Genomic DNA, 51,918 nt, shown 5'->3' with positions numbered 1-51,918 from the left:
AAGGCCGGGCCCAGCGCAGCGGCAAGGCTGCGCGGCACGGCCGTAAAGCTCGCCGCCGCCGCGCGCCCGCCGGGCGTGACCACCGCCATGACATAGGCCGAACGCGCCGGCACATCCATCTGCGACAGCGCGGCGCGGGCCAGCAACAGGCCCATGGCCCAGATCATGTCTGGCGCCAGCGCGGCAAGGATGAGGAAGAGGCTGGCCGGGATGTGGGTGAACACCATGGTATTGATCAGGCCGATGCGGCGGGCCAGCCAGGGGGCCGCGAGTTGCGAGATCGCGCCCAGCAGTCCGGACCAGAAGAAGAAGGCGCCCGCCGCCGCCAGCGAGAGCCCGAAGCTTTCGAACAGCCACAGCGCCAGCAGCGAATTCACCACCAGCCCGCCGGCGAAGGCATCCACCGAGAACAGCAGCGCGAGCCGGACGACGATGCCGCGCGAAGGGCCCAGCGGCATGGGCGGTGTCGCCTCTGCCTGCGCCACTGGCATTGGAATGCGCACATACAGTCGCCAGATCAGCAGGCCGACACCGGCATAGACAAGGAACATGCCACGCAGGGCTTCAAGCCGGTCGACGCCGGCTTCGGCGAGCAGGTCCGGCAGGCCGGCGGCCAAGGCGCCTGCCGCAGCGCACAGGGCCCCGACCAGGCTGTAGCGCGCAAAGATGCGGGTGCGGTCCATGCCCTCGCCCACCTGCGCCAGGCGCGCATGTTCCAGCGGCAGGAACACGCTGACATCGCCCGAGCCGGGATTCAGCGTGCCGAGGAAGGCCACCAGCAGCAGCGGCCAGAAGCTCGTCAGCCCGGCGAAGGCCAGCCCGGTGGCGGCCATCAGCAGGGCCGCGCCGAGCAGCAGCGAGCGCTGCGGCGCGCGATGGCCCCAGGCGCCCAGCGCCAGCGTCGCCAGCGCCGAACCAAGCAGGGTCGCGGTGCTCAGCACGCCGACTTCCCAGACGCCATGGCCGAGCGCCAGCAAGTAGGCCGGCAGCAGCACCGCGACGCAGCCATCGACCCCGGCACGCAGGCCGCGCCCGAACAGCAGCAGGCGCAGCTCGCGGCGGGCGGCGCTCATTTCATCCCAAGAAAACGCCCGATCTGCTTCAAGGGCGTGTCGGCGCACCAGGCGTAAAGCGCGTCGTAGATGACCATGCCGTGCTTCAGCATTTCGTGGTCGTTCTCGAAGTTGAGCGAGAGCCCTTTCGAGATCGCCAGCAGGCCGTGGGATTCCTTCGCCAGTTGCGGCGCGCCGCAGTCGGCGGCGCGCACGATCAACGCCAGCTTGTCCAGCGCGGCATCCTTCAGCGCGTATTTGGCGATGAAGGCATCGAAGCTGCACCGGTCGCCATGGTGGCCGAGCTCGACGCCCGGCACGTCATAGGGAATCGCGCCGGTTTCGGCGGCAATTTTCATGACATCGCCACCCGGCACGTAGAGGAACTCGGGGCTTTCGTCGACGAAGCGCGCCACCAGCCAGGGGCAGGCGATGCGGTCGATCTTGGGACGTTCGCGGGTGATCCATTTCATTTTGCATTTACCTCCCCGCCAACAGCCTTCCAGGCTTCCATGCCGCCCTCGATGAATCCGGCATCGAGTCCGGCGGCGCGCAGGGTATCGACCACGCCGTTCGACACCGAGCCGCCGCGCACGCAATAGAGGACGATTTCCTTGTCCTTCGGCAAGGCTCCCACCCACTCCGCGATCTGCGCGGGATCGTGCCAGCGTGCGCCGGGGATTTGTTCGGCCGACACATCGCGATCGGCGGCGCGCCTGACGTCGATCAGGTGCTTGCCGGCGAGCTTCAGGTCCTGCGGCTTGATCGTGCGCTCCATGATCAGGCTCCGGCGAGCGCCGCGAACTTGCGCGACGCGGCGGCGAGGTTGGCGTTGTTCATGAAGGCATCGACATAGGCGCCGGCCTTGGCGCCGAAGTCCATGTGGTAACTGTGCTCGTACATGTCCAGCGCCAGCAGCGGCGTCGCGCCGGCGAGGTTGCCGGTATGGTCGGCGGCCCAGGTGTTGATGAGGCGCCCATCGCGCGGCGACCAGGCCAGCAGCACCCAGCCCGAACCGCCGCCCAGCGCCTTGCCCATGGCGGCGAACTGCGCCGCCCACTTGTCGACGCCGCCGAAGTCGGTGTCGAAGCGTGCGGCCAGCGCGCCGGATGCCTGGCTCGCGCCCAGGCTGTCGAAGAACACCTCATGCAGCAGCATCGAGTTCATTGCCACCATCTGCTCGCGCTTGAGGCCGTTGATGGCGAACACCGGGGCCGCGGGCCAGTCGAGCGCGGCCAGTTGCGCCTCGATGGCGTTGAGGCGCTTGACTGCGCCGCCGTAGTTGTTCTCGTAATGGCTGACGATGATCTTTTCCGACATGCCGGCGATGGCGCCGGGGTCGCAGGCAAGGGGCTTCAGTTCGTAGGGCATGGTGATTTCCTTTCAGCGGATGAACGAGAGCGCCAGGCCCAGCAGCGCGCAGACGCCGATTACTTTCATGATGTCCTGCTTGTACTTCCACAGCGCGACGAAGGCGGCGGCGGCGATCAGCACGGCTAGGCCCTCGAAGGACCCGCCGAAGGGCGCGGCGGCGGTGGCCTGCGGCCAGAAGGTATGCCAGGCGAAGAAGGCGGCCAGGTTCACGATCACGCCGACCACGGCGGCGGTGATGCCGGTCAGCGGCGCGGTGAATTTGATGTCGTCGCGCGAGGCCTCGACCAGCGGTCCGCCGGCGATGATGAACAGGAAGCTGGGGAGGAAGGTGAAGAAGGTCGCCACCGTTGCACCCGCCAGGCCCGAGGCAATCGAGCCGCCGGCCGCCGCCTTGGCCACGCCGCCGAGGTAGCCGACCCAGGTGACGATCATGATCAGCGGTCCCGGTGTGGTTTCGCCCAGCGCCAGGCCGTCCATCATCTGCGGGCCGGTGAGCCAGGCGTACTGCTCGACGCCGCCCTGATACACGTAGGGCAGCACCGCATAGGCGCCGCCGATGGTGAGGAAGGCGGCCTTGGTGAAGAACTCGCCCATGTGGTAGAGGTCGGCATTACCGCGCAGCGCCAGCAGCGTTGCGGCGCCGACGGCAACGAAAGCGAACGTGGTCAGGGCCAGCTTGGCCAGGGAGAACTTCGCGTGCGGCGGCGGCGGCGTGTCGTCGTCGATCAGCGCCGGGCCGTAGCCCTTGTTGCTGCCGCCATGGCCGCCGCCGCCGGAAAACTTCCCCGGCAGCAGTTTGCCGCCAATCGCGCCGAGGATGCCCGCCGCCAGCACAATCCAGGGAAAGCCGATGTCGAAGAAGAAAATACCGACGAAGGCGGCGGCGGAGATCGCCAGCAGCAGGCCGTTCTTGATCGCGCGCGAGCCGATGCGCCAGGCCGCGAAAAGCACTACGGCCACCACGGCCGGCTTGATGCCGTAGAACACGCCCTGCACCAGCGGCAGGTCGCCGAAGGCCAGATACAGCCCGGCCAGCAGGGAGAGCAGGAAGAAGGCCGGCAGGAAGAACAGCAGGCCCGCCATCAATCCGCCGCGCAAGCCGTGCAGCAGCCAGCCGGTATAGATCGCCAGCTGGCAGGCTTCCGGCCCCGGCAGCAGCATGCAGTAGTTGAGCGCATGCAGGAAGCGGTGCTCGGAAATCCAGCGCCGGCGCTCGACCAGCTCCTGGTGCATGATCGCGATCTGTCCGGCCGGGCCGCCGAAGCTGATGAAACCGAGCTTGAACCAGAAGCGCAGGGCTTCCATGAAAGTCGGCGCTGATGGGCGGAGCGGGGAATTCGCGGAGCATTGCTCCGCGCCCGCGGAGCCGGCTGGCTGTGCAAAGCCAGCCGTGGAAGGTGAATCCTTATTTGAATCAGCCATTCGTGGGCTCCTGTTGGTAGTGCTGATAGAGGCCGTCGAACACGCGCGCGGCGGCAGTGAGCAGTTTGTCGTCGTCTTCGGACGCGGCGCGCAGGCCGGCCAGCACGGCTTCGACGCCGGCCGCCTCGGCCACCGGCACGCCGCCGACATCGAGGCAATGCACGATCGCTGCAATTTGCGAAAGCGCGGGATCGGCGTCGAGGCCGAAACTCGCGGCGAGAACCTCGAAGCTGACGCGTCCGCCGACATGGGTAAATGCGGCGCCGTCGAAGTCGAAGCCGAGCGCGGCCTTCGGGCATTTCTTCGGATTGTCGAGCCAGAGGAACTTCGCCTTGCGGTCGATGAAGCGGCGGATCAGCCAGGCCGAGGCCATGCGGTCGACCCAGAGGTTTTTGCGCGTCGCCCAGGTGCGGCCCTGAAAGTCGGCGCTGGCGAGACGGCGAATTTCTCCGGCCGTCGTCGCCGGTTCGCCGTTGGCCGCCGCTTCGAGCGCCGCCAGCGCCGCCCGGGCCTGGCGCTGCGCCTCGCCGGGGAAATAATCGATGGCGACCAGCGCCGCCAGGTCGCGTTTCAGGCCGCGCAAGGCCTTGCCGTCATTGCCATCGGTCCGGCCCATCGTCGCCAGCAGCGCGGCGTAATCCGTTGCACGATCGAACAACGCGATGATGGCGGCCTGCTGGCTTTCGTCGCGTCCGCCGAGCAGGAAGACATCAGCCATGCCCTGTGCGGCACGCACTTCGGCGGCCACTTCATCCAGCGCCGCGACATGTTTTCCCGAGTCGGGCAGCAGATACACCCCGTCGCGCAGGGTGGCACAGCCCAGCGCACGCAGCGCGCGCCAGATGCGCATGCGCCCGGCGGTCTGACGCGTCGGCAGGCTGACGAACAGGGCGAGGAAGTCCATGGGCGGTTACATCGTCGTGTTGATGTAACATCAATAACATATTTCGTAACCTTATAACAAAAACACCATCTGACCTTTCCGGCGTGGCAATCAGCGACCGTGGCCGGCCTTCGGCTTCGCCGCCGGAGTCGGCGCCGGCGGCTGCGGATAACGGATCACCACGATCTGCTCCTCGGCTTCGAGCCAGAACTCGCCATGCGGCCCCTTGGCGTTGCCGGTGATCAGCAGGATCAGGCCCTCCTCGTGGCGCACCTCGGTCACGGTTTCCCAAGCGAAGGTGGGATGGGCATTGCTGCCGGTGCCGTTGTAGATGTGGTCGTTCACCCGTACCTCGGACGCCGCCACGGTAATCTTGTTGGTCATGAGCGCTCCTCCCGGTTTTCCTGGTCGCAGCCTAACACTCATGGTACCAAGCGCCACCCGCAGAGATGAAACACGCGAAAAGCCAAATATTCGCCCGCCCCCCTTCCCCCCCTCGCGGGGGGTTACCGTTCGGTGCGCTACGCGCGTTTGTCACTGGGGACTCCGTACAAAGTATTTCACATTCATAGAGGCGGCATGCCGGCGTCCGGTTCAGGCCGAGATTCCGCCGCGGTCGACTGGATCGGCGGCGGGAACTGGGTGATCATCACCCGATGTTCGACCATGCCGCCACCCTGCCGCCCGCCTTCTGGCTGCTCGCCGCGATCGCCACGCTGCTGTTCGGCATGTCCAAGGCCGGCTTCGGCGGCGCCGCCGGCAGCCTCGGCGTGCCGCTGATGGCGCTGGCCGTGTCTGCACCCTTCGCCTCCGCCGTGATGCTGCCCATCCTGCTGACGATCGACCTCATCGGACTGGTGGTGTTCCGCGGCCGCGCCGATGCGGCCAACCTGCGCATCATCCTGCCCGGCGCGATGCTCGGCATCGCCTTGGGCTGGCTCACCTTCGGCCATGTCGACGGGCGCTGGATCAAGCTGCTGATCGGCATCGAGGCCGTGACCTTCGCCCTCGATCGCTTCCGCGCCGCGCGCAGCACCGCCAACGCCGTGTTGTCAGCGCCGACTTTTGGTCCCGGCATATTCTGGAGCAGCGTCGCGGGCTTCACCAGCTTCGTCTCGCACGCCGGCGGCCCGCCGATCATGCAATACCTGATGCCGCAGAACATGGACAAGATGCGCATGGTCGGCACCACGGTAATCTTCTTTTCGGTGGTGAATTTCGCCAAGCTCGGACCCTATGCCCAGCTCGGCCTGATCGACCTCTCCAACCTCGGCGTATCGCTGCTGCTGGCACCGGCGATCCCGCTCGGCTACTTTCTTGGCTACCGCCTGCTGCACGCCGTCGACATGCGCGGCTTCAACCTCGTCACTGCCTGGACGCTGCTGGCGGCGGGCGCCAAGCTGATCTACGACGGGATCGCCGGATAAACGGGCCAAGTCGAAAGCAGCTTGCATTGCCTTGGCGCGACCTCGGCAAAGTGCGCAAACCGGACAGAATGGCCTGCACAGTCACGCAACGGGTTCCCGGCCATTATGGCCATTGGTCATTTCGGCCCAATGACAAAATACATGTCGATCTCGCCTTTGCCCTTGGCAGCAATCTTTCCCCGGTATTCGCAATCGAATTCATTGCAAGCCAGGTCATAGGTATAGGCCGATACATTGACCCGCCCGACCTGACCGGAACTCTCCATCCTGGAAGCGATATTGACCGTGTCGCCCCAGATGTCAAACGCGTACTTCTTTCTGCCGACGATCCCCGCAACCACCGGCCCGGAATGAATACCGACACGGACTGACCACTTGAACGCAGCAGTGGCGTTTCGCCGGTCCAGAAATTCCACCAGCGCAAGGCCGGCCCGGATACAGCGTTGCGCATGATCCGCGCATGGTACCGGCAATCCCGCTACCGCCATGTAAGCGTCGCCGATCGTCTTGATCTTCTCGACGCCGAAGTGCTCCGTGATGTCGTCAAACGAGGCAAATATCTCATTCAACTCCGCAACCATCCGGTCTGCGGGCATTGCCGAGGCCGCCTGCGTGAAGCCGCTGAAATCCGTAAATAGGATGGTGACCGACTCGTAACGAACCGGACGCACATGACCGGTCAGCGATAGCTCCGCGGCAATTTCAACCGGGAGCATGTTGTGCAGCAAGCTCTGGGAACGTCTTTGTTCCTTCTGCAGCTCGGCAGTGCGCTCCTGCACCTTTTGCTCAAGCTGGGAATACGAGGCACTTAGGTCCGCGCCCATCTTGTTGAACTGCTCTCCCAGCTCCTGCAGTTCGTCGCCGGTGACGAGATCGATCCGGTGGCCGAGTTCGCCTGCACCAATGGCGGCTGCCCCTTCACGCAGGGCATTGATCGGGCGCATCAGGCGCCGCGCCAGCAGCAGGCTGGCCAGTACCGCCAGCAGCAGGCCGGCCAATAGCACCATCGCGCTGCGAAGCATGGAGATATAGAGGGGCGCCAGCGCTTCTTCCTGCAACTGCTCGACAAATACGGTCCAGCCCAGCGGTTCGATCCGCGCGTACGCCGTTAGCACCTTGCGCCCACTACTGTCACGGGCATCGTCTTCGACGGATCGGCCCAATTCAATGAAACTTGCGGAGAGTGCGGCCTTGACTTGAGGAAGCACGGACATGTCCGTCTTCCTCAACACCAGGCTGATGTCCGGGTGCGCGATCAGGGCGCCATTTCTATCGACGACGTAGGCGAGTCCGGTCTTGCCAATACGGATCTGGGTAATGACATCCCAGATGAACTTGAGGTTGACCTCGACCGCTGTTACGCCGCTGCCACGTCCGGCCCGGGATGCAATGGACATGTAGGGTTCGCTATCCTTGCGAAAATAGACGGGCCCGAAATAGGTTCCGCTCTTGCCTGCCTGGATGAAGGATGCATCCCCAGACCGGTCCCGGCTGGCACCGATCACATCCAGGGCCAAACGCGACAGCCGCACCTGCTCCAGGCCGTTTCCATCGATGTAGGAAGCTTCCATGATCGCCGGCACCTGGCGCAGCAGCTTCACCAGGTCGAGCCGTCTCAGTTCGATGGCGCTGGAACCCTCGCCGAACTGGGGAAAGGTCGTCCAGCCGAGCTGGCGCTCAATTTCCCGGACGAACTGGTCAATACGGACTGCCGCAGATTGCGCCTTTTCATGCTCCAGGACGAGCAGGGCTGCACGTGTTTCCTGGTATGAAAAATAGAGGCTTAGAGCTCCGCTAACGAGCAGCGCGCCACCCACCAGGGACACAAGCAAAACTGCATATTTTTGGAAAAGCCGCGCCCTATGCAGCATACGGTCTGCCTACTCGATAACACGGTCGGCGCGCAGGAGGAAAGACTGGGGCACTGCGATGCCCAGTGCCTTCGCTGTCTTGAGGTTAACGATCACCTCAACGGTCGTCGGCATCTCGACCGGCAGTTCGGCCGGTTTCGCGCCCTTGAGAATTCGATCAACGTGGTAGGCGAGGCGGCTCCAGCAGGCATTGAGGTTAGGGCCGTACATGAGCAACAGGCCGGCTTCGGCAAAAACATCCCATCCTGACACCGAGGGCAGGCGATGCTTGATGGCATAGGCGGCAATTCGCTCCTTGCCTGTCAAAGTAACGGAATCGGGGAACACCACGAGCGCCTGAGCCCCACCCGCTCGCGCCGACTCCAATGCTGCATCGATTTCTGGCAGGCTTCTTACCGGGTAGTAATCCATCCGAATCTGCAGCTTGTCAGCAGCGGCCTGGGAGGCGGCTCGTTCAAGCAGCTCCCCGGCGTGCCCGGGGTCGGCGATTACAGCAACACGATTGAGCTTCGGCAAGAGTTCCTTCAGCATTTCCATGCGCTTGCCGACCAGCTCTGGGGCAAGGAACTGAATTCCTGTTACGTTGCCACCCGGCCGGGCATGGCTCGCAACCAGTTTGCCTTCGACCATGTCGCCACTGAAACCGCTGACCACCGGGATGGTCCTGGTCCGCTGCATGACGGCTCGAACGGCAAATCCCTGAGTGACGATCAGGTCCGGTGGGTTAGCCACAAGCTCTGCGGCCAGTTGATAGGTCTTCTCCTGGGAGAACTCGCCCATGAGCACATCGATGGTGACATTTTTGCCGGCAACGTAGCCTTGCTGCTGCATGCCTCTGGTAAAGGCGGCAAGCATGCCTTCTACCGAGCGTGCATCACCGTAACTGAACCACGCTACGCGGGGAATACGCTTTTTTTGGCCCCATGCGGGCAAAGTCGCCAGCGTGAGTGACGAACCCAAAATTGCCAAGACCTCGCGACGCTTCATCACCCGCCCCAGAAAACATCAATGGTGAAACGCGATATTACTCCGGAGTAGCAGCGCTGATCTTGAAAGGCCGGTTTCAAAGTGTACCGGTCACCTTTGTGAACTCGAAACGGATACGACGAATGGCAGCACAGACCCGATTGCGAGCCGCAACCCGCTTCAGCGCGATCTTCCACGCACCCCCAAAAAAAAGCCGCACGCCGGCGGATCGTCCTGCTCTCACCGGCGTGCGGCCGTTTGCCGCGACGGACTGAGTAGTTCATTTCAAGCCGGGCGCCGACGGCCCCGGTAGCCGCGTTGTAGTCGAGGTTGCGCTTGTCCGACTCGACCTTGGCGGTTGCTACCGAAGGCTCATCGCCGGCATTCTCGACAATGGTGCTGGGACGGGTACTATCCGCCTTCGCCCAAACCATAGCAGCCCTTTCCGCATGCAAAAAGAAGTCAAGGACAAGCCCATCAACGCCGTGGTCGCGGCCGTGCAACTGCCATCCGTGAGCGATATCGAGTTCGAGGCCTCGCTGGCCGAACTGCGCGACCTCGCCAAGACGCTCGGCTTCGAGATCGTCGCCACCTTCACCCAGAAGCGCTCCAGCTTCGACGCGACGGCCTACCTTGGCACCGGCAAACGCGAGGAAATCAAGGCGTTCATCGACATGGAACCGGCGCCCGGCGCCTTCGAGCCGGCGCGCCATGCCGCCGCCGACCCGAACGCCGGCAGGATCGACGCCATTTTCGTGGACCACGAGATTTCGCCCTCGCAGGCGCGCAATCTGGAAAAGGAGCTCGGCTGCGAGGTGATGGACCGCACCATGGTCATCCTCGAAATCTTCCACCGCCACGCCACTTCGCGCGCCGCGCGCGCCCAAGTCGAAATCGCCCGACTGGGCTACATGGCGCCGCGCCTGCGCGAGGCGGCCAAGCTGGCCGGGCCGCAAGGCCGGCAGCGCAGCGGCACCGGCGGGCGCGGTGCCGGCGAATCGCACACCGAGATGGACCGGCGCAAGATCCGCGACCGCATCGCCGAGTTGCAGCAGGAAATCGTCGCCATGGACGCCGAGCGCAAGACCCAGCGCGCGCGCCGACTGGAGCGCCAGGGGCTGGCCAGCGTGGCGCTGGTCGGCTACACCAACGCCGGCAAGTCGACCCTGATGCGCGCGCTGACCGGCAGCGACGTGCTGGTCGAGGACAAGCTGTTCGCCACGCTCGACACCACCGTACGCGCGCTGCAACCCGAGAGCCGGCCGCGCGTGCTGGTCAGCGATACGGTCGGCTTCATCAAGAACCTGCCGCACGGCCTGGTCGCCTCTTTCAAGTCCACCCTTGAGGAGGCGCTCGACGCCGCCCTGCTGCTGCACGTCATCGACGCCAGCGATCCCGGCTTCGAGCGGCAGCTGGCGGTGACCGACAAGGTGCTGGCCGAGATCGGCGCCCAGGAGGTGCCGCGCATCCGCGTCTTCAACAAGGTCGACCACGTTGGCGACGACGCCGCGCAGGCGGCCCGCGAAGCCGAACTGCGCGCGCTCTATCCCGATTGCATCGTAATGAGCGCGCGCCGCGCCGACGATGTCGCCACCCTGCGCGAGGCTATCCTCGCCGCCTTCCGCCAGGACGAGGTCGAAGCCGAACTGTTCCTGCCCTGGTCGGCGCAGCAGCAGCGCGGGACCGTCTTCGCCAGTTGCGAGGTGCTGGGCGAACGCGCCGACGAGAACGGCGCCTTCCTGCGCGTGCGCGGCGAGCGTGACACCGTGGCGGCGCTGCGGGAGAAGTTCGCCGGCACGCCGTAGCACGATTCGCGGCGTTCCCCGCACTGACCATCAAGGGCCAGGACCTCGGCTTCAGCTTCGGCCGCAGCGATTAACCGGGGATCCTGCGCTGCGCGCTTGACCACGGGTCTCGCCTGCTTGGCTTTTTGCATCGGCGCCAGCGATCGTGCGCGTCACTTTCTGCAACGTCCCGCGCCACAAGGATTCAGAATTGCGGCGGACGATTGCCCCGGCAATCCGCAGCCGCCCAGCACGAATTGCGGCCAACAAAAAGTCGGCGCTGGCGATACGGCGAATCCGGCTCGTCCCGACCAAAAATGCCGGGCGCCCCCATAATCCGGACTCCTCAATCCACAACCACCCAACCACCATCATGAAAACGGATCAAGAATCCTGGCTCGCCAGCCTGTTTGCCAGCATCGACGCCATGAATGTCGAGCGCTTCGTCGCGCACCTTGCTCCGGATGTCGAATTCCAGTTCGGCAACCTGCCGCCGGCGAACGGCACGGCGCAGGTGACGGCCATGGTCGCTGGATTCTTCGCCGGACTGCGCGGACTGCGCCACACCCGGCTCGGATCATGGGCCGCCGGCGACACCCTGATTTGCCGCGGCACGGTCGCGTACATCCGCCACGACGGCCGCGAAGTCGTCCTGCCCTTCGCCAACATCATGCGGCTCGACGCCGGGCTGGCACGCGAATACCGCATCTATGCCGATGTCTCGCCGGTGTATGCCTGAACGCGATCCGCTGCAAGGCGCTATCAATGGCCGGGAGGCGCGCCGGCAAGCGAGGCGATGAATCCGCGCAGGCGATCGGCGACTTGCGCCGGGTCTTCCTCCGGCAGGAAGTGGCCGCAATCCAGTGCAGCGCCGCGCACATCGGCCGCTTTTTCGCGCCACAGCGCGAGCACATCGTAGTTTCGCCCGACGAAGCCGCGCGCGCCCCACAGCACCAGCAGCGGCACATGCAGGCGGCGCCCGCCTTCGGCGCGGTCATGGACCAGGTCGATGCCTGCCGCGGCGCGGTAGTCGTCGCAACTGGCACGGATCGCCTCGGGGTCGGAAAAGCAGCGGACGAACTCGGCGACCGCTGCGTCGGCAAATGCTGCATCGTTGCCCATGCTCCAGCGCGAGAGGCAGCCGCGCAGCCAGCCAGCCGGATCGGCGGCGATCATGCGCTCGGGCAGCGGCGCCGCCTGGATCAGGAAGAACCAGTGGAAGTAGGCGGTGGCCAACGCCTGGTTGGTCAGCTCGAAGGTGGTCAGCGTCGGCACGATGTCCATCACGCAGGCGCTCAGGATGCGCGCCTCGTGGTCTAGGCAAAGCCGGTGCGTGACGCGCGCGCCGCGGTCGTGCCCCGCGACGTGAAAGCGCGGGTGGCCGAGCGCCGTCATCAGCTCGGCCATGTCCTGCGCCATCGCGCGCTTGGACTGGTTGGCGGCGTCGGGCCGCGAAGGCGGCTTTCCCGAGTCGCCATAGCCGCGCAGGTCGGGGATGACCAGCGCGTAGTCGGCGGCGAGCAGCGGCGCCAGCGCGTGCCACATGGCATGCGTTTCGGGATAGCCGTGCAGCAGGAGCAGCGCCGGCTGGCGCGGGTTGGGCCGCAGCCGCAGATGGATTTCCGTGCCGCCGACAACGATGCGCCGCGCGGCGAAGGATGCGTCGAAGAGAGCCACGCCCTGCTCCCGTCTGCCGTCCGGCGCGCTACCTGGGCTTGTAGGTGTCGAGCCGGATGCCTTCGCGCGCCATCGCGGCCGCCACCGCGGGATGCGCGGCGACACGCTCGACGAATGCCTGGTAGGCCGGCAGCGTGGCCGGATCAATGCCGGCCAACCCGCCCCAGCGCAGGAACACCAGCGCATAGAAATCGACGAAGGAAGGCTTGTCGCCCAACAGCCATGGGGCAGCATGGGCGGTCATGGCCTGGATGCGCTCCAGGTGTTCGCGGAACTTCGTCACGGCCTGGGTCCTGACATCGGCCTGCGCATCATCGCCGGCGGCGAAAGCGGCCGGACGAAAGACATGGGTGAAGGTCGGATGCACGGTGTTGTTCATCCAGACGAAGGTGGATAACGCCTGGGCGCGCTGCCAGGGATCGACGGGCAGCAGGCCTGCCTGCGGAAAGCGCCGGTCGAGGAAGTCGCAGATGGCCACGATCTGGGTCAGCGGCTTGCCGTCTTCCACCAGCACCGGCACCAGGCCCAGCGGATTCAGCGCCAGGTACTCGGGCGTGTGCTGCTCGCCCTTGTGCAGCTTGACGGACTGGGTCTCGAACTCCGCGCCGGTGGCGGCCTTGACCACTTCCAGCGCGGCATGGGGCACGAAGGAACAGGCGCCGGGACCGTAATACAGCTTCAGCATGGTGGTGACTCCTCTGTTGGGTGGTGATTCAAACGATGGCGGATTTTCGCATGCGATTCCGCCGCGCCTATCCGAGCGGCTGGAATAGCACGTCGAGGTCGCCTGCGGTGATCAGGCGGCTGCCGGCGACGACCTCCTCGCCCCTGGGGCCGCGCATCAACTGGTCGGCCAGGCCGCGCTTGCGGTCCTGCAGGGCAAGGATCTTTTCCTCGACCGTGCCCTGCGTCATCAGCTTGTAGACGAACACCGGCTTGTCCTGGCCGATGCGATGGGCGCGCGCGGTGGCCTGCTCCTCGACCGCCGGGTTCCACCACGGGTCGTAGTGGATCACGGTGTCGGCGGCGGTCAGGTTGAGGCCGGTGCCGCCGGCCTTGAGGCTGATCAGGAACAGCGGCACGCGGCCCTGCTGGAAATCGGCGATCGGGGTTTCGCGGTCGCGGGTCTGGCCGGTGAGGCGCGCGTAGGGAATGCCGTGCTTTTCCAGCTCGACTTCGATCAATGCCAGCATCGAGGTGAACTGCGAGAACAACAGCACCTTGCGCCCCTCGTCGAGCAGTTCAACCAGCATTTCCATCAGCGTGGCCAGCTTGGCCGAATGCGCGTGGCCCTTTTTCACCAGCGCCTCCGCGGCGGGCAGCTTGACCAGGCGCGGATCGCAGCAGATCTGCCGCAGCTTGAGCAGTGCGTCGAAAATCATGATCTGGCTGCGGCCGACGCCCTGCTCGGTCAGCGCCACGCGCAGCTTGCGGTCGAAGGCGACGCGCAGGGATTCGTAGAGGTCGCGCTGGCCGCCCTCGATCTCGACCCAGCGCACCATCTCGGTCCGTGGCGGCAGATCCTTCAGCACCTGCTCCTTGGTCCGCCGCAGCAGGAAGGGCCGCACCCGCTCCGCAAGCTGGCTGCGCATGTCCTCGTCGCCGAGCTTCTCGATCGGCGTGCGATAGACCTGGACGAAGCGCTTGCCGTTGCCGAGCAGGCCGGGCAGCAGGAAATCGAACTGCGCCCAGAGTTCGCCGAGGTGGTTTTCCAGCGGCGTGCCGGTCAGCGACAGGCGATGCCGCGCCTTCAACTGGCGCGCCACCTGGTGCGACTGCGCCTTGGGGTTCTTGATGAACTGCGCCTCGTCCATCACCAGCAGGTGCCATTGCTGTGCCAGCAGGGTCTCACGGTCGCGCACCAGCAGCGGGTAGGTCGTCAGTACCAGATCGGCGCCGGCAATGTCGGCGAACAGGTCGGCGCGGTCCTTGCCGTGCAGCGTCAGCACCTTGAGTTCGGGCGCGAACTGCGCCGCCTCGTCGCGCCAGTTGGCCATCAGGCTGGTGGTGGCGACCACCAGGCTGGGACGGTCCGCACGCCCGGAGGCTTTCTCGAGGTGCAGGTGGGCCAGCGTCTGCACCGTCTTGCCGAGACCCATGTCGTCGGCCAGTATCCCGGCCAGGCCGTATTCGCGCAGGAACTGCAGCCAGTCGAGGCCGTCCTGCTGGTAGGGGCGCAGGGTCGCGGTGAAACCGGGCGCCGGCTCGCGGCGGGTGATGCCGGAGAAGTCGCGCAGGCGGCGCCCCAGCGCGCGCAGTTCCTCGCCGCCGATCCAGTGCGTCGGCAGGTCGTCGAGCCCGGCCAGCGCCGCGGCGTGGTGGCGCGAGAGGCGCGGCCGCTCCTCGTCGAGGAATTCGAGCAGCGGCAGCAGCCAGGCCTTGAGCCGGCCGGCCGGCACCGGCAGGATGCGCCGTGCATCCAGCGCGACGGGGAAATGATCGGCGTCGTCGAGGCTGCGTACCACGCCAAGCAGGTCCGGCTGTTCGCGCAGCAGGCGCAGCAGCGGCGGCACCAGACTGACGCGTTCGCCGCCGACGCTGACACCGAGGTCGAGATCGAACCAGTCGTTGCCGACGCTCTCCTCGACCGCGACGAACCAGTCTTCCGCCTGCGCCAGGCGATATGGGAAGTCCGCCGCGAACTCTACCTTGATGTCCTGCCGTTCCAGTTCGGGGACGCCTTCATTGAGGAAGCCGAGCCAGCCGACGACGTCGCTGCGGCGCGGCATCAGGCCGTCGGGCGTGCCTTCGATGCGCTGGTAACTGCCCAGGGCGCGCTGCCAGCTTTCGAGTCCGACCGATTGCAATTGGCGCCAGGCAATGCCTTCCGTTTCCAGGTCGCGCTGCAGCGTGCGCCACTGGCCATCGACGCGCTGCCGCATGAAGGGCGACGGCTGTTCGCTGCCGAGCACGTCGAGGCCCTGCGGATAGTCGAAATGCAGCACGGCAAGCGCCATCTCGTCGTGCAGGCGGCTCATGGCCAGGTGGCGGAAGCGTCCCAGGGTGAGCACCACGCGTGCGGCGGGCTGGCCCGCCGGCACGGCGTCGGAGGCATCGGGCAGCGGCAGCGACAGCCGCCGCTGCTGCGCCAGTTGCGCCAGCTTCTGCCGCACCAGCGGCGCCTCGGCTTCGTTCAGCGGCGGCGCGTGCAGAAGTTCCCGCAGCAGGTGTCCGGAAATCTCGCTGCGCAGTTCGCCCATGCTGCCGCTCGCCGTGTCAAGGTAGAACAGCGGCGTGGTCGGAATCCGTTGCAGGCCCGGCGGCAGGTCGATCGCCAGTTGCTGCAGGCCGGCCGCGTTGTGCAACCAGTGCAGTTCGAGCGGCAGTGGCGCACCGGCCGCCAGCGGCAGCTCGACCAGCCCCGCAAGATAGAGCCGACCGGTGCGCAATGCCAGTCGCAGCAGCAGCGCGCCGGTCTCACCGGTCACATCCACCGCCTCGTTGTAGTAATAGCCGCCGCCGGCCTGCAGCGCGAGGAACAGGCGCAGCGGCGCGATATCCTCGTCGAGGATGAAGTCGCGGTGGCTGCGCGCGGCGCCGAGGTCGTAGGGCTGCGGGCGGTAGCTGGCCGGCTTGCCGTAGCCGCCCTTCTTCAGCGGACGGCTCTTGCCCAACGTGAGGCTGGGCGGATTTCCCGATTGCAGCAGATAGACCACCCGAGGCTGCGGACGCGATTCCGGTCGCGGGCGGGCTTCCGGAATGTCCAGTCCGGCGATCCAGTTCAGCACCGCCACGCCCGGCTCCGGAAAGTCGCCCCCTTGCGGCGGGACGGCGCCATACCCAGCAGCCAGGGTCGCGAGATCGGCACCCTGCCCCAGGCTCAGCAAGGTCGCGACGACATGCTTGCAGTTCTCCTTGACCGGGCACATGCAGACGTTGTCGAGGTCGACGACCGCGCCCTCTGGGTCGACTTCAAGCCAGAGATCGACTTCATAGGGACGCGCTCGCGTCCCCTGCACTTCCGCTTCGACATGGACTTCGCCCGGCGCCCGCGCAACACGGACGATGCGCACCCGGCCTTCGGCGGCATAAGTCCGGCCGCGTTCGATGGTCCTGGCGTCGAACTGGTCTTCGAAGTCGGCGGGAACATCGCTTTGAGAAATCGGAATGGCGGACATGCGCGGCTTGGACTCGGGAATCGGGCGGGTCGATGACCTTAGCACAGACCGCCGGCGGAAGGTTTTTCGCGAACGATGCGGGCGAGGCGCTAGAGGACTATGCGAGCACCCGCGGCATTCGCGACGCCCCTTCCGTTCGTCCGATTACTTTTTTCAAGCCATTGATAAAAATATGTTTTAAATCAAGTGACGCGGAATTCGTTTAGGCTATCCGCCCGGCGCGCGCGGTACCGCACCTCCCCGCCGATTTTTTGCGAACCCAACGATTCCGGACCCTGCCGATGCGTCCCGCACAACTTTCCTTCGTCCTCGAACGCGAATTCCTCAGCACCGCCGAGGGCCACCACACGCCGGTCATGCTCTGGGGTCCGCCCGGTGTCGGCAAGTCGCAGATCGTGGCCCAGGTCGCCGCGCGCCATGCCGTGCCGGTGATCGACCTGCGCCTCTCGCAGATGGAACCTTCCGACCTGCGCGGCATCCCCTTTCGCACCGGCGACACGGTTGACTGGGCGGTGCCCGCGCTGCTGCCCGACGCGACGCGCCACGGTCCGCGCGGCGTGCTGTTCCTCGACGAAATCACCTCGGCGCCGCCCGCCGTGGCCGCCGCCGCCTACCAGCTGATCCTCGACCGGCGCCTCGGCGACTACCACATCCCCGCGGGCTGGGCCATCTTCGCCGCTGGCAACCGCCAGGGCGACCGCGGCGTCACCTATGCCATGCCGGCGCCGCTGGCCAACCGCTTTTCGCACTTCGAATTGGACGTGAACCTCGACGACTGGGTGAGCTGGGCCTACGCCAGCGGCATCGATGAGCGCATCATCGGCTTCCTGCGCTTCAAGCCGGAACTGATCTTCGACTTCGACCCGGCACGCTCGCTTGCCGGTGAAATGGCCTTTCCCAGCCCGCGCTCGTGGGAGTTCGCGCATCGTGCACTGACAAAGTTCGGCGACCGCCTCGACCTGCTCGGCGGCGCGCTGGCGGCCTGCGTCGGCCAGGCGGCGGGGATCGAGTGCGCAGCCTACGTGGAAAGCGTCGACCGCCTGCCCGACCTCGATGCCATCGTCGCCGGACGCCCGGCGGCGGTGCCGACCGAAATCGACCTGCAATACGCCGTGGCCGCCGCCCTCGTCGGCCGTGCGCTGCGCGCCCGCGATACGCCGCAGGCGGCCGAGGTCTGGGGCCACATCCTCGACTACGCGCAACGCCTGCCCCTGCGCGAGATGGGCGTGATGCTGGTGTCCGACCTGCATCGCGGCGTCGGCGCCAAGCTGTTCGCGGTGCCGCAGTTCTCCGGCTGGGCCCATGCGGTGGCCGACCTGATGCTGTATGACTGAAGTCCCGGAACCGGCCGCCACCCGCGCCGCGGCGATGCTCGCCGCCGCACGAGCGAGGCTGATCCTGGACAAGCCCTTCCTCGGCGCGCTGGTGCTGCGCCTGCCGCTGGTCGCCGCCGGCGAATGGTGCCGCACCACCGGCACCGACGCGCGCAAGCTCTACTACAACCCGCAATGGATCGCCGGCCTGAGCGCGGCCGAGGTGCGGTTCGCGCTGGCCCACGAGGCGCTGCATTGTGCGCTGGGCCATTTCGCGCGGCGCGGCCACCGGGTGCAGCGGCTGTGGGATCTGGCCTGCGACTTCGCGGTCAACCCGCTGCTGCTGGACGAAGGCCTCAAGCCGCCGCCCGGAGCGCAGGTGCTGAGCCTGTACCACGGCATGGCCGCCGAAGAGATTTATCCCTGCCTCGACGACAGCCTCGACCAGGAAACCCTGGACGACCACGCCTGGGACGGCGACGACGGTGGGCAGGGGGATGGCCAGGGCGGAAGCGGAGAAGGCTCAGGCAACGATGCCCCGCAGAAAGTCGGCGCTGGCGACACGGCGAACGAATCCGCGGCAGCGCCACCGCCCCCGCTGTCGGCGCGGGAAAAGGACCAACTGCAGCAGCAATGGCAGCGGCATCTCGCCGCCGCCGCGCAGCGCGCGCGCGAGTCGGGAAAGCTCTCCGCCATCCTTGCCCGCCTCGCCGACGCCACCCTGGCACCGCAAGTCTCGTGGCGCGCGGCGCTGGCGCAATACCTGTCGCAGGCGGCGCGCGACGACTACAGCTGGGCGCGGCCCTCGCGGCGCAGCGGGGAAAGTCCGGGCGACGCCCTCCTGCCCAGCCTGCGCAGCCGCGCCGGCGACATCGTGGTGGCGCTCGACACCTCCGGCTCGATTTCCGACGCCGACCTCGCCGCCTTCGTCGGCGAGCTCAACGCGCTCAAGGGTACGCTGCCGGTGCGCATCAGCCTGCTTGCCTGTGACGCGGCGCTGGCACCCGATGCACCCTGGATCTGCGAGCCCTGGCAGGAGCTGCACCTGCCGCGCCGCTTCGAAGGGGGCGGCGATACCTCGTTCGCGCCGGTCTTCGACTGGATCGAGGGCGTAGGCGCGCGGCCCGATGCCCTGGTGTATTTCACCGACGCCGAGGGCGATTTTCCCAAACTGGCACCGGACTACCCGGTGCTCTGGCTGGTCAAGGGCAAGGCGCCGGTACCCTGGGGCCTCAGGATCCAGCTCAATTGAAGGCCGAACTCGCCGCCGAGGACGCACTGCGCCTCAATATCCTGCTGGCCGGCGAGCTGCACGCGGTGCGCATCGACGAGGGAACGATGACGCTGCATGCGCTGACACCGAAGGGCGAGGCGCGCATCACGCTGAATCGCAATTGCCGCGCCGACCTGTACCTGATGCGGGTGCGCGAACTGCTCGGTGGCCATGCCCTGGATTCGCCCGGTGGCTACCCGGTGCACCTGCGGCACTGGACGCGCATGGGGCATGCCAGCCCGAAAAACCTGGCCGCCCTGCTCAAGCTCGGCGAACCGGAGGCGGTCACCGCCGTGGCGCTGGCGCCGACTCTTGACGACGAACTGGCGCGCCGCGCCTGGTGGGCGCTGCCGACCATGGAAGTGGCGCGCAGCATGCTCGAACATGCCGCCGTGCGGCAGGGAAGGATGGGGCCGGTGCTGGCCGGATTCCTGATCGAACACCTGCCATTCGAGGAGGACCCGATCCTCGCCATGCATTCGATCCGCGCCGTGATCGGCGCCGATCTGCTCGACGACACCGCCGCCGAACAACTCTGGGCGAAAGCCCGGCGCCGCCCACACTACTTCATCGGCTTCCTCGAACACCGTCCGGATGCGTTGCCGGGCGGCACGCCACGCGAGCTGCCGGGCGACCTCCTGGCGCTGGCTGCGGCCGGCGAACCCTGGGCGCGGTTGCTGGCCCGTTGCCGCTCGGCGAGCGGCCAGAGTTTCCTCGCGGCGACCGAGTTGGTCATGGAAAAACCGCCGGCACCGGACGCGGTGTACCTGCTGCTGGACATCGTCGGCAACTATTTCGCCGCGCTGCGCGGGCTCGAAGTTCCGCCCCACATGAAGGGAGAGCGCCTGCCGGACGCGCAGGCGATGGCCGCCCTGGCGGGCCTGTCGGACGCCTCCGCCGCGCCCATCCTGACCCGAACCAGCGCGGTCGGTGCACTGATGCGGCGCCACCTCGAACCGCTGTTTGCGCCGCTGCAGGATCATCTGCGCGTGCTGCGCGGGAGCCCACCATGAAGGGCGGCGTGTATCTGGATGCCGAGGCGCCGCAACTGGTGCGCGCGCAGTTCGCCGTGGTCCATGCGCGGCGCGGATCGCGCAAACGCTTTGCCGAGACCTGCGTCGATATCGTGGCAGACGAGGCCACGGCGCTGGCCATGGCCGACCCGGCGGGCAACCTCCATGCCGCCGAGGTGATGGGGCCGTCGCGCTCGTCCGAGGGCTTTCGCTTGTACTACCTGGTGCGCTGGCTGGACTGATTCGGCGGTTAGCTTGTCTGAAAACGCCGCATAGCGACTAACCGGCCAAGATCGATGGATCGCAGCTAACCCACTGGTGCACAAGCAGTTGTTCCGTGGCTACGGCCGGGCATGGATTTTGTATGAGGTTTTCAATAGACTTCATACCGACTTCCAACGAGGACCCGCGACATGGATCTGCCCACTGAATGGTTTGCCCTGCTCGGGCTGGTTTTCATCCTCGGCGCCAAGCACGGTCTCGACGCCGACCACCTCGCCACCATCGACGGCCTGACCCGCCACAACCTGCGCTGCATGCCGGCACGCGCCCGCTGGTGCGGCTCGCTGTTCTCGCTGGGCCACGGCGTCGTGGTCATGATGATCGCACTGGGCGTCGGCCTGGCCTCCGCCGCTTGGCAGGTTCCGGAATGGCTCGACGACCTCGGCACCTGGATTTCCATCGCCTTCCTGACCCTGCTCGGCCTGCTCAACCTGCATGCCGTGCTCACCGCCCCGGCCGACGCCATCGTGGCGCCGCTCGGCATCAAGGCCGGCCTGCTCAGCCGCCTGCAGGCGACCTCGCATCCGCTGGCGATCGCCGCTGTCGGCGCGCTGTTCGCGCTGTCCTTCGATACCGTGAGCCAAGCCGCGCTGTTCGCCGTGACCGCGACCCGGCACGGCGGCGTCGGCCACAGCCTGGCCCTGGGCTTCGCCTTCACCGCCGGCATGCTGCTGGCGGACGGCGCCAACGGCCTGTGGATCGCCCGCCTGCTGCGCCGCGCCGACCATCGCGCGCGCATCGCCTCGCGAGTCATGGGGCTGATGGTCGCCGCCATCAGCTTCGCCGTCGCCGGATTCGGCCTCGCGCGCTGGCGGCAGGCGGACATTGCCCAGTGGTACGAAGGCAAGGAATTGCTGGTCGGTTGCGGCGTGATCGTCCTGATCGGCGCCAGTTTCGTGCTCGGCAACTGGCTGGCGCGCGGCACGCGACTGGCCGCCGCCGGCGGCACGGCGAACTGACGCCCTCGCGCCACATCAATCGAGTTCGACGAGGCCCCGCGGGCAGCGTACGTAGGCCACCATTTCTGCCGCTTCGCCGGCAGCGCAGGGCTGCAGGTCCAGCCGGGTATCAAGGCCGAGCGCAGCGAGTCGGATGCGAATATCCGCCGGTCCGGGATGAAAGGCTTCCAGTTTCATCAGCGCGCAATCCGCGCCCGGCAGCCGGTCGGCGGGATGGAACGGCACATCCCACTGGATCAAGGTCGGCACCAGGCCGTCGCCCGGCAGGCTGCCGCCACGAGGAACGCTTATCCGCCAGCGAAAATCGCCGCGTTCCATGTCCAGGATTTCGCTGGACGCCTCGCCGCATGCGGCAGTGTCGCGCACGATGTCGTCGCTGCGCGCCACCCAGTGGATCAGGCGCGGACGATCCACCGGCAGCTCAAGGCGATCGAGGTCGAACCAGCGCGGCCGCCCCGGCGGCGACGCTTGCGGGTCGATCGCGATCAGTTCGAGATAGAAGCGCTCGCCGAGCTTCAGCAGGCGATTGTGGGTGCCCATCCGCGCGTGTTTCCCGCCGCCGGTGAGTGTCGCACCGAGTTGCCGTTCCAGCCATGCGGCGCCGGCGACGAGGTCACGCGCTGCGAGGACGAGGTGATCGGGAACCGCCACGGCGCGATCAGGTTTTCGGCTTCAGATGGACGTGGCCATGGCCGCTGCCGGCGGGGCGGTAGCCGTGGCCGTGGCCGTGGCCGGTGTCGATCTCGACGTCGATCAGGTTGAGCTGGCCGTGGCGCACGCCGCGCTCGGCGATCAGCGAATCGGCAAAGCCGCGCACGGCGGCAGTCGGCCCACGCAGGATCACGCTTTCGAGGCAGTTCTCGTGGTCGAGGTGGGCGTGCAGCGTCGCCACGGTAAGGTCGTGCTGGCCGTGCTGCAAGGCCGTCAGCCGCTCGGCCAGGTCGCGCTCATGGTGGTTGTACACGTAGGAAAGGTTGGCTACGCAATGCGTCGCCTCGCCGCGCAGCTGGCGGGAGCTTTCCAGGTGGGCGCGCAGCAGGTCGCGCACCGCCTCCGAACGGTTCTGGTAGCCGCGTTCGGCGATCAGCCGGTCGAATTCCGCGGCAAGGTCGGCATCCAGCGAAATGGTGATGCGCTCCATCAGGATTCCTGCCAGGCCATGCGCCTTGCGCAATATGTCTTTGTCGTCATCTCCCGCCCTTCATATCCAGCAGCTTTTCAACCACTTGCCCACGGCGCAGATGTTCCAGGCGATGGTCGCGTTCGACCGCGACCACGCGCTCGAGGTAGCCCAGGTTGCGGTCTATCGATTCCTGGTAGAAGTTTCTCCCGATGCCGGTCTGCTGGTCGAAGTGCCGACCCAGATGGGCAGACAAGCCATTCAGATCCTGCTCCAGGCGCGTCTTGGTGGCGCGGTAGAAGGCAGTGGTCTTTTCCAGCAGGTCGTGGATGTCGGCGAAGCCGCCCATTTGCGCTTCCTCGAACTCGTAGTAGAGGAACAGCACGCGTTCGAGGTATTCGCGATTGGCCATCTGGCCGATCAGGTCGGCGGTTGCCGTGGCATAGGCGGCCCGTTGCTGCTGCACGTTGTCCAGCCGCACCCAGTCCGGGTGCTTGCGATGGTCGGTGAGCAGGATCACTTTCACCGTCACGTCCACTAACTTGGCCGGCATATCCTGCAAGTGGCGGCGTGCGAACTCTACGCCGCGCAGCACGTGGTTGTCGGTGAACTGGGCGCCGGTCCCGCTCGCCTCGTCATCGCGCATCAGGTAACCGACGTCGTGCATCAGGGCGCCTATCAGTGCGGCGTCGATATGGTCGCCATCCAGCCCCTGTCCCGCGAGCTGCATGCCGTGCAGCATGCGCGCCGTGCACAGCACCACTTCGTTGGTGTGGGTGCGGTTGTGGTAAAGGGTCTTGAGCTTCTGGTAGCCTGGCAGGTCGCCGGCAAAGGCGCGATCCAGCAGGGAAAAGGCCGCATCGACACGCGTCAGGTCGTGTCCCGGCGCAAAGCGGCGGACGATGGCGTCCACCTGGGCTTCCACCTCTTCGGTATCGCTGACATTGCCGAGCGCGGCGAAGGGACTGTCGATAGTCATGAAATGCGTCTTCTCGCTGTGAATTCGCAATGACGGGGCGCAGCGCGCATGGTAGCAACCAATCCGGCCGGATCAGCGTATCGGACCTGCTTTCCGGCTCCGAGCTCCTGCCGCAGGAACCCGGTCACGAGGCCGACGGCACGGCACCCGTCGCCTTGCCCATCCGGGCAGCAAGTGCCGCGAGGAACTCGTCCATGAGGTCCGCGAGGCGCAGCGCCATGGCCCCGGCATCGTCGCGGCGTTCGCGGGCGGCCGCTTCGGTTTCCACCGCCAAGCTGTGCAAGCGAGCGGCGCTGAAATTGGCGCTCATGCCCTTGATGCTGTGCGCGGTGAAGGCAAGGGCGTCGAAGTCCAGCCGCCCGGCGGCGTCGCGCAGCCGGACGGGAGCCGTCGCCTGCGACGCGAGGGCGATGCCGACCAGCTTGTCTACGAAGGCCTGGCGGCCCTGGTACTTGCCGAGCATGGCATCCCAGTCCACCAGTCCGCCGCCTGTCGCAAGAGCCGGCGCCCCACGGGCACTTGCTTCGGTCGCTGGCGGCACGATGTCGTCCGCCACCGGCGGCGCCCACCAACGGGCATGCCGGCGCAGCACGCGAACCAGGCTGTTCAACTCGATCGGCTTGGTCATGTGCTCCTTCATGCCGCTGTCGAAGCAGCGCTGGCGCTCCTCGGCAAAGGCATGCGCGGTGAGTCCGATCACCGGTAGCGAGGGATGCAACTCGCGCAGGCGCCTGGCCAGCTGGTGGCCATCCATGTTCGGCATCTGGATGTCCGTGAGGACTATGTCGGGCCCGTCCGCGGGCATGGCGGCAATGCGTTCCAGCGCCTGCAAGCCGTCGTCGGCACAGATCAGCTGCGCGCCTTCCTGCCCCAGCAATTCCTTGAGAACAGCCTGGTTCACCGGATTGTCCTCGGCGACGAGGATGCGCATGCCGTCGAGGCTCCGCGTCAAACGCGTCACGTCGGCGACTGCAGGGAGGACGTCACCCGCATCGACGGCTGCCGGCGCGGCAGCCGCGACCAGGCGCAGCACGAATTCGAACTGGCTGCCGCTGCCGGCGGCGCTCTCGACCTGCAGCGTGCCGCCCATGAGTTCCACCAATCGCTTGCAGATCACCAGCCCGAGGCCGGTTCCGCCGTAGCGGCGCGTGGTCGATCCGTCGGCCTGCTCGAAGGGCAGGAAGACACGGGCGACTTGCTCGGCGCTCATGCCGATTCCGGTGTCGCGCACCCGGAAACGCAGCGTGTCGCCAATCCGGTCGACCGCAAGCACGACTTCGCCCCGAGACGTGAACTTGATCGCGTTATCAAGCAGGTTGCCAAGCACCTGGGACAGTCGCAGGAAGTCGGCCTGAAAGGCCTCGGGCAGATCCGCGCCACGTTCGAAGCGCAGGATCAGCCCTTTTTCCTCCGCGCGCGCCGCACAGAAGCCCAGGACGCGTTCCGTGAGTCGCCGCAGGCTGACGGCTTCCGTTTCGACCGAAAGCTTGCCGGCCTCGATCTTGGAGAAATCAAGGATGTTGTTGATGATGCCGAGCAGGTGTTTTCCGGAGTCGAGCATCTGGTCGAACAATCGGCGCACCGGCGCTCCTTCCGTTTCGCGCTGGCCGACCTGGGCCAGGCCGAGCACGGCATTGAGCGGCGTGCGTATCTCGTGGCTCATGTTGGAGAGGAATTCGGATTTCGCGGCGTTGGCTGCGTCGGCCTCCTTCTTCGCATCGTCGGCTTCGTCGCGCGCGGCGATCAGGGCTTCTTCGGCCGCCACGCGCTCGGTGATGTCCTGCACGGTACCCAGCATGCGTACGGCCTGCCCACTGCCGTCGAACATCACCTCGCCGCGGCCGTGAATGTGGCGCACGCCGCCATCCGGCCAGACCACCCGGTGTTTGCAGTCGTACCAGCGCCCGCCCCCGATGGCCGTCTGCAGAGCCGCCTCCAGCTGCGCCACGTCGTCCGGATGAACACCGGCACGGAACAGCGCGTATTCCGGCGTCGCAACGCCCGGCTCCAGGCCCCACAGCCGGAAATGCTCCTCGGACCAGCGCAGTGCGCCGGAAACAGGGTCCCAGTCGAAACTGCCGAGGTGGGCGATTTCCTGCGCACGGCGCAGTTGCTCCTCGCGCTCCTGCAATGCAACCAGCGCCTGCTCCTCGTTCGTAATGTCGCGAAAGGTCCAGACCCGCGACACGCCGCCGTTGCCCATGATGGGTGCGCTGCGACGCAAGAGCATGCGGCCGTCGTTGAGCGGCACGCGATCTTCGTGGGGCGTCGACGAGGCGAGGATTTCGCCGATGCGGGCGACTTCGGCATCCGGATCGATGAACAGCTTGCGCGCCGCAGAAATGATCTCGGCGCGACCGGTATTCGGCGCCTCCTCCAGCGGAATTTTCCAGATGCGGAAGAATTCGTCATTGGCGAACAGCAGGTGCCCGCTCGGGTCGCGGCCGTCATAGGCGAAGATGCCCTCGCCAATGCTCTCCAGCGTGCGGTGCAGGTTATCGACGCTGATCTTCAGGGCCTGCGCCGCCTGCTTCTGGTCGCTGATGTCCTGGATCGTGCCGCTCAGGCGTCGCACCTTACCATCGACGAACTGCGGTTCGCCGATGGTTCGCACCCAGATACGGCGGCCGCCGGCGGTGACAAGTGGCAGTTCAAGGTCATAGGCAATGCCCCGCTCGGTGGCATCGCGCAAGGCGGACTCGATCATCGGGCGCGCTTCTGCGGCGTAATAGCCGGTGGCCTCGTCCACAGCGGGCGCAACTCCGGGCTGGATCTCATGGATGCGAAACACTTCGGTGGTCCAGGTCAGCTTGCGGCTCGCCAGGTCGAGTTCCCAGCCACCGACCTTGGCCATCCGGCCGGTACTGTCCAGCAGGTGGCTGTTGCGGCGTATCGTCTCGGCCATCGCCGCCTCGGCCTCGAGCCGGGCGAGGTTGCCGCTCAAGCCCCGCACTTCCTCGATTCGCTGCCGATACGAGCCTATGAAAAAGCGGATCAGGATGGCCGAGATCACCATGACAGTGGCCTGTACCACCCAGTACATGGCTGGCGGCGTCGGCGGCTGCGCCGGCAGCACGCCCCGCGATTCCGCGATGACGAAGCCCAGGGTGGCCGTCATGCTGAGCGCCGCCATCACCATTGCGCTGCGCGTACCAAGCAGCCAACCGGCCATGACGACGAGCAAGGGAAGAGCAATTACCACCGGCGTGCGCACACCGCCATTGAAGACGCAAATCGTCGTGGCAACGATCCAGGAACCGACGACCAGCACCAGCACACTGGTCCTGACCCGTCCGCTCGCCTCGAACATCCACGCCGCCACCCCGACCAGCAGCAGAATACCGGGCCCAACCATGCGCGCATGCTGCTCTGGCGCGTAGAGCAGTACCACGGCAAGGAATCCGATGGCGCCGACGCAGATGGCGAGTATGGCGCGACGCAGGAAGCGGCGCGATGGCACCCAGTACATCGGCTCGGCGATGCCTTCAGGCCCCTCGGCGGAGGCGCGGTTCGATGGGCCCATGAAGTAGTCTGGATGGTTTCGCGCCGGTCCTGTTGCAGCCGGACGCGCGTTGCTGTCGGGTGAATTACCCACTTTGGAAATCGGTAAATTATAACAAACGTAATATGACACCGATTGCCGCTTCGCAGCCATTCGCGCCAATCAACTTCACGCGGTCGCGGCCGTCAAGGTTCTGTTCGAGGAGAAGTCTTGATCCAGATTAAGCTGCATGTATTTAAAGGCGATATGCTGCAATGCACTAGCCGTTCCGCAGGCCATTCATCCGAGGTTCATCCATGACCGATTTCTCCCGAATCGACGCCGTTCTCGATCGCCACGATCGCAATGGCACGCGCCTGGTGCAGATCCTGCGAGAAACCCAGGAGCAACTGGGTTGGCTGTCGCCGGCCACCCTGAGCCGCATCGCCACCGGGATCGGCCGGCCGCGCGCCGAGGTCAGTGGCACGGCATCCTTCTACAGCTTCTTCCACACCCGGCCGCGTGGCCAGTATTGCGTGCTCTGGTCGGACAACATCACCGACCGCATGCTGGGCAACACCGACCTGATGGACGCGATGTGCAAGAAGCTCTGGCTCGAACCCGGCCGTGTTTCCGAGGACGGTCTGGTCAGCGTCAACACGACGTCCTGCACCGGCATGTGCGACCAGGGCCCGGCGGTTCTGGTCAATTACCGCGCCATACCCCGCATGACCCAGGCACGGCTCGGCGAGCTGGTCGGACTGATCCGCGAGCAGAAGCCCGTCGCCGAATGGCCGGCCGAATGGTTCGAGGTCGAGGACAACATCCGGCGCAAGGACATCCTGCTCGGCCACGAACTGAGCAACGGGCAGGCGCTGAAGACGGCGCTGGAGCGCGGAGCGCAGGGCACGCTCGACGAAATCAAGGCCGGCAAGCTGCGCGGCCGCGGCGGCGCGGGCTTCTCAACGGGCATGAAATGGGAGGCCTGCCGCAACGCGGTGGGCACAGGCGGAAGTCCGGCGCATTACGTGGTGTGCAACGCCGACGAGGGCGAGCCCGGCACCTTCAAGGACCGCGTGCTACTGAACTCGTATGCCGACCTCGTCTTCGAAGGCATGAGCATCGCCGGCTATGTGGTCGGCGCGAAGAAGGGCCTGATCTACCTGCGCGGCGAATACCGCTACCTGCTGGAACCCATGGAGTCGACGCTGGCGGCACGGCGTGCGGCAGGACTGCTCGGTGCCAACATCCTCGGCAAGGGCTTCGACTTCGATATCGAGATCCACCTTGGCGCAGGCGCCTATGTCTGCGGCGAGGAATCGGCGTTGATCGAATCACTCGAAGGCAAGCCCGGCCGGCCGCGCATCCGCCCGCCCTTCCCCGTCACGCGCGGCTACCTCGACCAGCCGACCACGGTGAACAACGTCGAGACCCTTGCCGCAGCCTGCCTGATCGCCGCGCATGGCGGCGCCTGGTACGCGGGGCATGGCACCGAGAAGTCCGCCGGCAGCAAGATTCTCTCGGTGAGCGGCGACTGCGAGCGCCCCGGCATCTATGAATATCCTTATGGCGTCACGGTGCGCCAGGTGCTGGAGGACTGCGGCGCCACGGATTCGCAGGCGGTGCAGATCTCCGGGCCTTCCGGCATTTGCGTCGCCGCCGAAGAATTCGGCCGCAGGATCGCCTTCGAGGACCTGCCCACCGCCGGCGCCTTCATGGTCTTCGACGAGACGCGCGACTTGTTCGAGGTGGCGCGCAACTTCGCCCACTTCTTCGCCCACGAGTCCTGCGGCTTCTGCACCCCCTGCCGCGTCGGCACGACCCTGGTACGCAACATGATGGACAAGATTTCGCGCGGCCAGGGCTCGCCCTACGACATCAACGAGCTGTTCAAGCTGCACCGCGTGATGCAGGGCGCCAGCCACTGCGGGCTGGGCAACTCGGCCTGCAACCCGGTGTTCGACACGCTCAACAAGTTCCGCCCGGCCTACGAGCGGCGCCTGAAGTCGCTCGACTACGAACCGGCCTTCGACCTCGACGCCGCGCTGTCGCAGGCCAGGCAGATGACCGGGCGCGACGATGCCGCCGCCCACCTGAGCAACGAGGAAACGACATGAGCCCGACCTTTCAGCTCGACGGCGAAGACATCGCCTTCACGCCGGGGCAAACCATCATGCAGGCCGCCAAGGCGGCGGGCGTGTATATCCCCCACCTGTGCTGGCATCCGGATTTTCCGGCCCATGGCTCCTGCAAGTTGTGCACCGTCAAGGCCAACGGCCGCTTCGGCTCCAGCTGCACCATGGAAGCCCAGGCCGGGATGAGCGTCGAGAACCGTACCGCCGAACTCGATGACAAGCGCCGCACCCTGCTGCAGATGTTCTTCGTCGAGGGCAATCACTTCTGCCCCTCCTGCGAAAAGAGCGGCAACTGCACTCTGCAGGCGACGGCCTACGAGCTGAAGATGATGTCGCCGCATTTCGACATGTTCTATCCCGACCGCCCGGTCGATGCCTCGCATCCCGACGTGCTGCTCGACTTCAACCGCTGCATCATGTGCAGCCTGTGCGTCACCGCCTCGCGCGACGTGGACAAGAAAAACGTCTTCGCCATGGGCGGACGCGGAATCCTCGGCCGCCGCATCCACATCAACAGCGAATCGGGCAGGCTGGCCGACACCAACTTCGCTCTCACCGACCGCGCCGCCCATATCTGCCCGGTCGGCGTGATCCTGCCCAAGCGCAAGGGATTCGCCGTGCCCATCGGCGAGCGCCGCTACGACAAGGCGCCGATCAACGAACAGGTCAAGGAACCCCTGAAGGAGACCGCGCCATGAACGCGCCCATGACTGCCGCGCCGGTCGCGGCGAAAAAGCTCAAGGTCGCCACCACCAGCCTCGCCGGCTGCTTCGGCTGCCACATGTCCTTCCTCGACATCGACGAGCGCATCCTCAAGCTGCTGGAACTGGTCGAGTTCGACCGCTCGCCGCTGACCGACATCAAGCACTGCGGTCCCTGCGACCTCGGCCTCATCGAAGGCGGCCTGTGCAACGCCGAGAACGTGCACGTGCTGCGCGAATTCCGCAAGAACTGCAAGATCCTGGTGGCGGTGGGCGCCTGCGCCATTAACGGCGGCCTGCCGGCCCAGCGCAACCACCTCGACCTGCGCGACATCCTTGAGGAGGTGTACCAGACCGAATACCTGCTTGGCCGCGCCGGCATTCCCAATGACCCGGAACTGCCGCTGCCGCTGAACAAGGTACACCCGATCCATGAAGTGGTGAAGGTGGATTACTTCCTGCCCGGCTGCCCGCCGCCCGCCGACGCCTTCTGGAAACTGCTGACCGACCTGCTCGCCGGCCGCACGCCAACGCTGGGCCACGGGCTGCTCCACTACGACTAAGTTGGGTACGACACCATCATGACATTCGAACTCGAAACCGCCAGGCACCCCGAAAAGCTGCGCCGCGTCGCCATCGATCCGGTATCGCGGGTCGAGGGCCACGGCAAGGTCACCATCCTGCTCGACGACGACAACAAGGTGCACCAGGTGCGCCTGCACATCGTCGAATTCCGTGGCTTCGAGAAATTCATCCAGGGCCGCCCCTACTGGGAAGTGCCGGTGATGGTGCAGCGCCTGTGCGGCATCTGCCCGGTCTCGCACCACCTCGCGGCATCCAAGGCGCTGGACATGATCCTCGGCGTCAAGCAGTTAACGTCCACCGCCGAGAAAATGCGCCGCCTGATGCACGCTGGCCAGATCCTGCAGTCGCATGCCCTGCACTTCTTCCACCTCTCATCGCCCGACCTACTGTTCGGTTTCGGCTCGGACCCGGCCTCCCGCAATATCGTCGGCGTGGTCGCGGCCCACCCCGAGGTGGCGAAGAAAGGCGTGCTGCTGAGAAAGTACGGCCAGGAGGTGATCCGCATGACCGCCGGCAAGCGCGTGCATGGCACGGGCTCGATTCCGGGCGGGGTAAACAAGTCGCTTGCCGCCGAGGAGCGCGCGGAGTTGCTCAAGGACATCTACCAGATGGTGGCCTGGAGCCGCGAGGCCGTCGGCATCATCCGCGGCCTGTTCGAGCAGAACCTCGCCGAGTACAACGCCTTCGGCCGCTTCCGCTCCGCCGGCATGTGCCTGGTGCGGGCCGATGGCGCCATGGACCTGTACCACGGTGGCCTGCGCGCGCGCGACATCGAGGGCAAGACCCTGTTCGACCACTTCGACTACGGCCGCTACTGGGATGTCATCGCCGAGGACGTCAAACCCTGGTCCTACATGAAGTTTCCATACTTCAAGGCGCTGGGCACCGAGGACGGCTCCTACCGCGTCGGTCCGCTGTCACGGGTCACGATGTGCGACAGCATCCCGACACCGCTGGCCGACAAGGAACGCGAAACCTTCCTCGCCTTCGACGGCGGCAGTGCCGCCGGCGCGACCCTGGGCTATCACTGGGCGCGCATGATCGAAATGCTGCACGCCGCCGAGAGCATCAAGGACCTGCTGCACGACGACGACATCACCGGCACCGAACTCATGGCCACCGGCGAGCGTCAGGAGCGCGGCGTCGGCGTCATCGAGGCGCCGCGTGGCACCTTGATCCACCATTACCGCGTCGACGAGAACGACCAGGTGATCCGCGCCAACCTGATCGTCTCCACCACGCACAACAACCAGGCGATGAACACGGCGGTGCGGGAAGTGGCCAGGCAATACCTCGACGGCGTCGAGGTCACCGAGGGCCTGCTCAACCACATCGAGATCGCCATCCGCGCCTTCGACCCCTGCCTGTCCTGCGCCACCCATGCCCTGGGACAGATGCCGCTGGAAGTGGCCATAGTCGGCGCCGACGGCACGGTGATTGACGCGGCCACGCGCGACCATCGCGGGCTGACGCGGGAAGTCGTTTGATTTCACCGACGCTGGTCTTCGGCTGGGGCAATCCCAGCCGCGGCGACGATGCCTTGGGGCCGCTGTTCGTCGAACACTTCATCGCGCTCGCGGCACGGCACCCGGAATGGGGCGCGATCGATTGCCTCACGGACTTCCAGTTGCAGGTGGAACACGCGCTCGACCTGCAGGGCCGCCGACGCGTGCTGTTCGTCGATGCCAGCCTCGACGCCGCCCCGCCCTATACACTGGCCCGCATCGAGGCCGCGCGCGATACCAGCTTCACCACCCACGCCATGAGCCCACAGGCCGTGCTCAAGGTCTTTGCCGATATCGACGACGGCGAGCCACCGCCGTGCTGGCTGCTGGCGATCCGCGCCGAGCGCTTCGAACTCGGCGAGCCACTGAGCGCCGCCGCAAAAGACAACCTCGCGGCGGCACTGGAAGCCGCCGCCGACTGGATCGCCGCTACGGATTGATCATCGCGCCGCGGCCGTGCCGGAAACCGTCGGCGCGCGCGCACGCAAGAGCCAGGTCAACACCGCCTCATACAGGCGATCCGGAATGACGGGCTTGGGCAGGTGATCGTCCATGCCGGCGGCAAGGCAGACCTTGCGGTCTTCGGCAAAGGCGTTCGCCGTCATGGCCAGGACAGGCGTGCGCGCGTGGGGCGGCAACGCACGGATCGCCCGCGTCGCGTCAACGCCGTTCAGGTTCGGCATCTGGATGTCCATCAGGATCAGTGCGTACGGTGTCTGCCGCGCCAGCGCCACGGCCTCGACACCGTCGACAGCGACATCGACCACCAGTCCCTGGGCCTCCAGCAGCGTCCGTGCGACTTCGCCGTTCACCGGTTCGTCCTCGGCCAGCAGGACCCGGATGCCGGAAAACTCGTTCCTCAGCCGGTCGCCGGCCGTCCCGGGTCCAAAAGTCGGCGCTGGCGCGACGGCACCCGTCGACCTGGGCAAGAGCAGGGTGAACACGAAACAACTGCCCTCGCCCGGCCGGCTGTCGACCGTGATGTCACCGCCCATCAGCCGCGCGAGGCGCCGGCTGATCGCCAGTCCCAGGCCGCTGCCGCCATACTTCCTCGTCATCGAGCCGTCGGCCTGTTCGAAGGCGGCGAACACCCGCTTCCGGTCCGTTTCCGAAATGCCGATGCCCGTGTCCTCGACCTCGAAGCGCAACAGCACATGGTCCGCGGCATCCCCGGCCAGTCGCAGGCGTACGACAACCTTGCCCCGCTCGGTGAACTTGACGGCATTGTCGGCGAGGTTGAGCAGGACCTGGCCGACGCGCATCGGGTCGCCTCGCAAGCTCAGGCGTTCCGCCTCGGGCGCAACGTCGATCTCCAGCGTCAGGCCTTTTTCCGCCGCCTTGTAGCCGATCAGCGCCGGCAGCTTTTCCAGCACGGCCGCCGGCGTGAAGTCGATCTGTTCCAGCACCAGCCGATCGGCCTCGATCCGGGAGATGTCGAGGATGCTGTTGATCACCGCCAGCAGGTGGTGCGAGGCATGGTCGATCTTTTCGAGGTGGTCCAGCAGCCGGGCATCCATGGTGCGTCGCATCGCCAGGCTGGTCATGCCCATGATCGCGTTCATCGGCGTGCGCAGTTCGTGGCTCATGGTGGCAAGGAAGGTGCTCTTGGCCCGGTTGGCGGCTTCGGCAGCCTCCTTGGCGACCGACAGGTCGGCCGTGCGTGCCTCGATCATCTGTTCGAGGTGCTGGCGGTATTCCTCAAGTTTGGCCAGGTTCCGCCTGTTTTCGCTGATGTCGAGGCCGACACCGAGCAGGAAGGATTCGTCTCCTATCGTGGCACGGACGCCGGTGAAGCGGCAGGGGATGGTCGGCCCCTTTGCGGGAGCGAGGTCGGCCTCGATATCGGCGAGCCCCTCGGCGAACACTCGCCGCGCGGCCTCCGCGACGCGTTTCTTGTCGTCGCCGCGAAAGAAATCCGCGGCCTTCATCGCCGCCAGTTCCTGGTCGGTGTAGGTCGTGGCATCGTTGAACCGGCGATTCCAGCGCACGAAGCGTCCGTCTGCGTCGAACATGTAGAACATGCCGGGCAGGGAATTGATGATCTCCGCCGAGAATTGCCGTTCGCGCTCCAGTTCGCCGACGCGACGCTGATAAACCGATACCAGCGAGCCGACAAGGGCCAGGGCGACGCTCACGTACAGGACCGGGATCACCCAGAATACCAACAGCGGCGTCGGCGGCACCAGCGGCAACGTCCCCAGGTGTTCGGCCAGCACCAGGCCGGTGATCGCCGAAACGGTCAGGCCCGCAAACAGGGCCGCCGCGCGCATGCTTATCGCCCAGCCGACATAGACGATCAGCAGCGGATAGACGATGAAGATCGCGGTGTGCACGCCGCCAAAGAAAACGCAGATACTGGTGACCACCAGCCACGCGCCGCCGGCGAACAGGTTGGCGGCCGCCTGCAACCGGCCACGACCGATCAGCCACCAGATCACCGCCAGCAGCACCATGCCTACCATAGGACCGACCAGGCGCCCGGTCTGGTCCGGCTCCGCGACCCGAATGACGACGGAGAAGAGCACGATGCCCAGCACCAAGGCGGCAATCGCGTGCTGGAAAAAACGCACGGAAAAATCGCCGCGAACCGTGCTGTCGATGCCTGGGCGGAGAAAAGTGGATTGTTGTTTCATCGCGGGAGGCTCCTGAACACGCCGATTCAGGCAATGCGGAAGTCCTCAAGCAAATGGTAGCACGCCACCCCTGCCCCTGCCGCCTTACCTTCCTAGCGACTCCCGGACCGTGCCGGCAGGGCTCGATCGAGCTTGAGTTGCCACGCATCTTGGGGAAAAGAGGAAAGCGACCTGTCGCCGCCCACCGCGATCAGGTAGCAAGCCGCGCCGCCGATCGCCATGCCCAGGCCAAGCAGAAGGACAGCGCGCCAACGGCGGCGCGGCTCGGGCGTGTTGCCTGCGGGCAGCGGGACACTCTTCGTCACCGGAATCTCAACGCGGGCTGATGCCGTCGGTCCCGCCGGAGCCTGGGCTTCCGCGACCGTCACCTGCGTCGAATGCCTTGCCGCTGCCTGGCGCGCCAGTTCCTGCTCGGCGCACGCCCGCGCCCGGCCAGCGTCGGCAAGTTCCTCATCCTTCTCCTGGCGGCGTGCCGCCTGCAAGGCGGCATCACGCTCGGCGGCGACGCGGGCCAGCACGCGCGCTTCCAGCGCCTGTTCGCCGCGAATCCTTTCCGCCAGCAGTTCCGCCGCGCCGCGCTCGGAATCCGCGCGCTGGCGCGCCATGGACTCGGCTTCCTGTTCGCGCGCCAGTCGCGCGCGCGTCGCCTTCGCCAGCTCGGCGGCGGCAAATTCATGGCGTTTCGCGTCCGCCAGGGCGCGCGCCTCGGCATCGACCCTGCTGCGGGCCGCCAGTTCAAGCATGCGCTCGGCATGGGCGCGCTCGGCCGCGGCGGCCTCTGCCGCGGTGTCCGCTTCCGATCGTTGCTGCGCCTGGCGGATCGCGAGTTCCTCGGCGGCCTGCTTGCGTCGCAGGGCATCGAGGAAACCCGCGTCGGCATGACGCCGGGCTTCGCTGGCGCGGTGCTGCCTTTCTTCCGAGGCGGCCCGGGCCAGCGCCACCGCTTCCGCGTCGCGCTCGGCGTATGTGTCGCCGCTACCGATGGCCTCAGCGCGTTCCATCACGTGCGTCTACATCGATCGATTTGCCCATGGGTACGCAGACTAGCCGATGGGCGTGGCGTCGCGAGCACGGAACAGATGGACCGAAGCCCCCTTCCTCCGACGCCGTGTCGCCAGCGACCGGGGGAAGTCCCTGTGGAGCGCCAACTCGCACCCATCACCGCAGCACGGGCGGCGCCGGCTATGGCTTGGGCGGCACCAGCTCCGGGTACTCCTGCGCCAGCGTCGTGCCGTCCTGGCGCCAGGCGTGGCAGTGATTGACGAAACCCAGCGTGCTCTTGTCCGGCCAACCCCGCGGGTCGGCGCTGACCGCGATCTGGCGCGCGATGCGGTCGGGCCAGGATGCCTGCATGTAGGTGTTGGCGGCCTGCGCCACCAGCTCGGTGACATGGGTGCAGCCCTGCACGCCGCCCAGCAGTTGCTTCACCTGCCGCGAGAAACCGGGCCCGATGCGCAGGCCGATCAGCTTGCGGTAGCCATCGTCCGTGCCGCCGCACATCGGCCACGGCGCGACCAGCGTGCTGGCACGCACGTCGCGGATGGTGTAGTCGTCGTCGATGGCCAGCGTCAGCGCCATGCGGTGCATGAACTCGCCGGGCGGCACCGATGGCCGCGAGCGGAAATCCACCTGCTGGCCCTTTTCGTCGCCCAAAGTAGCCTCGATCTCCAGCAGGCCGTTGCCCAGGCGGTAGGCGCGACAGGTGATCTGGCGGGTATGCACCAGTTGGCGTGACTCGTCAGTGCTCACGATGATCTGCTCCTTGGTTTGCGGGGGAAACCGCGTCTGCCTGCTGGATGGCTTGCGCGAGGGCACGAAACGGCAACAACACGCACTTGTGGCGACTTGGATGCCCGCCCGCCGGCGCGAACATGCCCAGTTCAGGCCAGTCGGTCGGCGGCGGGCTGCGTTGCTCGAGGATGGCTTCGAGCGCCGCCGTCGTCGCCGTGACGCCAGTCGCGTCGAGTCCCGGCCCGCGTTTGCCGAGCAGCGAAGCGGCGGCGCGACACAGCAGGCAGCCCTTCGTTTCATGGGCGATGGCGACGATACGGCCGGCGGCGAGGCTCACCTGCAAGCTGATGCGATCGCCGCACAACGGATTGTCCAGCCTCACTGCCGCACTGGCCGCGTCGAGCCGGCCGTGGCCGTGGTCGGCGCGCGCGTAGTCCTTGATGGCCTCCTGGTAAAGCGCGTCGATGCCGCTCATTGCACCATTCATTTCGCCGCTCACCTGAGCACCCCGATGGCGCGCACGATGCCGGCCAGCAGAGCGGCGACATCGGCCTCGTCGTTGTAGAGCGCGAGGCTGGCACGCGTGCAGGCCTCGACCCCCAGCGCCGCCAGCAGGGGTTGGGCGCAGTGGTGGCCGCCGCGCAAGGCGAGGCCTTGTGCATCGAGCACCTGGCAGATGTCGTGCGGGTGCAGGCCGGCGATGTCGAAGGACACGATGGGCGCGCGCGCGGAAGATGGCTCCGGGCCGAGCAGGCGCACTTCCGGGATGCGCCGCAGGCCGTCGATCAATGCCTCGCACATGGCGCCTTCGCGGGCGTGGATCGGCACCCAGTCGAGGTCCATCATCCAGTCGAGCGCGGCGCCGAGACCCACCGCCTGCGCGATCGGCGGCGTGCCGGCTTCGAAGCGCCGCGGCGGCTCGGCCCAGGTGTAGCCCTCCGCCGTCACCGCGCCGATCATGCCGCCGCCGCCATGGAAGGGCGGCATCGCCGCCAGCAGCTCCGCGCGCGCCCAGAGCACGCCGATGCCGCCGGGGCCGAAGCACTTGTGGCCGGAAAAGGCATAGAAGTCCACGCCCATTGCCTGCACGTCCTGCGGACCGTGCTGCACCGCCTGCGCGCCATCGAGCAGCACCTTCGCGCCCACCTTGCGCGCGGCGGCGGCGATGGCGGCAACATCGGTGCGCGCCCCGGTGACGTTGGAACACTGCGTCACGGCGACCAGCCGGGTGCGGCCGTCGATCACCTGCGCCAGGCAGGCGAGGTCGAGCGTCCCGTCGGGCAGCACAGGGATCAGCGCAAGTTCGACGCCGCAGCGTTCGCGCAGCATCTGCCAGGGCACGAAATTGCTGTGGTGCTCGGCCTGCGAAATCACCACCCGGTCGCCGGGTTCGATCAGGCTGCCGAAGGATTGCGCGACCAGGTTGAGGGCCGCCGTGGTGCCGCCGGTAAATACGATCTCGTCGGCGGAGGCCGCATTGAGGAAGCGCGCCGCGCTTTGCCGCGCCGCCTCGTAGGCGCGGTCGGCCGCCTCGGCCAGGCGGTAGCTGCCGCGCAGCACGTTGGCCCGCGCCCCGGTTTCATGCGCCACGACGGCGTCGAGCGCGCTGCGATGCAACTGCGCCGTTGCCGCGCTGTCGAGGTAATGCAGGCCGGGATTCGCCACCAGCAGCGGAAACTTTGCGCGCAGCGCGGAGGCCTCGCTCATCGCGGCTCCAGCGCGCGTAGTGCTTCCGGCGTATCGACGTCGGCGAAGATGGCGTCGTCGTCAAAATCCACGACATCGACGCGACCGGCATGGCGTTGCAGCAGTTCCCGGGCGCCGACATCGCCCTGCACCTGTTCCATTTCCGCGAAGTAGGCGCGCGGCCAGACGATGGGGTTGCCGCGCCGGCCGTCCTTCATCGGCACCACGATGTTGCCGCGCGCGGGGTCGAAGGCGGCAATCAGGCGGTCGATGTGCGCCGCGCTGACGAACGGCATGTCGCCCAGCACCACCACCACCGCATCGGTGTCGGCCGGCAGCGCCCGCAATCCGGCGCGCAGCGACGAGGCCATTCCACTCTCGTGGTCGGCGTTGTGGGCGAATTCGAGGTCCAGCCCGACCAGGCTCTGGCGCACCGCCTCCGCGGCGAAACCGGTGACGACGACCATGGCCACGCTGCGCGAGGCCAGCGCCGCATTTGCCGCGCGGCGCACCATGGGCACGCCAGCCACCGGCTGCAGCAGCTTGTTGCCTCCTTGCATACGCCGGCTGCTGCCGGCGGCAAGCATCAGGGCGGCGACGCGGCGACCGGCAGCGACGCGCTGCGGCGTCGGCTCCACCGCCTCGGGGTCTTCCTCGGCCTCGGGCGCGCTGCGGATCAGACCGCCGACGCCCATCGCCTTGATCTCGGCAGCACCCACGGCCAAGCCGGCCAGCATGCGCTGCAGCACCCAGTCGAGGCCGTTCGTGCGACGCGAACGCGCGCAACCGGGCAGGATGATCGTCGGCACCACGCCGATCCGTGCCAGCAGCAGCATGTTGCCAGGCTCCACCGGCATGCCGAAATGGACAATCTCGCCCCCGGCGGCGACGATTGCCGACGGAATGGTGTCGGCCCTGTCCTTGGGCACCGTCGCGCCGGCGATCATGAGCAGGTCGCAACCGGCCACCAGGCTTTCGCGCAGGGCCAGCGCCACTGCATCGCGCCGGTGGGCGCAGCGCTGCACCAGGCCGAGGTGGCTGCCGAGGTCCTCGATGCGGCGCCGGCTGCTGGTGACGGCGGAGGCGTAGTTCTTTTCCGGGTCACCCGCCTGTTCGGTGACGATCAGCGCGGCACGCTTTTGCGCGAAGGGACGCAGACCCAGCGCCACGCCGCGCCCAGCCTCGCCCGCGCAGCGATCGATGACCGCCTGCCCCACCGCCAGCGGAATGATCTTGACCGTCGCCACCACGCCGCCGGGGCGCACCGGCGCAAGCGGCGCCAGCGTGGCGACGGTGACGGCCGCGTCGACGGCATTGATCCGGTCGATGATTCCGGCATCGACCGTGACCAGGCCGCGGCGCGTCGCGTGCAGGTTGCAGCGACCGGTGTAGGCCTTGCGGGCGACGATGCCGTCGGTTTGCAACAGGGCGGCCACCGCGGCCGCGGCCGCATCCTCGGTCAGGTCGCCGGCGCCAAGGCGTGCGCCGTGGATGCGCCGGTGGCCGGCGGCGATCAGTTCGGGAAAGTCGGCGCTGGTGACACGGCGCCCTTTCTTCAGCGTGCGTCCGGCGAGGCGCAGGCTGTGCGCCAGCAGCAGGCCTTCGCATTCCTCGACAGGGAATTCGCCGAAAATCACGCGGCGGCGCCCCGATGGCGAACCTGGATGATCTCGGCGAGGATGGATACGGCGATCTCGGCCGGCGCGCGACCGCCGAGGTCGAGGCCGATCGGCGAATGGATGCGCCCGGTGAGTTCGCCCAGGCCCGCCGCGCGCAGGCGCTCCAGGCGCTTTTCGTGGGTGCGGCGGCTGCCCAGCGCACCGATGTAGAAAAGCGTGCTCGGCAGCGCCAGTTCCAGCGCCGGGTCGTCCAGCTTGGGATCGTGCGACAGCGCGACCAGCGCGGTGGCCGCATCGAGGCCGAGGCGCGCCAGCGCTTCATCGGGCCATTCGTCGCTGAGCGGCACCCCGGGAAAGCGTTCGGGCGAGGCGAAGGCGCCGCGCGGATCGATCACCGTGACTTCGTAACCCGCAGTGGCGGCCATCGGCGCCAGCGCCTGGGCGATATGCACCGCCCCGACGATCAGCAGGCGCGGCGACGGCACATAGGCGCGGGCGAAACAGCCGGGGGCACTCGCCAGCGAGGCGCTACGCCCCGACAGCAGGAGTGCGGCGGTCTCGGCGACGGCCTCGGTCGCCAATTGCAGGTCGCCGCTGCAGCCGGCGGCATCGACCAGGCACTGCGCGCCGTCGGCCAGCCGCGTCACCACCACCAGCGCCTGGCGCTTCGCCTGCGCCTCGGCAAGGCGCGCGAGCGCCGCCGCCTTCATTCCACCGCCTCCACGAAGACCTGCACGCGGCCGCCGCAGGCCAGCCCGACCTGCCAGGCCTGTTCGTCGCTGACGCCAAATTCAAGCAGGCGCGGCTGGCGGCTCTGCATGACCTGCAGCGCGGCTTCGATCACCGCCCCCTCGATGCAGCCGCCGGAAACCGAACCAATGAAATGCCCATCGCCATCGACGGCGAGATGGCTACCCTCGGGCCGCGGCGAAGAGCCCCAGGTGCTGACCACGGTGGCCAATGCCGCGGGCTTTCCGGCGGCGCACCAGTCGCGCAGGGTTGCAAAAAGCCTATCGTCGTCTGCGTGCATGTCGGTATCGAAACAACCAGTCAATGCCCATCTTCAAAAAAACCCTCACCGACGGATTGACATTCCGCCGGTTCTTTGCATACAGTGTACCGTATCCTGAATTGGACCTGCCAGCCGGCGGCGCGATGCATTGTCGAAATGCCTTCCGGCCATCTCTGATCCATGATCCTAGCGCAGCCTTAAGCGACCAAGACAAAATAGAGGAGACTGAAGACATGAGCAGAACCCGCGTCGTACTTGATGAAAGCGAAATCCCGACCCACTGGTACAACATCGCCGCCGACCTGACGACGCCGCCGCTGCCGCCCCTGGGCGGTGACGGCAATCCGGTGTCGCCGGAGCAGATGCTGGCGATCTTCCCCGGCCCGGTACTGGAGCAGGAAATGTCCGCCGAGCGCTGGATCGCCATCCCCGAGGAAGTGCGCAAGATCTACGCGCTGTGGCGCCCCAGCCCGCTGTGCCGCGCCGAGCGCCTGGAGCAGATGCTGGGCACCCCGGCGAAAATTTTCTACAAGTATGAAGGCGTTTCGCCGGCCGGTTCGCACAAGCCGAACTCGGCCGTGCCGCAGGCCTACCTGAACAAGATCGCCGGTACCAAGCGCCTGATCACCGAGACCGGCGCTGGCCAGTGGGGTTCCTCGCTGTCCTTCGCCGGCCAGTGCTTCGGCCTGCCCGTGGAAATCTACATGGTCAAGGTCAGCTTCAACCAGAAGCCCTACCGCCGCCTGATGATGCAGACCTGGGGCGGCGACGTGGTGGCCAGCCCGTCCGAGCGCACCAAGACCGGCCGCGACATCCTGGCCGCCGATCCGAACAACCCGGGCAGCCTGGGCATCGCGATTTCCGAGGCGATCGAAGCCGTGGTCAGCAATCCCGGCAGCAAGTACGCGCTGGGCTCGGTGCTCAACCACGTGCTGCTGCACCAGACCGTGATCGGCCTCGAAGCCAAGAAGCAGTTCGAGAAGATCGGTGAATACCCCGACATGATGTTCGCGCCCTGCGGCGGCGGCTGCAACTTCGCCGGCGCCGTGTTCCCCTTCCTCGGCGATGCCGCGGCGGGCGACAAGCGCGCGCAGAAGATCCGCATGGTTGCCGTCGAACCGGCCTCCTGCCCGACCCTGACCAAGGGCGTGTATGCCTATGACTACGGCGATGCCTCGGGCTTCACGCCGATGATGAAGATGTACACCCTCGGCCATGACTTCATGCCCCCCGGCATCCACGCCGGCGGCCTGCGTTACCATGGCGACAGCCCGCTGATCTCGCAGCTTTACCACGAGAAGCTGATTGAGGCCGTGGCCGTGCCGCAGACCGCCACCTTCGAGGCTGGCGTCATGTTTGCCCGTGCCGAGGGCATCATCCCGGCGCCCGAATCGGCCCACGGCATCCGCGCCTGCATCGACGAGGCGCTGCGCTGCAAGGCCAGCGGCGAGCCGAAGACCCTGTTCTTCAACCTCTCCGGCCACGGCCACTTCGACATGGCCGCCTACGAGAACTACTTCTCCGGCAACATGCAGGACTTCGCCTACTCCGATGAAGACCTGCAAAAATCGCTGAAGACCCTGCCGAACGTCGACTGGCCACCCAAAGCCGCCTGATTGTCGCGACGGCGAACGGCAAGGGGGCGCAAGCCCCCTTTTTCATTGATTCGCTGGCACCCGGTGTTGAGTAACACCCGGGGCGAGGCGTATTGGACACGTAACCTGGGCTTGCGCTTTATAACGCGGACTAATATTATCCGCGTTATGGCACACATAACCAACAGCGTCGAATACGGCATCCACTGCCTTCTTTGGCTGGTCGACCCGGCGAGCGGGCAACCAAGTAGCCGCGACCTTGCCGAATTACAAGGCATCTCACCCTCGTTTGTCGCCAAGATTTTCCCCAAGCTGGAGAAGGCCGGCATAGTCCAAGCGGCGGCGGGCGTACGCGGTGGGTATCGCTTGGCCAGGTTGCCAACTGATATTTCGGTGCTTGATATCGTCGATGCGATCGAAGGCCACAAACCCCTGTTCGATTGCCAGGAGATTCGGGATCGTTGCGCCGTGTTCGAAAACGATGCGCCGGGTTGGGCGACAGCCGGCGTATGCGCGATTCACGCCGCGATGTTGCGCGCGGAACAGGCGATGCGCGAGAGTCTTGCGCGGGAAACGCTGGCGGAAATTGCCGCCGTAGTGGAACGCAAAGCACCGAAAAGTTTTCCCGTCGAAGTGCGGGGATGGCTTAACGAAAGAACAAAGGGACGGGCAACCCGTCCGCCCATGAAGCCTCCCGGCATCCCGTAACAAACCCTTGGCGCAACGGCGCCACCTCCTTTGGAAACACCACCCCAACGGTAACCAGCCGGACACCGGGACGGGTGTCGCACATCCATCCCGTGGGTGGATTTCAATCGTCCGGCATACAGGGAAACCAAATATGATTCAGAAAACGGAAGCCGCAAATCCATTCACCAGCAAGCAAATATTTCTCGCTGGAGCATCTGGCGCCATAGGCCGGCAGCTTGCGCCTCTTCTCATCGCTGACGGATGGCAAGTCGTCGGCACGACCCGCTCCGCGGACAAGGCGCCGCAACTGCGCGAAATGGGAGTCGAGCCTGTCGTCGTCGATGTGTATGACGCGGCCGCGCTGCGCAGCGCAATGAACGAATTCAAACCGGAAATCGTTATCCATCAGCTCACCGATCTGCCTCACGCACTTGAGGCAAGCAAGATGACGGCAGCCTTGGTACGCAACGCCCGCCTGCGGGACGAAGGTACGCGCAATCTGGTTGAGGCAGCGGCAAGCGCCGGCGCAAAGCGATTGATTGCCCAGAGCATCTCATTCATCTACGCTGATGGCCCCCTGCCACACCGCGAGGAGGATCCGTTTCTGGCCGAAACGCATCCTGTCTATGGGGAAACCGTGCAGGGCGTGGCAAGCCTCGAACGCCAAGTGCTCAACGCCGCACTTGACGGAATTATTCTCAGATATGGCTTGTTCTACGGTCCTGGCACGGGGTTTGATGCGCCCATCGCTCCAGGGTCGGTACACGTCAGTGCCGCGGCGAAGGCCACACAACTCGCCATCACCATGGCACCGCCAGGTATCTACAACATCGCGGAGAACGATGGCTCGGTTTCGACCGAGAAGGCCACAGGGATCCTCGGGTGGGACGCAGGTTGGAGGTCGTTTAGGTAGCAGCCGAGAATGAAGCAAGCGTCCCCCGGCAGTGCCGGGGGGGGCTTCCTATGCTTGGCTTACCTGGCGGATCAACATTGCTCCCGGTGGCATTGCGCTCCAACCCTACCAGTCCCTCGGCGCCACCAGCCTTCGCCTGCCGTCGCGGCTGCGCATGACGCCAGGCTCGTCGAGGCCAACGCGGTCCCAGAGCTGGCAGGTGACTTCCTTGTGTTTCTGGTCGAGGCCTTCGCAGTAGTTCTTGTATTCGCACTGGCGCACCGTCGCGCCGCGCCCCTCGCGCAGCTTTTTCCACCAGCCCGGATCGGCCAGGCTTTGCCGGGCGCTGCCGACGATGTCGGCGATGCCGTCGGCCAATACGCGTTCGGCCTGTTCGAAATTGTGGATGCCGCCCGCCGCCACGACGGGGGTTGCGAGCCCCTCATCGCGCAGTGCCTCGCGCAGCGCCCGGGTCGGCTCCAGGTTGCGGCCGAAGGGCCCCTGCTCGTCCGACAGATGCGAAGGCATGCACTCGTAGCCCGAGACGCCGGTGTAGGGATAGACAGCATCGCCCACCTTCGGCTGCTTCGCGTCGTCGAACTTGCCGCCGCGCGAAAAGGAAAGGAAGTCCATCCCGGCCTTGGCGAATTTCAGGGCGAAGAATACGGCGTCATCGATGCCGCTGCCGCCCTCGATGCATTCCTCGCTCAGCATGCGGCAACCGATCACGTAGTCGGTACCGACCGCCGCCCGCACCGCCGCGTACACCTCCAGCGGCAGGCGCGCGCGTTCGGCCACGCTGCCGCCATAACCGTCCGCGCGCGCGTTGGTCGCCGACAGGAAAGAGGCCATGGTGTAGGCATGCGCATAGTGCAATTCGACGCCATCGAAGCTGGCTTCCCGCGCGCGTCGCGCCGCGTCGGCAAACAGCCCCGGCAGGTGCAGGGGCAGGTCGCGGATGTGCGCCAGCCCGACATCGGTAACCCGCTCGCGGGCACCCATTTGCAGAGCCTCCCATTCGCGCGCATCGAGCACGGCTTGCAGCGTCGCATCGTCGAGCGTGGCCAGCCGCGACCGCACTGCGGCGTCGTCGGCGCCCACCATGCCCAGCGCGACGCGATGGCGCTCGGCAAGCCGCAGGAAGCGTTCGAGATACGTCGCGCGCTGCGGCCGCCGCTTGACCGCGAGGAAGTCGATCAGTTGCACAAAGGCGCGCGTACGGCCCTCGCTGTGGCGGTGGATGGCCTCGCTAACGCGGCGCAGGCCATCGACGTAACGGTCGTGACCGATGCGCAGCAGCGGGCCGCTGGGCAGGTCGCGGATGCCGGTGGCCTCGATCACGATGGCGCCGGGCTGGCCCTCGGCCAGCCGCGCATACCAGTCGACCACGGCATCGGTGACATTGCCCTCGGCATCGGCACGCCAGGGCACCATGGCCGGCACCCAGGTGCGCGAAGTCAGATGCAGCGGGCCGGCCTCAAGCGGGCTGAACAGGCGCGAGGCCTCGGCTTCCTCACGAGTCGGGATGCGCCCCGGCGCGGCTTTGAAGGGAATGCGCTGCGGTGGCTGCCACATGGTTCAGCAGCGGATGAAAGTCGGCGCTGGCGACACGGCGATTCGGCTCAAGAGGCAGCCGGTGGCGAATGCTTGGCGGCATACTCGACCGCCGCCGCCTGGAATTCGGCGATCGCCTCGTCGCTGACTTCCTCGCCGCACTCGTAGCAATAGGCCTTGCCCTTGAGGCGATCAACCCAGCGGCAGCCGCAGTGGTCGCAGGCCAGCTCCGGCGCACCGTGGGGGTTGATGAAAATCACCGGCAGGCTCCGAGGAAGGCCAGGCCCAGCGATTCGAGGAAATCTTCGTAGCCGGCGTCCTGCAGCTGCGCCTTGTTCTTGAAGACGAAGAACATGATGTTGCCGCGCCGGATCGCCTTCTTGATCGTCGTCAGCGCATTGCCGGCAAGGTCGGCGCGCGCCGCCGCCAGCGCCTCGGCATCGGCCACCAGCAACAGGTCAACCTTCACCGTGGACATGCCGGCAAAGCGCTCGATTGCGGCCTGCATGCCGCCGCCCTGCACTTCCCAGGCCAGCATGTCCACTTCGGCGGCGCGCTGCACGCCTTCGAGGTGCTTGCCCGGCAGGATGCCCGAGGCCTCGCGCGAGACGATGCCGATGCGGGCGCCGTCGTCCATTTCGGTGAACACCTCGCGATGGCGGTCGAGCATCGCCTGCCAGTCGCACAGTTCGCCGAAGCCGCCGAATTCCAGGATCGCGTTCATGTGTCTATGTCGCCCAAGGCCGGTCCATGCAAGCTAAGAGTCGGGAGAGCGAACGATACCATCGTGGCCGTGCCAAGTGAGATTGTATTGGTACCGCAGGCAACGTTGAAGCACCGGACGTCACCTGCGTGTCCGGGATTCGGTAAGACAGGACGAGGCGCGGTGCGGTGTTACTGACCGACATGAATCGGCAGGATTGCTCAACGCAAAGTCTGCAATGCGCGGTCGAGCGCTTCACCGCGTTCGTCTTGCGAGGCGGCATCTATCAGGCCACGCAGTCCGTCAGCGGGATTGGTTGTCCGCTTTAGGGAATCTAGCGCAGCGACTATCCGGTCATAACTGCCATTTCCCCGCACGTGAGTACCGCCGTAGCCCTTGATCAAACGGGGAGCATCGCACAGCGCTACCGCCAAGTCATAGTCTTCGCTGACCGCCTGCTTTACTGCTTGTAGCCAGGACTCGATTCTGGCTTGTTCAGCCTGGAAGCGCAGTGAGCTCCGCCTCCATCGCCTGAGGCTGGCTACCAGGAAGAGTTGAACAAAGCCTCCGACCGACGTGGTTCTGACGATGCGCCCGCCGAGCACCGCCCGCCTTGCCCAGCCCGAGGACATCAGGTATCGGCCGAGAGCAGCCGGCAGGATGTCGGCAATCTCGTTTATCCTCGGATGGAAGAAATCATCGATCTGCAACTGCTGACGGGCACCGCAGCCGACCTCCTTCGCCACCCGCTGAAAGCGCGAATGCCGAGTCTTCAGGTCGGCGACACGGATGGCATCCTCATAGCTCATCCAGAGCGCCAGATTGCGCGCCGCGTCGACAAGAAGCCGGTGTTGGTCGTCGCCAAACTCGTTATCCAGAGCCGCAATAGGGCTTAGCCGCGCGAGGAACTTGCCGGCATATGCCTCGTCCTGATAGTCGGCCAAACGTGTGATGCCTTCGATCAGGACGCCGCGGGCAAGCGCGGGAAACTCCAGCTCGATGCGCTTGACCAGCGGCATCAGGCCGGGACCCGGCTTTCTGGCGGATGCGGCAGCTTGACCGGCTGCCACGGAACTCGCGTTGCCGACGGAGTCGAACCCGGCCGCAAACGCCTTCAGGCTGGACTTGATTCCTATGCCACCGCGCTCGATTGCCGCCACATAGTCTTCTCGTGCAAATGGAAGCGCTTCCACGCCGGACAAGGCACCGAACAGTGCCGCACTGATGACGCTGCCTGATTCGCGCGCAATCCGCTGGTAGTCCTTGCCGATGAAGCGCTTGCTGGCGGACGACGCCGCTTCGATCAATTGCGTGGAGTTGACGCGGCCGTCGTCCATCGCACACTTTTCGCCAATCGAGTAGATACGGTGGGTCGAAGCGATCAGCAACGTCCGGTCGGACGTCACGAGACCCCGTTGCACCGCACGCGCCGCCTCCATGAGTTCGGAAGCGATGACGATATCCACATGTCCGGGCACCGGGGTGAGCGACAGCACCGGTAGCTGTCCGTTCGATGCCATATGGGATATCGGATAGATCTCGACATAGTAGATCGTGGCACCGGTGCGCTGGGCAACGCCGGGCACCGAGGTCGTCTGCGCGACGAACCCCCGGTGTTCGGCCAGATCAACGATCCAGTCGGCCAGCACGCCGCCGCCCTCGCCGCCCATGGCGAGTATGGCAATGTTGATTGCCTTGTCGGGCGCCCTATTGTTCATATCTCGCCAGCCGCCTATCGGTGGTTGCCTGAAGAAAACCGATCAGCAGGCGCTCAAGCGCGCCACGCAAGCGATCCCAAATGGAGGGATTGCTGACGATGCCGGCACGGAAAAATGAGGGACAGAGTGCGGCGGCCTGAACGGCTTCACCGCATAATCCGCAACCCACGCAGGAGTCCATGACATGGGCCACCGGATTGCGGCGCAATGGATCCAGGCTGTCCTTGATGGTAAGCGAAGGGCATCCCGACAGGCGGATACAGGAGTGGTCACCCGTGCATACATCCGCGTCGACGCCGAATCTCTCCCGCACCACCCGCTTGCCATCGCGGATGTCCTGCCGGACCAAGGGCTGGACCCGGCGCTGCTTGTTGAGCATGCATTCGCTTCTGGCGATGATGACCTTCGGTCCCTTGTATTTTGTCGTCAGGGCCTCCCGCAAGGTCGCGCGCATCTCGTCCACGCCATAGGTGCGGGTGATCGTCCGGATCCAGCTGACGCCCACGCCGGCAACGGCGTTTTCGATCGATTTGTTGGTGGCGCGCAGCGGATTGTGTGCCGACGACGACAGGATATCCTGTCCCCCCGTAGCGGCCGTGTAGCTGTTGTCCACGATCAGCAACACACCATCGCTCTTGTTGAACACTGCGTTGCCGACGCCGCTGGTGAGCCCGTTGTGCCAGAACCCGCCATCGCCCATGACGGAGATCGTGCGGCGGTCGGTGTCGGGGGTGTTGAACGCCGCTGCGCTCGCCCACCCGAGGCCGTATCCCATGGTGGTCGCTCCGATGTTGAACGGCGGCAGGATCGAAAAGAGATGGCAGCCGATGTCGCCGCTGACATGGTGCGGGCCAAGTTCCCGCTCAACCAGTTTCATCGCGGTGAAGATCGGACGCTCCGGGCAACCGGTGCAGAACGAGGGAGGCCGCGGATGAACCAGCGCGTTCAAGGAGGGATCCGGCGTCGCCCTGCCGTCGGTGGTTGGCGCCGAGTCCTGGGAATTTCGCAAGAGGTTCGGCTGATGCGCATCGAGAAAGTCCGCAATGGCTTTCATCATGGCCACGACGGTGTATTCACCCGCCTGGGGAAAGAACTGCTTGCCGCAGATACGAATCCCGAGATCGGCCTTGTGCAGGATGGTGTTGAGATTGTGTTCGAGGTACTCCGGCTGGCCTTCTTCGACAATCAACAGCGCGCGCTTGCCACCGCAGAACTCGACGATTTCGTCATCGACGAGCGGATAGGTGACGTTCAGCACGTAAAGTGGAATGCCGACCGTCCCTAGCACGTCAGAAAGTCCGTGCAGTTCCAGCGCCCGGTTCAAGGTGTTGTACAGGCCGCCCTGGACCACGATGCCGACATCCGCGCTACCGGCTCCGAAGAACTCGTTGATTCCGGCCTGCCGAATGAAGCGAATCGCCGCGGGCCAGCGCTGATCCGCTTTTTCCTTCTCATGAAGAAAGCTCGCCGGCGGCAACACGATGCGGTTGATGTCGCGGACAGGGTTCTCCATCGCATCGGCTATGGAGTATTTCGCACGGACGTTGTCTTTGGCGACAAATCTCCCATGGACGTGGCAGGCGCGAACGCGAAGCTCGAGCATCACCGGTGTGTTGCTGGCTTCGGAAAGCTGGAAGCCGAACTCCACGGCATTCACGATGGATGGCAAGTTGGGCCGGGGATCGAGCAGCCACATCTGCGACTTCATGGCAAACGCATGGGATCGCTCCTGCATGATGCTGGAGCCGTCGCCATAGTCCTCGCCGACAATGATCAACGCGCCGCCTTTGACACCGCCGGAGGCGAGATTCGCCAGGGCGTCGGACGCGACATTGGTGCCGACCGTGGACTTGAAGGTTATCGCGCCGCGCAGCGGGTAGTTCACCGAGGCGGCAAGGGTAGCTGCCGCCGTGGCTTCGGAAGCGCTGTGTTCGAAATGGATGCCAAGTTCGAGCAGCAGATCATTGGCATCGGCCAGGACATCCATCAGGTGGGAGATGGGCGAACCCTGGTAGCCGGCGACATAGGAAACGCCGGATTGAAGCAATGCCTTGGTGACGGCCAGAATCCCCTCGCCGCGGAATTCCGCTCCCGCGCCAAGCCGTAGTTTTTCGACTTCCTGTTTGAAGGATCGCTCTGCCATTTCTCGGGGTCCGGCTAATGGGATTCATTGTCGGCCCCGCCGAGGCGCGGATTCAATCTGTTCAGCGCAAGGACTATCCGGATAGCGCAACAGATTGATCGCCCCACCACGGCCTTCCCTTAAGCGCAATGTTTGCGCTATCGGGACAAAGTCTGCGCTCACCGGATGTTGCGTTGGCGGCAAGGCGCGTAGCTTTCAATCCGAACCATTCGCGGGCTTGTCGCCGTCTTTCGATATGGCGAAGCGACCCAGCGAGAAACCAGGAGTCGAGCTTGATGGCAATGCACGAAGCGAGGGCTGGCGGATGACACGGTACGCGATGGTTGCCGATTTGCGCGCGTGCGTTGGTTGTCAGACCTGCACCGCCGCCTGCAAACACACCAATTCGACGCCTCCCGGCGTGCAGTGGCGCAAGGTACTGGATATCGAGACCGGCCGGTTTCCCGACGTCCAGCGGATATTCATGCCCGTGGGTTGCATGCATTGCACCGACCCGCCGTGCCTGGAGGTATGCCCCAGCGGCGCAACCGACCAGAGGGTGGATGGCATCGTCACCATCGACTACGACCTCTGCATTGGATGTGCTTACTGCGTGGTTGCCTGTCCCTATCAGGCGCGTTACAAACTTGACGAACCGAAATTCGCCTACGGGGACGAACCGACGGCCCAGGAGGCGCAGCGCTTCGATGAGCGAAAGCTGGGCGTGGCCCAGAAGTGCACCTTCTGCCACGACCGGATCGATGCCGGCAAGGCTGCGGGCCTGATTCCGGGGATCGATCCTGAGGCAAGCCCGGCATGCTCGAACGCCTGCATTGCCCACGCCTTGCACTTTGGCGACATCGAGGACCCGAAGAGCAATGTTTCCGGGCTCCTCACCGACAACCCCTGGTTCCAGATGCATGACCACCTTGGCACCAATCCGGGGTTCTTCTATCTCTGGGATGAGAGCAAGACGTGATGCGCTACGCGAGCACGATTCAAACAAGCTGGGACTGGAGAGCGGCCGCCAACTTCATCTTCGGGGGTACTGGCAGCGCATTGCTGGCAGCCTCGGCATGGACCGATCCCGCATCTGCCGTCTGGTTCAGCGCGGTGCTGCTCGGCGCTGCGCTGATGGGAGGCGGACTGACGGCCGTCTGGCTCGAAATCGGACGCCCGTGGCGCGCCGCCAATGTCATGCTCAAGCCGCAAAACTCTTGGATGACACGCGAGGCCTATGTCGCCGCGACTGCATTCGTCCTCGTCGCGGCTGCGCTGCCTGTGCGGTGGTCATGGCTCGCGCCCGCGCTGGGCGTGGTGGGATTGACCTTCCTTTTCTGCCAAGCGCGAATCCTGCATGCGTCAAAAGGAGTACCGGCATGGCACGAGGCGTCATTGCAGCCGCTCATCCTGACGACAGGCCTGACCGAAGGCGCGGCGATGCTTCTCCTGGTGCAGGTAGTTGTTTCGCAGGACACCAGGGTTTCGTCGCTGGCGTTGCTTGCCTTGCTGCCGCTGCGTCTGGCGGCGTGGCATTGGTATCGCAAGACACTGCTCGCTGCGGATCCTCCGAAGCAGGTCGCGGCGGCACTCCCGGGCCTGGGCTCGCGCTTTGCCCTGCCTGGGCACGCCCTGCCCCTGGCACTATTGATCCTGGGCGGGATCGCGCCCCTGATTGGATTCCCGGCAAGCATCGCCGCGGCCTTTCTTGCGCTGCTATCCGGATGGTATTTCAAGTTGAATCTGGTGACCCGACTTGCTCGCGTTCAAGGCTACGGCCTCGGAACACTCAAGCGCGGACACCCACTTGCACGGACCGGACATACGCTCGTTTCCGAGCAGAGCCTTCGTCTGCGCAGAACAAGGCAAGCCAATTCGAATACACCCAGGAGTACCAACGCATGATCCGCCCAGGCGAAGCCAAGCTCAAGGATTTGTTCAAGCCGGGCACCGTGGGCAAATACACCGTCAAGAACCGCATCAAGTATGGCGCCTGCTGTGTCTCCAACTACAACGGTCGCGACGGCACCATCACCCCGCGCG

The 51,918-nt window shown here is 66.0% G+C and carries 48 protein-coding genes; 18 read left to right on the top strand and 30 right to left on the bottom strand.

All coding sequences use genetic code 11. The annotated features are described in order from the left end of the window. From J0M27_RS15130 to J0M27_RS15100, 7 genes are all read right to left on the bottom strand, one after another. Positions 1–1,073 (bottom strand): MFS transporter (locus tag J0M27_RS15130; RefSeq protein WP_294993386.1); only part of this gene is annotated, 1,073 nt, incomplete at its 3' end. Further along, positions 1,070–1,525, bottom strand: coding sequence for a chromate resistance protein ChrB domain-containing protein (locus tag J0M27_RS15125; RefSeq protein ID WP_294993384.1), 456 nt, complete (start codon positions 1,523–1,525; stop codon positions 1,070–1,072). The genes J0M27_RS15130 and J0M27_RS15125, both read right to left, overlap by 4 nt. Continuing rightward, complete coding sequence (locus J0M27_RS15120) at positions 1,522–1,830, bottom strand: rhodanese-like domain-containing protein (RefSeq protein ID WP_294993381.1); 309 nt, start codon at positions 1,828–1,830, stop codon at positions 1,522–1,524. The genes J0M27_RS15125 and J0M27_RS15120 overlap by 4 nt, the downstream gene beginning before the upstream one ends. A gap of 2 nt (positions 1,831–1,832) precedes the next feature. After that, positions 1,833–2,423 carry a Fe-Mn family superoxide dismutase gene (locus tag J0M27_RS15115; protein WP_294993378.1) on the bottom strand — a complete coding sequence of 197 codons (591 nt, stop codon included), beginning with the start codon at positions 2,421–2,423 and terminating at the stop codon, positions 1,833–1,835. A 12-nt stretch (positions 2,424–2,435) separates the two neighbouring features. Further along, complete coding sequence (chrA, locus tag J0M27_RS15110; RefSeq protein ID WP_294993375.1) at positions 2,436–3,731, bottom strand: chromate efflux transporter; 1,296 nt, start codon at positions 3,729–3,731, stop codon at positions 2,436–2,438. Between the two features lie 109 nt (positions 3,732–3,840). Then, a complete protein-coding gene (locus tag J0M27_RS15105; protein ID WP_294993373.1) occupies positions 3,841–4,752 on the bottom strand; it encodes a chromate resistance protein ChrB domain-containing protein in 912 nt (303 codons plus the stop codon). 90 nt (positions 4,753–4,842) lie between these two features. Beyond that, positions 4,843–5,115: a hypothetical protein gene (locus J0M27_RS15100; protein ID WP_294993370.1), complete on the bottom strand. Its 273-nt coding sequence runs from the start codon at positions 5,113–5,115 to the stop codon at positions 4,843–4,845. A gap of 272 nt (positions 5,116–5,387) precedes the next feature. On the opposite strand from J0M27_RS15100, the gene J0M27_RS15095 reads away from it, so the two are divergent. Then, positions 5,388–6,158 carry a sulfite exporter TauE/SafE family protein gene (locus J0M27_RS15095; protein WP_294993367.1) on the top strand — a complete coding sequence of 257 codons (771 nt, stop codon included), beginning with the start codon at positions 5,388–5,390 and terminating at the stop codon, positions 6,156–6,158. A 116-nt stretch (positions 6,159–6,274) separates the two neighbouring features. Here J0M27_RS15095 and J0M27_RS15090 read toward each other — a convergent pair whose 3' ends face one another. Genes J0M27_RS15090 through J0M27_RS15080 form a run of 3 tightly spaced genes read right to left on the bottom strand, consistent with a single transcriptional unit; the run spans position 6,275 to position 9,429 of the window. Beyond that, a complete protein-coding gene (locus J0M27_RS15090; protein ID WP_294993364.1) occupies positions 6,275–8,029 on the bottom strand; it encodes an adenylate/guanylate cyclase domain-containing protein in 1,755 nt (584 codons plus the stop codon). Between the two features lie 9 nt (positions 8,030–8,038). Then, on the bottom strand, positions 8,039–9,016 hold the full coding sequence (locus J0M27_RS15085; RefSeq protein ID WP_294993362.1) for an ABC transporter substrate-binding protein: 978 nt from the start codon (positions 9,014–9,016) through the stop codon (positions 8,039–8,041). Next, complete coding sequence (locus tag J0M27_RS15080) at positions 9,016–9,429, bottom strand: hypothetical protein (RefSeq protein ID WP_294993359.1); 414 nt, start codon at positions 9,427–9,429, stop codon at positions 9,016–9,018. The genes J0M27_RS15085 and J0M27_RS15080 overlap by 1 nt, the downstream gene beginning before the upstream one ends. A 15-nt stretch (positions 9,430–9,444) precedes the next feature. Between J0M27_RS15080 and hflX the strand changes: the two genes are divergently transcribed. Continuing rightward, a complete protein-coding gene (gene hflX, locus J0M27_RS15075) occupies positions 9,445–10,800 on the top strand; it encodes a GTPase HflX (protein WP_294993357.1) in 1,356 nt (451 codons plus the stop codon). Between the two features lie 352 nt (positions 10,801–11,152). Next, positions 11,153–11,518 (top strand): nuclear transport factor 2 family protein, encoded by a 366-nt coding sequence (locus tag J0M27_RS15070; RefSeq protein WP_294993354.1) that lies wholly within the window; start codon positions 11,153–11,155, stop codon positions 11,516–11,518. A 23-nt stretch (positions 11,519–11,541) separates the two neighbouring features. Here the strand turns inward: J0M27_RS15070 and J0M27_RS15065 are convergent, their stop codons facing one another. The 3 genes from J0M27_RS15065 to J0M27_RS15055 all read right to left on the bottom strand — a co-directional run bounded on the left by J0M27_RS15065 (position 11,542) and on the right by J0M27_RS15055 (position 16,574). After that, positions 11,542–12,456 carry an alpha/beta hydrolase gene (locus tag J0M27_RS15065; protein WP_294993351.1) on the bottom strand — a complete coding sequence of 305 codons (915 nt, stop codon included), beginning with the start codon at positions 12,454–12,456 and terminating at the stop codon, positions 11,542–11,544. 28 nt (positions 12,457–12,484) lie between these two features. After that, positions 12,485–13,141: a glutathione S-transferase family protein gene (locus J0M27_RS15060; RefSeq protein ID WP_294993348.1), complete on the bottom strand. Its 657-nt coding sequence runs from the start codon at positions 13,139–13,141 to the stop codon at positions 12,485–12,487. 67 nt (positions 13,142–13,208) lie between these two features. Further along, positions 13,209–16,574 (bottom strand): DEAD/DEAH box helicase, encoded by a 3,366-nt coding sequence (locus J0M27_RS15055; protein ID WP_294993345.1) that lies wholly within the window; start codon positions 16,572–16,574, stop codon positions 13,209–13,211. 281 nt (positions 16,575–16,855) lie between these two features. Here J0M27_RS15055 and J0M27_RS15050 point away from each other — a divergent pair, with 281 nt between their 5' ends. The 5 genes from J0M27_RS15050 to J0M27_RS15030 all read left to right on the top strand — a co-directional run bounded on the left by J0M27_RS15050 (position 16,856) and on the right by J0M27_RS15030 (position 21,414). Continuing rightward, on the top strand, positions 16,856–17,908 hold the full coding sequence (locus J0M27_RS15050; RefSeq protein ID WP_294993342.1) for a MoxR family ATPase: 1,053 nt from the start codon (positions 16,856–16,858) through the stop codon (positions 17,906–17,908). After that, on the top strand, positions 17,901–19,139 hold the full coding sequence (locus J0M27_RS15045) for a VWA-like domain-containing protein (protein WP_294993339.1): 1,239 nt from the start codon (positions 17,901–17,903) through the stop codon (positions 19,137–19,139). The genes J0M27_RS15050 and J0M27_RS15045 overlap by 8 nt, the downstream gene beginning before the upstream one ends. After that, positions 19,136–20,173 (top strand): hypothetical protein, encoded by a 1,038-nt coding sequence (locus J0M27_RS15040; RefSeq protein ID WP_294993336.1) that lies wholly within the window; start codon positions 19,136–19,138, stop codon positions 20,171–20,173. Before J0M27_RS15045 ends, J0M27_RS15040 begins: the two co-directional genes overlap by 4 nt. Further along, a complete protein-coding gene (locus J0M27_RS15035; RefSeq protein WP_294993333.1) occupies positions 20,170–20,415 on the top strand; it encodes a hypothetical protein in 246 nt (81 codons plus the stop codon). Before J0M27_RS15040 ends, J0M27_RS15035 begins: the two co-directional genes overlap by 4 nt. A 171-nt stretch (positions 20,416–20,586) precedes the next feature. After that, entirely contained in the window at positions 20,587–21,414 is an 828-nt protein-coding gene (locus J0M27_RS15030) for a nickel transporter (protein ID WP_294993330.1), read from the top strand. A 15-nt stretch (positions 21,415–21,429) separates the two neighbouring features. Here J0M27_RS15030 and J0M27_RS15025 read toward each other — a convergent pair whose 3' ends face one another. The 4 genes from J0M27_RS15025 to J0M27_RS15010 all read right to left on the bottom strand — a co-directional run bounded on the left by J0M27_RS15025 (position 21,430) and on the right by J0M27_RS15010 (position 27,036). Continuing rightward, positions 21,430–22,065, bottom strand: a complete 636-nt coding sequence (locus tag J0M27_RS15025) for a VOC family protein (protein ID WP_294993327.1) — start codon at positions 22,063–22,065, stop codon at positions 21,430–21,432. Between the two features lie 7 nt (positions 22,066–22,072). Beyond that, positions 22,073–22,555: a nickel-responsive transcriptional regulator NikR gene (nikR, locus tag J0M27_RS15020; RefSeq protein ID WP_294993324.1), complete on the bottom strand. Its 483-nt coding sequence runs from the start codon at positions 22,553–22,555 to the stop codon at positions 22,073–22,075. 46 nt (positions 22,556–22,601) lie between these two features. Next, positions 22,602–23,513, bottom strand: coding sequence for an HD domain-containing protein (locus J0M27_RS15015; protein WP_294993321.1), 912 nt, complete (start codon positions 23,511–23,513; stop codon positions 22,602–22,604). Positions 23,514–23,637: 124 nt separating this feature from the next. Then, positions 23,638–27,036, bottom strand: a complete 3,399-nt coding sequence (locus J0M27_RS15010) for an ATP-binding protein (protein WP_294993318.1) — start codon at positions 27,034–27,036, stop codon at positions 23,638–23,640. A gap of 275 nt (positions 27,037–27,311) precedes the next feature. Here J0M27_RS15010 and J0M27_RS15005 point away from each other — a divergent pair, with 275 nt between their 5' ends. The 5 genes from J0M27_RS15005 to J0M27_RS14985 are packed head-to-tail and all read left to right on the top strand — an operon-like array spanning position 27,312 to position 32,360. Then, a complete protein-coding gene (locus J0M27_RS15005) occupies positions 27,312–29,111 on the top strand; it encodes an NAD(P)H-dependent oxidoreductase subunit E (protein WP_294993315.1) in 1,800 nt (599 codons plus the stop codon). Further along, entirely contained in the window at positions 29,108–29,827 is a 720-nt protein-coding gene (locus J0M27_RS15000) for a 2Fe-2S iron-sulfur cluster-binding protein (protein ID WP_294993312.1), read from the top strand. The genes J0M27_RS15005 and J0M27_RS15000 overlap by 4 nt, the downstream gene beginning before the upstream one ends. Next, the gene (locus J0M27_RS14995; protein ID WP_294993309.1) at positions 29,824–30,393 is read left to right on the top strand and encodes an NADP oxidoreductase; all 570 of its coding nucleotides are present in this window, start codon (positions 29,824–29,826) and stop codon (positions 30,391–30,393) included. Before J0M27_RS15000 ends, J0M27_RS14995 begins: the two co-directional genes overlap by 4 nt. An 18-nt stretch (positions 30,394–30,411) precedes the next feature. Continuing rightward, complete coding sequence (locus J0M27_RS14990) at positions 30,412–31,902, top strand: Ni/Fe hydrogenase subunit alpha (protein WP_294993306.1); 1,491 nt, start codon at positions 30,412–30,414, stop codon at positions 31,900–31,902. Next, positions 31,899–32,360 (top strand): hydrogenase maturation protease, encoded by a 462-nt coding sequence (locus J0M27_RS14985; RefSeq protein WP_294993304.1) that lies wholly within the window; start codon positions 31,899–31,901, stop codon positions 32,358–32,360. The genes J0M27_RS14990 and J0M27_RS14985 overlap by 4 nt, the downstream gene beginning before the upstream one ends. Here the strand turns inward: J0M27_RS14985 and J0M27_RS14980 are convergent, their stop codons facing one another. From J0M27_RS14980 to J0M27_RS14945, 8 genes are all read right to left on the bottom strand, one after another. Continuing rightward, complete coding sequence (locus J0M27_RS14980) at positions 32,361–34,553, bottom strand: ATP-binding protein (RefSeq protein WP_294993302.1); 2,193 nt, start codon at positions 34,551–34,553, stop codon at positions 32,361–32,363. Between the two features lie 92 nt (positions 34,554–34,645). Beyond that, positions 34,646–35,554 carry a hypothetical protein gene (locus J0M27_RS14975; RefSeq protein ID WP_294993301.1) on the bottom strand — a complete coding sequence of 303 codons (909 nt, stop codon included), beginning with the start codon at positions 35,552–35,554 and terminating at the stop codon, positions 34,646–34,648. 181 nt (positions 35,555–35,735) lie between these two features. Further along, positions 35,736–36,302, bottom strand: a complete 567-nt coding sequence (locus J0M27_RS14970) for a DUF2889 domain-containing protein (RefSeq protein WP_294993299.1) — start codon at positions 36,300–36,302, stop codon at positions 35,736–35,738. Further along, a complete protein-coding gene (locus J0M27_RS14965) occupies positions 36,292–36,759 on the bottom strand; it encodes an iron-sulfur cluster assembly scaffold protein (protein WP_294993297.1) in 468 nt (155 codons plus the stop codon). The genes J0M27_RS14970 and J0M27_RS14965 overlap by 11 nt, the downstream gene beginning before the upstream one ends. A gap of 20 nt (positions 36,760–36,779) precedes the next feature. Further along, positions 36,780–37,991 (bottom strand): cysteine desulfurase, encoded by a 1,212-nt coding sequence (locus J0M27_RS14960; protein WP_294993295.1) that lies wholly within the window; start codon positions 37,989–37,991, stop codon positions 36,780–36,782. Then, positions 37,988–39,607 carry a molybdopterin-binding/glycosyltransferase family 2 protein gene (locus J0M27_RS14955; RefSeq protein ID WP_294993294.1) on the bottom strand — a complete coding sequence of 540 codons (1,620 nt, stop codon included), beginning with the start codon at positions 39,605–39,607 and terminating at the stop codon, positions 37,988–37,990. Before J0M27_RS14955 ends, J0M27_RS14960 begins: the two co-directional genes overlap by 4 nt. Continuing rightward, positions 39,604–40,299, bottom strand: coding sequence for an XdhC family protein (locus J0M27_RS14950; protein ID WP_294993292.1), 696 nt, complete (start codon positions 40,297–40,299; stop codon positions 39,604–39,606). Before J0M27_RS14950 ends, J0M27_RS14955 begins: the two co-directional genes overlap by 4 nt. After that, the gene (locus tag J0M27_RS14945; protein WP_294993290.1) at positions 40,296–40,619 is read right to left on the bottom strand and encodes an XdhC family protein; all 324 of its coding nucleotides are present in this window, start codon (positions 40,617–40,619) and stop codon (positions 40,296–40,298) included. Before J0M27_RS14945 ends, J0M27_RS14950 begins: the two co-directional genes overlap by 4 nt. A 215-nt stretch (positions 40,620–40,834) precedes the next feature. Here J0M27_RS14945 and J0M27_RS14940 point away from each other — a divergent pair, with 215 nt between their 5' ends. From J0M27_RS14940 to J0M27_RS14930, 3 genes are all read left to right on the top strand, one after another. Further along, positions 40,835–42,217 carry a TrpB-like pyridoxal phosphate-dependent enzyme gene (locus J0M27_RS14940; RefSeq protein WP_294993289.1) on the top strand — a complete coding sequence of 461 codons (1,383 nt, stop codon included), beginning with the start codon at positions 40,835–40,837 and terminating at the stop codon, positions 42,215–42,217. A gap of 66 nt (positions 42,218–42,283) precedes the next feature. After that, positions 42,284–42,904 carry an Rrf2 family transcriptional regulator gene (locus J0M27_RS14935; RefSeq protein ID WP_294993287.1) on the top strand — a complete coding sequence of 207 codons (621 nt, stop codon included), beginning with the start codon at positions 42,284–42,286 and terminating at the stop codon, positions 42,902–42,904. Between the two features lie 133 nt (positions 42,905–43,037). After that, positions 43,038–43,799, top strand: a complete 762-nt coding sequence (locus J0M27_RS14930) for an NAD(P)-dependent oxidoreductase (RefSeq protein WP_294993285.1) — start codon at positions 43,038–43,040, stop codon at positions 43,797–43,799. A 105-nt stretch (positions 43,800–43,904) separates the two neighbouring features. On the opposite strand, the gene J0M27_RS14925 is transcribed toward J0M27_RS14930, so the two are convergent. The 5 genes from J0M27_RS14925 to J0M27_RS14905 all read right to left on the bottom strand — a co-directional run bounded on the left by J0M27_RS14925 (position 43,905) and on the right by J0M27_RS14905 (position 49,896). Continuing rightward, the gene (locus J0M27_RS14925) at positions 43,905–45,353 is read right to left on the bottom strand and encodes a hypothetical protein (protein WP_294993283.1); all 1,449 of its coding nucleotides are present in this window, start codon (positions 45,351–45,353) and stop codon (positions 43,905–43,907) included. A 47-nt stretch (positions 45,354–45,400) separates the two neighbouring features. Then, complete coding sequence (locus tag J0M27_RS14920) at positions 45,401–45,592, bottom strand: hypothetical protein (RefSeq protein ID WP_294993281.1); 192 nt, start codon at positions 45,590–45,592, stop codon at positions 45,401–45,403. Beyond that, on the bottom strand, positions 45,589–46,056 hold the full coding sequence (locus J0M27_RS14915) for a hypothetical protein (protein ID WP_294993279.1): 468 nt from the start codon (positions 46,054–46,056) through the stop codon (positions 45,589–45,591). Before J0M27_RS14915 ends, J0M27_RS14920 begins: the two co-directional genes overlap by 4 nt. A 200-nt stretch (positions 46,057–46,256) precedes the next feature. Continuing rightward, the gene (locus J0M27_RS14910) at positions 46,257–47,753 is read right to left on the bottom strand and encodes an indolepyruvate oxidoreductase subunit beta family protein (protein WP_294993277.1); all 1,497 of its coding nucleotides are present in this window, start codon (positions 47,751–47,753) and stop codon (positions 46,257–46,259) included. Then, complete coding sequence (locus J0M27_RS14905; RefSeq protein WP_294993275.1) at positions 47,743–49,896, bottom strand: indolepyruvate ferredoxin oxidoreductase subunit alpha; 2,154 nt, start codon at positions 49,894–49,896, stop codon at positions 47,743–47,745. The genes J0M27_RS14910 and J0M27_RS14905 overlap by 11 nt, the downstream gene beginning before the upstream one ends. 217 nt (positions 49,897–50,113) lie before the next feature. On the opposite strand from J0M27_RS14905, the gene J0M27_RS14900 reads away from it, so the two are divergent. Together J0M27_RS14900 and J0M27_RS14895 are read left to right on the top strand one after the other, a co-directional pair. Further along, on the top strand, positions 50,114–50,854 hold the full coding sequence (locus J0M27_RS14900; RefSeq protein WP_294993273.1) for a 4Fe-4S dicluster domain-containing protein: 741 nt from the start codon (positions 50,114–50,116) through the stop codon (positions 50,852–50,854). Continuing rightward, positions 50,854–51,780 (top strand): DmsC/YnfH family molybdoenzyme membrane anchor subunit, encoded by a 927-nt coding sequence (locus J0M27_RS14895; protein WP_294993388.1) that lies wholly within the window; start codon positions 50,854–50,856, stop codon positions 51,778–51,780. Before J0M27_RS14900 ends, J0M27_RS14895 begins: the two co-directional genes overlap by 1 nt. Positions 51,781–51,918: the final 138 nt, after the last annotated feature.

It is taken from the genome of Sulfuritalea sp. (assembly GCF_017302275.1).
GTDB lineage: Bacteria > Pseudomonadota > Gammaproteobacteria > Burkholderiales > Rhodocyclaceae > Sulfuritalea.
This window is presented reverse-complemented; position numbering and strand designations above follow the sequence as displayed.

What these genes read in the sequence shown, in the direction of transcription:
- J0M27_RS15125 (WP_294993384.1), bottom strand. Translation starts at nt 1,525, where the DNA reads ATGAAATGGATCACCCGCGAACGTCCCAAGATCGACCGCATCGCCTGC.
- J0M27_RS15120 (WP_294993381.1), bottom strand. Translation starts at nt 1,830, where the DNA reads ATGGAGCGCACGATCAAGCCGCAGGACCTGAAGCTCGCCGGCAAGCAC.
- J0M27_RS15115 (WP_294993378.1), bottom strand. Translation starts at nt 2,423, where the DNA reads ATGCCCTACGAACTGAAGCCCCTTGCCTGCGACCCCGGCGCCATCGCC.
- chrA (WP_294993375.1), bottom strand. Translation starts at nt 3,731, where the DNA reads ATGGAAGCCCTGCGCTTCTGGTTCAAGCTCGGTTTCATCAGCTTCGGC.
- J0M27_RS15105 (WP_294993373.1), bottom strand. Translation starts at nt 4,752, where the DNA reads ATGGACTTCCTCGCCCTGTTCGTCAGCCTGCCGACGCGTCAGACCGCC.
- J0M27_RS15100 (WP_294993370.1), bottom strand. Translation starts at nt 5,115, where the DNA reads ATGACCAACAAGATTACCGTGGCGGCGTCCGAGGTACGGGTGAACGAC.
- J0M27_RS15095 (WP_294993367.1), top strand. Translation starts at nt 5,388, where the DNA reads ATGTTCGACCATGCCGCCACCCTGCCGCCCGCCTTCTGGCTGCTCGCC.
- J0M27_RS15090 (WP_294993364.1), bottom strand. Translation starts at nt 8,029, where the DNA reads ATGCTGCATAGGGCGCGGCTTTTCCAAAAATATGCAGTTTTGCTTGTG.
- J0M27_RS15085 (WP_294993362.1), bottom strand. Translation starts at nt 9,016, where the DNA reads ATGAAGCGTCGCGAGGTCTTGGCAATTTTGGGTTCGTCACTCACGCTG.
- J0M27_RS15080 (WP_294993359.1), bottom strand. Translation starts at nt 9,429, where the DNA reads ATGGTTTGGGCGAAGGCGGATAGTACCCGTCCCAGCACCATTGTCGAG.
- hflX (WP_294993357.1), top strand. Translation starts at nt 9,445, where the DNA reads ATGCAAAAAGAAGTCAAGGACAAGCCCATCAACGCCGTGGTCGCGGCC.
- J0M27_RS15070 (WP_294993354.1), top strand. Translation starts at nt 11,153, where the DNA reads ATGAAAACGGATCAAGAATCCTGGCTCGCCAGCCTGTTTGCCAGCATC.
- J0M27_RS15060 (WP_294993348.1), bottom strand. Translation starts at nt 13,141, where the DNA reads ATGCTGAAGCTGTATTACGGTCCCGGCGCCTGTTCCTTCGTGCCCCAT.
- J0M27_RS15055 (WP_294993345.1), bottom strand. Translation starts at nt 16,574, where the DNA reads ATGTCCGCCATTCCGATTTCTCAAAGCGATGTTCCCGCCGACTTCGAA.
- J0M27_RS15050 (WP_294993342.1), top strand. Translation starts at nt 16,856, where the DNA reads ATGCGTCCCGCACAACTTTCCTTCGTCCTCGAACGCGAATTCCTCAGC.
- J0M27_RS15045 (WP_294993339.1), top strand. Translation starts at nt 17,901, where the DNA reads ATGACTGAAGTCCCGGAACCGGCCGCCACCCGCGCCGCGGCGATGCTC.
- J0M27_RS15035 (WP_294993333.1), top strand. Translation starts at nt 20,170, where the DNA reads ATGAAGGGCGGCGTGTATCTGGATGCCGAGGCGCCGCAACTGGTGCGC.
- J0M27_RS15030 (WP_294993330.1), top strand. Translation starts at nt 20,587, where the DNA reads ATGGATCTGCCCACTGAATGGTTTGCCCTGCTCGGGCTGGTTTTCATC.
- nikR (WP_294993324.1), bottom strand. Translation starts at nt 22,555, where the DNA reads ATGGAGCGCATCACCATTTCGCTGGATGCCGACCTTGCCGCGGAATTC.
- J0M27_RS15015 (WP_294993321.1), bottom strand. Translation starts at nt 23,513, where the DNA reads ATGACTATCGACAGTCCCTTCGCCGCGCTCGGCAATGTCAGCGATACC.
- J0M27_RS15010 (WP_294993318.1), bottom strand. Translation starts at nt 27,036, where the DNA reads ATGGGCCCATCGAACCGCGCCTCCGCCGAGGGGCCTGAAGGCATCGCC.
- J0M27_RS15005 (WP_294993315.1), top strand. Translation starts at nt 27,312, where the DNA reads ATGACCGATTTCTCCCGAATCGACGCCGTTCTCGATCGCCACGATCGC.
- J0M27_RS15000 (WP_294993312.1), top strand. Translation starts at nt 29,108, where the DNA reads ATGAGCCCGACCTTTCAGCTCGACGGCGAAGACATCGCCTTCACGCCG.
- J0M27_RS14995 (WP_294993309.1), top strand. Translation starts at nt 29,824, where the DNA reads ATGAACGCGCCCATGACTGCCGCGCCGGTCGCGGCGAAAAAGCTCAAG.
- J0M27_RS14990 (WP_294993306.1), top strand. Translation starts at nt 30,412, where the DNA reads ATGACATTCGAACTCGAAACCGCCAGGCACCCCGAAAAGCTGCGCCGC.
- J0M27_RS14980 (WP_294993302.1), bottom strand. Translation starts at nt 34,553, where the DNA reads ATGAAACAACAATCCACTTTTCTCCGCCCAGGCATCGACAGCACGGTT.
- J0M27_RS14975 (WP_294993301.1), bottom strand. Translation starts at nt 35,554, where the DNA reads ATGGAACGCGCTGAGGCCATCGGTAGCGGCGACACATACGCCGAGCGC.
- J0M27_RS14965 (WP_294993297.1), bottom strand. Translation starts at nt 36,759, where the DNA reads ATGAGCGGCATCGACGCGCTTTACCAGGAGGCCATCAAGGACTACGCG.
- J0M27_RS14960 (WP_294993295.1), bottom strand. Translation starts at nt 37,991, where the DNA reads ATGAGCGAGGCCTCCGCGCTGCGCGCAAAGTTTCCGCTGCTGGTGGCG.
- J0M27_RS14950 (WP_294993292.1), bottom strand. Translation starts at nt 40,299, where the DNA reads ATGAAGGCGGCGGCGCTCGCGCGCCTTGCCGAGGCGCAGGCGAAGCGC.
- J0M27_RS14945 (WP_294993290.1), bottom strand. Translation starts at nt 40,619, where the DNA reads ATGCACGCAGACGACGATAGGCTTTTTGCAACCCTGCGCGACTGGTGC.
- J0M27_RS14940 (WP_294993289.1), top strand. Translation starts at nt 40,835, where the DNA reads ATGAGCAGAACCCGCGTCGTACTTGATGAAAGCGAAATCCCGACCCAC.
- J0M27_RS14930 (WP_294993285.1), top strand. Translation starts at nt 43,038, where the DNA reads ATGATTCAGAAAACGGAAGCCGCAAATCCATTCACCAGCAAGCAAATA.
- J0M27_RS14925 (WP_294993283.1), bottom strand. Translation starts at nt 45,353, where the DNA reads ATGTGGCAGCCACCGCAGCGCATTCCCTTCAAAGCCGCGCCGGGGCGC.
- J0M27_RS14915 (WP_294993279.1), bottom strand. Translation starts at nt 46,056, where the DNA reads ATGAACGCGATCCTGGAATTCGGCGGCTTCGGCGAACTGTGCGACTGG.
- J0M27_RS14910 (WP_294993277.1), bottom strand. Translation starts at nt 47,753, where the DNA reads ATGAACAATAGGGCGCCCGACAAGGCAATCAACATTGCCATACTCGCC.
- J0M27_RS14905 (WP_294993275.1), bottom strand. Translation starts at nt 49,896, where the DNA reads ATGGCAGAGCGATCCTTCAAACAGGAAGTCGAAAAACTACGGCTTGGC.
- J0M27_RS14895 (WP_294993388.1), top strand. Translation starts at nt 50,854, where the DNA reads ATGCGCTACGCGAGCACGATTCAAACAAGCTGGGACTGGAGAGCGGCC.